The sequence below is a fragment of the Burkholderia sp. EMB26 genome (genome assembly GCF_024730645.1).
GTDB classification, from domain to species: domain Bacteria; phylum Pseudomonadota; class Gammaproteobacteria; order Burkholderiales; family Burkholderiaceae; genus Burkholderia; species Burkholderia cenocepacia.
Window position 1 is genome coordinate 1,468,031 of sequence record NZ_CP078070.1, and the last position, 57,671, is coordinate 1,525,701.

The following is a 57,671-nucleotide window of genomic DNA, read 5'->3' on the forward strand; positions in this document are numbered from 1 at the left end:
CGCGTAGTTCTGAATCGCGGTCACGAGCGTGTCGTCGGCCGTCGTATGCACCTGATCGGGCAGGATCAGGCCCGGATACTGCGACAGCGACGCGCCGGCCGCCATGAACTGGCTGTCGGTCATCACCTTGATCTGCAGCCCTTCCTCCTGCGCGCTGTCGAGCCAGGCGGACACGCGCGAATCGGGCAGTGTCAGCGTATCGGGCACCAACAGGAGAAGCTGGTTGGTGGCCGCCCGAACGCCGCCCGGACCGAATGCGAACGCGAGCGCGAACAGCGCGAACAGGATCCGCAAGAACTTGCCTGACTTTGCCAACATGGTGTGCTCCTCGCTCAAGGAATGGGGCGTGCGGCAGCCGTGATGCGCGTGCCGCCAGGTCGACCAATCCAGCCCCGTAGACGTGTGCGGCTGTCCGGTTCGTCGGGTATCGAGCGGTGCGTGCCGACAGCGGCCGGAACGCGCGAATGCGCCTGCTGTCTTCGCCGATGAGAGGACTCGATGCGACGCATTGGAAGAAGCGAACAACGTGCCATTGGCGCAGGAGGCCCGGTACTGCTGGCTTCTTGCGATGCGGGCCGGGCGGTGCATCCGGAAACACGGCGGAATCGTTTCATCGCTGATACGGCGCGTTCGAACGCGCTATCAGCAGACGGAATCGCGATCGCGCGTCAGTGCGCCGGGCCAGCTTGCGCAGTAGGTATAGAGCGTGACCAGCAGGCCGATCAGCAGCGGCCCGCCGAGCAGGAAATAGCAGAACGGCAAGAACAGCAGCGAGCCGTGATGGATGATCGTCGCGTGCAGCAGCATCACGAACGGCAGCGCGAACACGAAGTAGCCGAGCACCAGCAGCGATGCGACGGCCTTTTGCAGCAGCGAGAAATCGAGCGGGTAGTACAGCGCGGCCATCACCAGCGGGATCAGCGCGATCGCCGCGCCGTGCAGCACGAACATGTCGCGCAGATGCAGTGGCGGCACATACGGGAACGTGTCGGGCGCGAGCCAGAAGTACGCGCAAATCAGCAGCTGGGTGAAGCTCGCGATACGTAACAGATATGCAACAGGCAGCCAGCGTGTCCGTCGGACGAACGAGGCGGCGAAGCCGATCGCGCACAGCGCGGCGGTGGCGAGCAGCAGCGTGCCGCCCGGCAGGCGGGCCGCGACGTCGATCGACAGCAGCGGCACGCGTGGCGCGTCGGCTGGATAACCGAGCACGATCACGTGCAGCGCCGGATCGATCTGCTGCGCGCCCCATGCCATGACCGCGCGCCAGTAGCGCCACGCCAGCGGCAGTCCGAACCACAGCGACGCGTACAGCGCGGGCGTCAGCAGCGCGATCGACGACAGCCAGCGCTGCGGGTACGCGTGGGTGCGCAGCGAACGGTCGACGGGAGGACGGACGGGATGCGTGGGCATGGCGTCCGCCCGCTCACCAGCGATAGAACACGCTGAGCTCGCCGCCGATCCGTGAGTAGTACGGGTTGTGGTAATAGTCGAATTCGAGTTGCGTGCCCCACTTGCGCGTGAACCAGTAGCGCCATTTCGCGGTGATCTCGTGGCTGCGGAAATCCGCGATCTGCGAGCCGGACCCGGTGACCTGATACGCTTCGCGGCCGAACCCGCCGCGCAGCACGATCACGCTCTTGCCGACTTCGCCGTAGGTGACGGCGCCGTAGTACGCAGGTGCCTTGACCGAGCCCGGTGAATCGACCGTATAGTTCGCGCCCGCCTCGAAAATCCACTTCGGCAATGCATACCAGATCACGCCGGCGTGATAGAGCTGATCGCGGTGGCCGCTGCGGTTCCATGCGTAGCCGGCGCCCAGCGACACGACCAGCGAACGATCGGACAATAGCTTGCGGTTGAGCGACAGGTCGACGCGCGCGCTCGGCAGGATCGTGCCCGACGTGGTGCCGGAAAAGCCGATTCCGCCGAACCAGTCGGGCCCGAGGTTCTGCACGTAGGTCAGCGCGCCGAGCTGCGTGTTCTCGCCGAAGCGGTGCAATTGCGCCAGTTCGCCGAGCACGGTGCGCACGCCGTCCTGATAGACGCCGCGCAGATGCACGCCGTACCAGTCGCCATAGCCGTGCGTCAGGTGCGCGCTCGAATAGCCGAGCGACAGTTCGGTGTGCGATTCCTGCGGCGCCTGCGCATGTGTGACGATGGCGTCGGGCAGCGGTGGCCGGTTCGTATCCTCGGGCGTGAACTCGGCGAGCGGCACGCCGTCCGGTAGGCCTTCGGCGTCCACGCGCACGAACATCGATTCGTCGCGCATCCGTGGCGTGATGACGGTCGCGGGGTCCGGGGGCTGCACGGCGGGCACGGCGGCGGCATCGTCCGGCTGCTCCGCCAGCGCCGCGGGCGCGCCGAAGGCGACGCCGCACAGCATCGCGAGGGTGGCAACCGGCACGCGCGGGCCGCGATGGCTGGGGCGATCGGACATGAGGCGCTCCTTAACGGGATGTGTGGAACCAGCCGCTGCGCCACGCGACGAGATCGCCATGCACGCAGGCATGATTGACGACCGAGACGTCGCGCGCGCACGCGCTGACCGGATGACCGGCGACGCCGATGCGCGCCCCCGTCAGCCGCAGCAGGCCGCCGGCCGACACGACGCCGTCGATGCAGCTCGCGTGGGCGAGCAACACATCGTCGCGCGCGAATACCGCGCCATGCAGCAACGCGTGGCGTTCGAGCTCGACGCGATGCGCCTTGACGCTGCCGCGCAGCACGCAGCCTTCGCCGAGTACGAGCGTGCCTTCGACGATCAGGTTGCCTTGCACGACCGTGTGCGCGGGCAGGCGGACGTCGCACGGCACCAGGTAACGGCCGTGCAGGAAGCGATGCGGCAGCGACGCGAAGTGGCGGGTCAGCGAGATCGCGCGGCGCGGGGCGGCCTGCGGGTCCGCGGGCCGCGCGCCGGGCGCCGCGCCGAACACGAGCGGCTCGCCATACAGGCACGCGAAGCCGCCGGCGCCGTGCAGATGCACCGTGTCGCCGACCACGACGCCGCGCAGTACCGCGCCGTCGACGTCGATCAGCGGTGCATGCGCGAGCGTGCCGATCGTCGCGCCGGCACGAATGTCGATGCGCTCGTCGGCGAACGCGTACGCGGCCCGCGCGCCGTCGTCGAGCGTGATCGTGCGATCGGCGTAAAGCACGTCGTCGCGATGTGTGTCCCGTGCGACGTGGATCGCGTCCGCATGCTGCACGGCCAGGCCGAGCGCTTGCCACGGCGGTGTGGCGGCCGCATCCGCCGGCGACGTGCCGGCCGCGTGCGCGCGCAGCGCGTCGTGCCAGCGCGCGGCCAACAGCGCCTGATCGACGAACGGCCCGTCGCCGATCGGCAGCGCCGCGACGTCGCTGCGCCGGATCAGTTCGTGCAGCATCGGCAGGAACGGCAGGGTGAGCACGCCGGCCACCGGCACCATCACATTGAAGGTCGTCATCGCTCATCGCTCCGGTTTCAATTGCCGGCGAAAACGCTCGGTCTTGTCCCATTTCAGTTCGCGGCGGAACGCGGCGTCGAGCGCGAGCCCCCATAGCGCGGCGACGACCGCCGCAATCGTCACGCAAAAGCCGACGACGTTGACCGGTACGAGCCGCAGGCGCGTCGCGCGGCCGTCGAGCCGCGCGGCGACGACGATCTCGAAGAAAACGCCGAAGTTGCCGAAGGTGCTGAACGAGAACAGCGCGAACAGCGACAGGAGCAGGCCGAGCGCGGTCGAATTGACGCCGTTGAACAGGTAGAGCGCGAGCGCGGCGCTCCACGCGATCGCGAGCAGCGCGGGCATCGTGAACACGCCGAGCAGCAGGGCGCCATCGAGCCGGCAGCGCCGCGAGATCAGCGGATTGCGCAGCACCGGCAACAGGTAGCGCAACATCGTCTGGTTGTGCCCCTTCGCCCAGCGCGTCAGTTGCCGGGCGCGGACGGCCCAGCGCTCCGGTACTTCCTCATAACATTCGGCGTGGTTCAGATAGACCGTGCGCCAGTCGCTCAGCAGCAGGCGGTAGGTCATGTCGGTATCTTCGGCGAGCGTGTCGTCGCACCAGCCGCCCACGGCGTCGAGCGCACCCTTGCGGATGCCGCCGACCGTGCCGCCGTACTGCGGCACCAGGTCGAGATTGTTGCGGGCTTGCTGGTTGACCTGGTAGCCGCCCGCGCGCTCGAGATCGAGCAGCCGCGCGAGCAGGTTGCTGTCCGCGTTCTGCGGCACGACGCGGCCCATCACCGCGCCGACTTCCGGATCGAAGAACGGCGCGACGAGTTCCTTCAGCAACCCCGGCCGCGGCAGGTAGTCGGCGTCGAATACCACCATGATGTCGCCGCGGATGAAGCGCAGCGCATCCTTCAGCGCGGCTGCCTTGCCCGGCTTGCCGGTCTCGCGATGAAACGGCTGGATCAGTTCGGGCGCGAGTGCGCGGACTTCGTCGATCAGCACGCGCGTGTTGTCGGTCGAGCGGTCGTTGACCGGGATGATCGTCAGCCGGTCGCGCGGGTAGGTCGTGGCCAGCAGCGCCATCAGGCAATCGACGATGACGGTTTCCTCGTTGTGGGCGGCGACGAAGACCGTGAGCCGCGGCCAATCGCCGTGGGTCATCGCGCGGTAGGGCGCGTGCTGCGGCTTGAACAGGCGGTCGAGGCTGAACAGGTAGTGCCGCGCGGCATACCCGCACGTCAACAGCGTGAACAGCCACAGGTACGCCACGCACGGCATCAGCAGCAGCTCGGGATCGAACGTGATGCCCGGCGTGCCGGCCGGCGGCGGTTCGAGCGACGCATCCGGATCGGGCGAGGCCGGTGCGGCGAGCGAGAACGTCACGCTGTCGAGCGCGGTGCGTTCCATTGCGAGCCCGGTGTTTGCCGCGTTGGCGGCGTTGACGGCGGGCACGCCGAACCGGACCGGTTCGGCGATCGCCTGCGATGCGGTGTCGCGGACGATCAGCGAGCAGGCAAGCACGATCAGCAGCAGGATGCCTTGTTCGCAGAGTGACGCCGCCCGCGTTTTCTTCATGTCCTGGTCCCCGTGCCCGCGACGACGACCGATGAGAGCTGAAGGCGCTCCGTGGATCGCGCGGACGTCAATGGGAAGCCGTGGCGCGTGGGTCGTGGCGGGCGATTGTCGGTCGCCCCGGACGAACGCGTCGCGTCGCCTCCCGGCTTCGTTGCTTTGGCGTCCCCGTCTGTCTGCTGCCGTGCGAGTGCTTCGGGACGCACCTGTCTGACATTAAGCAAGGCGTGAGCCATCTGTCGGGATGCCGCGCGCAGCAAGGATCGACGCGAAGGAAGCGGATGCGGAAGTCGCGCGGGCGGCGGGTTTTGATTCACTGACGAATCAGTGTGCACGCGTCGCATTCGACCCCATACGGTCGGTTGCGTGCGTAGAGCACCTCGCACGGCGGGGGCTTCGCATCCATCGGTGGCGCCTTGCCGGGTGAAGCTTGCATGACTGATCGTCGTGCTTCATTCGTCGCACGCGCGTTGGTGTGGTGATCGAAACCGACGCCGGTTTCATGTGCGACAAATAGACCGGACTCCGATGTATTTTCCGCTTTTTGAACCGCGTTACACATACGCAACATTTCCCGCGCACCGATTCGTGTGACGCAAGCGCCGTCGCGTGTCGGAGAAATCCTGCGCGTGTGTGGGTGGCCGACGCTCGCGTGCGCGCCGCACAGTGCACAGACGAAAGTGGCGAATCGAGACGACGCAACGCGCGTCGAAAGATGCCGCAGATTCGCTGCGTCGCGGCGGCTCGACATGCGTGCACGATTCGTCGGACGACGTCGTCAGACGGATCGGTTGAGCGTCCGGCTGTTTATCGTTGTCGTGTCGATCCGGCGCGGCGAGCGCCCGTAGCAGTTGTGAAACATTCCGCAACACGCCGTCCGCACGCGACGGCCGCTGAGCGAAGCGGGCCGGGATGCGGGCCCGCTGGTTTGAATATTGCTGTAGTGGGAGGACGTAATGCTCGACACAGCGAGGAACCGCTCATGACGTGATCGATCCAGTGCAACGGGACGCCGGTAGTACGACGATTCGCGCGGCCCGGACCGCGCGGACGAGGTGGCGCGCTCGCCCCGCAACATCGCCGCGTGTCGAGCGCGTGCGAGTACGCGATGCGCCGCCCGAATACATGCTTCGCGCCACGTGCAGGATCGCCAGGCGCGCAGTGGCTAAACGAGGACAACGATGAAGAAGATCTTGCTTGTGTTCGGGACCCGGCCGGAGGCCATCAAGATGGCGCCGCTGGTGCGCGCATTGAAGGCGCAAGCGGATGTCGACGCCCGCGTATGCGTGACCGCGCAGCATCGCGAAATGCTCGACCAGGTGCTGACGCTGTTCGACATCAAGCCCGACTACGATCTCAACCTGATGCGGCAAAGCCAGACGCTGACCGACGTGACGACCGGCATTCTCCAGGCGATCGGCATGGTCTTCGACGAACTGCGGCCGGACGTCGTGCTGGTGCACGGCGATACGACGACCACGCTCGCGGTCAGCCTCGCGGCGTTCTATCGCTATCTGCCGGTCGGGCACGTGGAGGCCGGCTTGCGCAGCGGCGACATCTGGTCGCCGTGGCCGGAGGAACTGAATCGCCGCGTGACGGATGCGGTGTCGTCCTGGCATTTCGCCCCGACCGGGCAGGCGCGTGACAACCTGCTGAGCGAAGGCGTGCCGGGCGGCGCGGTCTCGCTGACCGGCAATACCGTGATCGACGCGTTGCACGAGGTCAAGCGCATGCTGGATCGCACTGCCGCGCTGTCGGACAAGGTCGCCGCGTACTTCCCGTTTCTCGAACCGTCGCGACGCGTCGTGCTGATCACCGGCCATCGCCGCGAAAGTTTCGGCGAACCGTTCCGGCATTTCTGCGACGCCCTGTGCACGCTGGCGAACCGCTATCGCGATGCGCAGTTCGTCTATCCGCTGCACCTGAATCCGAACGTGAGGGAACCGGCGCGCGCGCGGCTCGGCGACGTCCCCAATATCTACCTGATCGAGCCGCAGGAATATCTTTCGTTCGTCTTCCTGATGTCGCGCGCTTATTTCATCATCACGGATTCGGGCGGCATTCAGGAAGAAGGGCCGGCGCTCGGCAAGCCGGTGCTGGTCACGCGCGAGACGACCGAGCGGCCCGAGGCGATTCAGGCCGGCACCGCGCGGCTCGTCGGCACCGATCAGGACAGGATCGTATGGGAGGCGTCGCGTTTGTTCGACAGCGAGAGCGCTTACGAGGAAATGTCGCGCGCGAGCAATCCGTACGGTGACGGCCATGCGAGCGAGCGGATCGTTCACGCGCTGATGCGCACGCCCGGCGTGCCGACGAAGACGACGAGTTTCTCGATGGGCGCTGCGGAAATGCCGTTCAACGCGCTCACGCTCGGGTTGCAGGCATTGCGGTCGCCGTGAGGAAGGGCGCGCGGTAGCGCCTTCCGGCGCGTTCGACGCAGGCGTCAAGCATCCGGTCCGGCCGCGAGGTCGGCCGGATGCTTGCCTGTGCGCGACCCGGAACCCATTTTCCCGATGCATTCAAAAGTGTTTTCGCGGGAAGCCTCTTTCGCGAAACGGCGCCGCGCACGGATACTTCAGCGGATATCCCACCCGCATCTTCCGGAAATCGCATCGGCGCGAGGAAATCCGATGCGGGTTCCTTGCACTTGCAGGCGGTCGCCGAGCGCCGGTCGCGTGTCACACCCTGCCATTCCCCATGACTCAATCCACTCATCAAGCCTCGTTGCCGGCCCGCTATCGCGCGTGGACCTGGCAAGGCAGCGAGCATCCCGCGCAGTTGCGTCTCGAACAACGGGAAACGCCGGGACTGAAACCCGGCCAGGTGCTGGTCCGCAATCACGCGATCGGCCTCAATCCGGTCGACTGGAAAGTGCTCGGCGGCGCGCTCGTGAACTGGCGCCCCGGGCATGTGCCCGGCGTCGATGGCGCGGGCACGGTGGTCGCGGTCGCGGACGACGCGATGCGCCACCTGCTGGGCCGCCGCGTCGCCTATCATCAGGCGCTCGGCGAGCACGGGAGTTTCGCGGAATACACACCAGTTGCGGCCGGCGTGCTGCTGACGGTGCCCGACACGCTCGATTTCGAAACGGCGGCGAGCGTTCCGTGCCCGGCGCTGACCGCATGGCAGGCGCTCGAGAAGGTGCCGTGCCGTGCGGCGAGGGAAATCCTCGTGAGCGGCGCAGGCGGCGCGGTCGGCAACTATCTGGTGCAGATCGCCGCCGCTCGCGGGTTCGTGGTGTCGGTATCGAGCCACGAACGACATTGGGAGCGCCTGCGCGAGCGCGGGGCAAGCCATTGCCTGCCGCGTCCCGTCGATGCAACGATCGGCGCGATGCCCGAACTGGCCCGGCGTTTCTATGCGGTGTTCGACAGCGTCGATGCGCGGCATGCGGCCTGCTGGGCACCTGCCGTGGCCGCGAACGGGCATATCGTGTGCATCCAGGGGCGCTTCGACACGCCGCCGCTACCGCCGTTCACGTCGAGCGCGTCGCTTCATGAAGTCGCGCTGAATGCGTTGCACACCTATGGCGACGATGCGGCGTGGCTCGAGACGACCGCGGCGGGCAGCATGCTGCTCGCCGGTATCGCGAACGGCCGGATGCAACCCGAAGCACGCGTCACCGGCGACTTCGGGAAGTTGCCGGCGCAACTGGAAGGGCTGCGGGAGCGGCGGTTCTCGGGTAAGCCTGTGGTGCTGGTCGACTGACGGAAGCGGTCGGCGCGTGGCGCGATCGGCCGGCGACGCATGCCGTGTCCGGCCGAATTCCCGTGCCGTTTGCCTGAAACGCTCGAACCGCGCCGATCCGACATCAAATCCGAAATGGCTCGATAATGCGGACGGCGATTCATGCGGACGAGCGGCTGGCTGGAATGGCGTCGAAAGGTTGCGCGGGCAACCGGCCGACGGCATCGTTCGCAGCATCCGCCCGGCCGTGCCTGCACGCGACACGGTCGACGAAACGGCGCCACGCCTGCCTGGTCGTTCGGAATGTGCGCCGCGCCGTTCGAATCCCCACTCGATGCCTGCCCGGCGGGCATCGCAACCAGGAGGTGAACGATGATCACGCTGACCGTCAACGGTAGCGAGCAGCACTTCGACGGCAATCCCGACATGCCGTTGCTCTGGTATCTGCGCGATGTGCTCGGCCACACCGGCACCAAGTTCGGCTGCGGGATGGCGCTGTGCGGTGCGTGCACCGTGCATCTCGACGGCGTGGCGATCCGCGCGTGCATCACGCCCGTCGCGGCGGCGTCGGGCAAGCGCGTGACGACGATCGAGGGGCTGTCGACGGACCTCACGCACCCGCTGCAGCAGGCGTGGCAGGAACTGAACGTCGCGCAATGCGGTTACTGCCAGTCCGGGCAGATCATGCAGGCCGCGTCGCTGCTGAAGACCAATCCCCATCCGACCGACGCCGACATCGACGATGCGATGTCCGGCAACATCTGCCGCTGCGGCACCTATACGCGCATTCGTGCCGCGATCCGGCTGGCCGTGCGCCGCGGAGGTGCCGCATGAGCGCGCCCGAACTCTCCGTCCACAACGAAAGCCGCCGCGCGTTGCTGCTCGGCTTCGCGTCCGGCGGGCTGCTGCTCGCGTTCGGCGTGCCGTCGCTCGCTCGGGCGGCCGCGCCGGTGCAGCCGCCCGTCAGCGCGAATCCGCAGTATGGCGGCGCCGGGATGCCGCACGGCTTGCGCGACGATCCGAACCTGTTCGTTGCGATCGCACCGGACGGCACCGTCACGGTGACCTGCATCCGCTCCGAGATGGGGCAGGGCGTGCGCACGAGCGTGGCGCTCGTGGTGGCCGACGAACTGGGCGCGGACTGGGCGCGCGTGAAGGTCGCGCAAGCGGTCGGCGACGAGCCGCGCTACGGCAACCAGAACACCGACGGGTCGCGCAGCCTGCGCCAGAGCTTCGCTGCGCTGCGCCGTGCCGGGGCGGCCGCGCGCACGATGCTCGCGCAGGCAGCCGCCGGCGAATGGGGCGTCGACGTGCGCCAGGTGAAGGTGACGGTGCACGAGGTCGTCGACTCGAAGAGCGGGCGCAAGCTCGGCTTCGGCGAACTGGCCGCGAAGGCGGCCGCGCTGCCGGTGCCCGATACGAAAAGCGTGCCGTTGAAGGCGCCGGCCGAATTCCGCTATATCGGCAAGGGCAAGACGGCGCTGATCGACGGACGCGACATCGTCGGCGGCCGGGCGCAGTACGGAATCGATACGCGGCTCGACGGCATGCTGTATGCGGTCGTCGCGCGGCCGCCGGCCTACGGCGATACGGTGGCGTCGTTCGACGCGTCGGCCGCCGGGAAGCTGCCGGGCGTCGTCAAGGTCGTGCAACTGGCGGCGACGCCGCTGCCATCCGGCTTCCAGCCGCTCGGCGGCGTGGCCGTCATCGCGCGCGATACGTGGACGGCCATCCAGGCGCGCGCGCAGTTGAAGATCGACTGGAAGCACGGACCCAACGCGGGCTACGACTCGACCGAATATCGCAAGACGCTCGAAGCGGCTGCCGCGCAGCCGGGCGACGTGATCCGCAACGACGGCGACGTGGCGGCCGCACTCGCCGGCGCCGCGAAACGCGTACGCGCGACCTACTACGTCCCGCATCTCGCGCACGCGACGATGGAGCCGCCCGCGGCCGTCGCGCGCGTGGCCGACGGCCGCTGCGAGGTATGGACCTGCACGCAGGCGCCGCAGACCACGCGCGACGAGCTCGCGAAGGCGCTCGGCTTGCCGGCGGAGCGCGTGACGGTCAACGTGACGCTGCTGGGCGGCGGCTTCGGCCGCAAGTCGAAGCCCGACTACGTGGTGGAAGCCGCGCTGCTGTCGAAGGCGGTCGGCGCGCCCGTGAAGCTGACCTTCACGCGCGAGGACGACATCGCGCACGACTACTTCCACGCGGTGTCGCTCGAAGCGTTCGACGGCGGGATCGATGCATCGGGGAAGGTGGTCGCGTGGCAGCATCGCACGGTCGCGCCGTCGATCCAGTCGACGTTCCGGGCCGGCGTCGTGCACGAGCAGCCGGGCGAGCTCGCGCAAGGCATCGCGGATCTGCCGTTCGCGATTCCGAACGTGCGGCTCGAGAATCCGGCCGCGGAAGCGCACACGAGGATCGGCTGGTTCCGCTCGGTGTACAACATCCCGCATGCGTTCGGCATCCAGAGTTTCGTGTCGGAGCTTGCGCACGCGGCCGGCCGCGATCCGAAGGATTTCCTGCTCGAGCTGATCGGGCCCGCTCGGCGTTTCGAGCCGCACATCACGGTGAAGAACGTGAACTACGGCGAGGATCCCGCGCTGTATCCGGTCGATACGGGGCGGCTGCGACGCGTGGTCGAGACGGTCGCGCGCGAAGCCGGCTGGGGCCGCAAGCTGCCGAACGGGCATGGGCTCGGGATCGCCGCGCATCGCAGCTTCGTGTCGTACACGGCCGCGGTGTGCGAGGTGCAGGTCGACGCGGACGGCAAGATCTCGGTGCCGCGCGTCGACATCGCGATCGACTGCGGGCCGCAGGTCAATCCGGAACGGGTGCGCTCGCAGCTCGAGGGCGCGGTGGTGATGGGGCTCGGCATTGCGCTGCACGGCGAGATCACGTTCAAGGACGGCCACCCGGAGCAGAGCAACTTCAACGGCTTCCAGGTGTTGAGAATGAACGAGGCGCCGCGTGAAATCCGCGTGCATCTGGTGGCGCCCGACGACTTCGCGACGCCGCTCGGCGGGGTCGGTGAACCGGGCCTGCCGCCCGTCGCGCCGGCGCTGACCAACGCGATCTTCGCGGCGACCGGCACGCGCATCCGCAGCCTGCCGGTGGCCGATCAGCTCGCGAAACCGCAGGCTGGTTGACGCAACCTCTGTCCCGCGCCGGGCCGCATCGTGCGGCCCGGTTTGCATCGACCCCTTGAACAAGGAGTGTGACGTGGCCTCATCCGATGTCAGTGTGAAGCAGACGGTTTCCCCCGCCGAATGGGAGGCGCGCGTCAACCTGGCGGCCGCGTATCGCCTCACCGCGCTGTTCGGCTGGGACGATCTCGTGTTCACCCATATTTCCGCGCGCGTGCCCGGCCCGGAGCACCACTTCCTGATCAACCCGTACGGGATGATGTTCGACGAGATCACGGCGTCGTCGCTGGTCAAGGTGGATCTCGACGGCCGCAAGGTGTCCGAATCGCCGTACGAGATCAACCCGGCCGGCTTCACGATCCACAGCGCGGTGCATGCGGCCCGCGACGATGCCCAATGCGTGATGCATACGCATTCGATCAACGGTGTGGCCGTCTCGGCGCAGGAAGCGGGCTTGCTGCCGCTGTCGCAGCAGTCGCTCGGCGTGCTCGCGTCGCTCGGCTATCACGACTACGAGGGCATCGCGCTCGACGAGGGCGAGAAGGCGCGCCTCGTGCGCGACCTCGGCAGCAATACGAACCTGATGCTGCGCAATCACGGGCTGCTGACCGTCGGTGCGACGCCGGCCGATGCGTTCGTCGCGATGTACTTCTTCGAAGCGGCCTGCATGATCCAGGTCCGCGCGCAGGCGGGCGGCTCGGCGCTGCTGCCGATCGCGCAGCCGATTCTCGACGGCATCAAACAGCAGATCGCCGCGGTCACGCGCGGGATGGGCGCCGGGGCGCTCGTCTGGCCCGGGCTGCTGCGCCGGCTCGATCGGCGCGATCCCGGCTACGCGGACTAGCGTGTTCGTCGTTGTCGTTTTCGAACGACCGTGCTAAATTCCTGCCAGCACTTGGAGCCACGCAACCCTTCATTCGGCTGACACGGCCGGCACCCCGGGAGGCAGCACGATGAGCCTGTTGATGTCGCGACGCGATCTCGCGTTCCTGCTGTACGACTGGCTCGACGCCGAAGCGCTCGTCGCGCTGCCGCGTTACGCGGAGCATAGTCGCGAGACCTTCGACGCGGTGCTCGACACCAGCGAACGGATCGCCGAAGACCTGTTCGCGCCGCATGCGGCGCGCGGCGATCGCGACGAGCCGCGGTTCGACGGCGAACGCGTGACGCTGATCCCGGAAGTCGAACCGGCCGGGCGCGCGTTCGCGGACGCCGGGCTGATCGCCGCGGGGCATGACGAAGCGCTCGGCGGCATGTGCTTGCCGAAGCTGGTCGAAGCCGCGTCGTTCCTGTTCTTCCAGGCCGCGAACATCGCGACGGCCGCGTATCCGTTCCTGACCGTCGCCAATGCGAACCTGCTCGTCGCGCACGGCAGCGCCGCGCAGATCGACGCGTTCGCGCGCCCCGAGCTGGAAGGGCGTTTCCTCGGCACGATGTGCCTGTCCGAGCCGCAAGCCGGCTCGTCGCTGTCCGACATCGCGACGCGCGCCGATTTCGAATGCGATTCGCCGCTCGGCCCACGCTACCGGCTGACCGGCAACAAGATGTGGATATCCGGCGGCGAGCACGAGCTGGCGGAGAACATCGTCCACCTCGTGCTCGCGAAGATTCCCGACGAACATGGTCGGTTGCAACCCGGCACGCGCGGCATCTCGCTGTTCATCGTGCCGAAGTTCCTGACGGGCGCCGATGGCGATGCGAACGGCGAGCACAACGACGTCGTGCTCGCCGGGCTGAACCACAAGATGGGCTATCGCGGCACGACCAACTGCCTGCTGAATTTCGGCGAAGGGACGCGTTACCGTCCGGCAGGGCGTGCGGGCGCGATCGGTTATCTGGTCGGCCAGCCGAATCATGGGCTGGCCTACATGTTCCACATGATGAACGAGGCGCGCATCGGCGTCGGCGCGGGTGCGGTGGCGCTCGGCTACACGGGTTATCTGCACGCGCTCGACTACGCGCGCAACCGTCCGCAAGGGCGCCCGCTCGGGCCGGCCGGCAAGGATGCGGCCGCGCCGCAGGCGCCGATCGTCGATCATCCGGACGTGCGGCGCATGCTGCTCGCGCAGAAGGCGTACGTCGAAGGCGGGCTCGCGTTGATCCTGTACTGCGCGAAACTTGTCGACGAAGCGCGCGCGCACGACGATGCGGCGGTGCGCGCCGATGCCGCGCGCCTGCTCGACATCCTGACGCCGATCGCGAAAAGCTGGCCGTCGCAGTGGTGCGTTGCCGCGAACGATCTCGCGATCCAGGTGCACGGCGGTTACGGCTATACGCGCGACTACGCGGTCGAACGGCTCTATCGCGACAACCGCCTGAATCCGATTCACGAAGGCACGCACGGCATCCAGGCGCTCGATCTGCTGGGCCGCAAGGTGAGCCAGGACGACGGCGCGTCGCTGCGCGCGCTCGATGCACGGATCGGCGCGACCGTCGAGCGTGCGCGAGCGCTGGATGCCGGCATGCGCGAGCAGGCCGAGGCATTGGCCCGGCGCTGGGCGCGGCTGGGCGACGTGACACGCCAGTTGAGCGCGATCGGCGATCCGCAGACGCGGCTCGCGAACGCGAGCGTGTATCTCGAAGCGTTCGGCCATCTCGTCGTCGCCTGGCTGTGGCTCGACGTGACGCTCGCCGCGCACGGACACGACGGCGATTTCCACGACGGCAAGCGCGCGGCGGCCCGCTACTTCTTCCGCTGGGAACTGCCGAAGGTGGATGCACAGCTCGACCTGCTGTCGAGCGTCGACACGACCACCCTCGACATGCGCGACGCGTGGTTCTGAACGTGGCTTCAACGACATTCCGGAATATCGACGAGCGCGCGGATGCCGACGGCCATCGCGCGCGCGTCGTGAACCGGCCGCGCGGGGGCGCCCGCAGACCGTACCGATGCCCGGCCACACCGGGCAAGGAGAGAAGCGCATGAAAGCCCTGTTGTGTACCGCATTCGGCCCGATCGACCGCTTGCGTATCGAAGATGTCGCGATTCCCGAACCGGCGGCCGGGCAGGTCCGGATCCAGGTGAAGGCGGCATCGCTCAATTTCCCCGACGCACTGATCGTCCAGGGGCTGTATCAGGTGAAACCGGCGCTGCCGTTCTCGCCGGGCGCCGAGTTTGCCGGCGTGATCGACGCGGTCGGCGATGGCGTCACCGCGTGGCGGCCAGGCGATTCGGTGATGGCGTTCACCGGGCACGGCGGGTTCGCGGAATACTGCGTGGCCGATGCGCACCAGCTCGCCGCGCTACCGCCGGGGATGACGTTCGAGCAGGGCGCGGCGCTCGTGCTCGCGTACGGCACGTCGCTGCACGCGTTGCAGCAGCGTGCGCGCCTGCAGGCGGGCGAGACGCTGCTCGTGCTGGGCGCGGCGGGCGGCGTCGGGATCGCCGCGATCGAGATCGCGAAAGCGCTCGGTGCGCGCGTGATCGCGGCGGCGTCGAGCGCGGACAAGCTCGCGCTGTGCCGTGAAGCCGGCGCCGACGAGACGATCGACTATGCGACCGAAGACCTGCGCCGCCGCGTCGACGAGCTGACCGGCGGGCGCGGCGCCGACGTCGTCTACGATCCGGTGGGCGGCGCGTACAGCGAAGCGGCGCTGCGTGCGACCGCGTGGCGCGGGCGGTTCCTCGTGGTCGGTTTCGCGGCCGGCGAGATCCCGAAGATCGCGCTGAACCTCGCGCTGCTGAAGGAGCGCGACATTCTCGGCGTGTTCTGGGGCGATGCGGTGCGGCGCGACCCGGCGCAGCATGCCGCGAACATGCGGCTGCTCGCCGAATGGTTCGCGGCCGGCAAGGTGCGGCCCGCGATCACCGAGCGCGTGTCGCTGGCCGGCGCGGCCGACGCGATCGCGCGGATGGCGAACCGGCAGGTGAAGGGCAAGGTCGTGATTTTTCCGGACGCGTGATCCGGTTTCGCCGCGCGGCGACGCCATGCAGGCCGCGCGGCCGCTTCTTCATGACGGCGAAGGGCGGCGCGACCCGCTGCCACCACGCCGGACTATGCAGGCGAGCACGCGGTGCCGCGCGGCGCTGAAACGAACGCCGCCCGTCCTGCGTCAGCGGCTTCAGTCCTTCGGCAGGCGCAGCGTCTCGAGCGCATGCTGCGAAAACTCGACCCAGAACCGCTCGTTCGCGATGCCGGCCTGCAGCACCAGATGCTGCAGCCGCTTCGTGCGTGAATCGCCGGCCGCCGGAGCGCCGGCCGCCGGAGCGCCGGCCGCCGGATCGCCGGCCGCCGGATCGCCGGCCGTCGCAAAGTCGCGCGCCTCGATCTGCAGATACAGATCCAGCTTTTCCTGATGAAGCGCGATGCGCCGCCGGATCTCGTGCTCGAGGCCGGCCGGCCCGAGCACGGCTTCCGCGCGCAGACGCACCATCAGCGCCTCGCGCAGCGGCGTCGGATCTTCCGGTTCGGCGATCCAGCGGCGCAATTCCTTCTTGCCGGCCGGCAGGATCCGGTACGCGCGCTTGCGGCCGCGACCGGACTCGGCGGGCAGCGATTCGATCCAGCCCATTTCCTCGAGACGCCCGAGTTCGCGATAGATCTGCTGGTGCGTCGCCTGCCAGAAGTAGCCGATCGAGCGATCGAAACGGTCGGCGAGCTCGGACCCCGAACCGGGGCGTTCGGCGAGGGCGGTGAGAAGCGCGTGCGGCAGGGACATGTCGGATCGAGGCAGCGGCGGAATGAACCGCATCTTGCCATATCGGGGCCGTAGCACAAATGGCGAACGCATGTTTATGCAACATGTTGCATAAACAAAGGCGGCGGGCTACCATCAATGCAACTTGTTGCATAAACATGGAGACACCCGATGGCTTCCCGTTATCCGCATTTGACGACTCCGCTCGAACTCGGCTTCACGTCGCTCAGGAACCGCGTGTTGATGGGGTCGATGCACGTCGGCCTGGAGGAAGCGCCGAACGGCTTCGAGCGGATGGCCGCGTTCTATGCGGAGCGCGCGCGCGGCGAGGCTGGCCTGATCGTCACGGGCGGCTTCGCGCCGAACGAGCGCGGCCGTCCGGCGCCCGGCGGCGCGATGCTGACGACCGAAGCGGACGCCGAACGGCATCGCGTCGTGACGCGCGCGGTGCAGGCGGAGGGCGGCCGCATCGCGTTGCAGATCCTGCATTTCGGGCGTTATGCGTATCACCCGGCGCTCGCGGCGCCGAGCGCGCTGAAGGCGCCGATCAACCCGTTCACGCCGCATGCGTTGACGAGCGACGAGGTCGACGAGACGATCGCCGATTTCGTGCGATGCGCGGCGCTCGCGCAGCATGCGGGCTACGACGGGGTCGAGATCATGGGCTCCGAGGGCTACCTGATCAACGAATTCATCGCCGCGCGCACGAACCATCGCGACGATGCGTGGGGCGGCGCGTACGACAACCGCATCCGCTTCGCGGTCGAGATCGTGCGGCGCGTGCGCGAGCGTGTGGGTGCGAACTTCATCGTCATCTATCGGCTGTCGATGCTCGATCTCGTCGAAGGCGGCTCCACGCTCGACGAGGTGATCCGGCTCGCGCGGGCGATCGAGGCGGCCGGCGCGACGATCCTCAATACCGGCATCGGTTGGCACGAGGCGCGCATCCCGACCATCGCGACCAAGGTGCCGCGCGCCGCGTATGCGTGGGTGACGCGGCAACTGATGGGCAAGGTCGGCATTCCGCTCGTCGCGACCAACCGGATCAATACGCCGGAAGTCGCCGAGCAACTGCTCGCCGACGGCTATTGCGACATGGTGTCGATGGCGCGGCCGTTCCTCGCCGATGCCGAATTCGTCCGCAAGGCGCGGGAAGGGCGCGCGGACGAAATCAACACGTGCATCGGCTGCAACCAGGCGTGCCTCGACCATACGTTCAGCGGCAGGATCACGTCGTGTCTCGTGAATCCACGTGCGTGTCATGAAACCGAGCTCGTGATCGCGCCCGCGCCGCGCCGCAAGCGGATCGCGGTGGTCGGCGCCGGGCCGGCGGGCCTTGGCTTCGCGGTCACGGCGGCCGAGCGCGGTCACGCGGTCACGCTGTACGAAGCGGGCGCCGAGATCGGCGGTCAGTTCAATCTCGCGAGGAAGGTGCCCGGCAAGGAGGAGTTCAACGAGACGCTGCGCTATTTCCGCCGGCAGATCGAACTGCGCGGCATCGCGCTGCACGTCGATACGCGTGCGACGGCCGAGATGCTGTTGCAGGGTGAATTCGACGAAGTGGTGATCGCGACCGGCGTCGTGCCCCGCACGCCGCCGATCGACGGTGCCGGTCATCCGAAGGCGCTCGGCTATCTCGACGTGCTGCGCGACGACAAGGCCGTCGGCAACTCCGTCGCGATCGTCGGCGCGGGCGGTATCGGCTTCGACGTCGCGGAATATCTCGTTCATCGCGATCGCGGCGAGCATGGCGACGCGGACCGGTTCTTCAGCGAATGGGGCGTCGATCGATCGTATGCGAATGCCGGCGGGCTGGGCGCCGCGCGGCCCGAACCGGCCGCGCGGGAAGTGCACCTGCTGCAGCGCAAGGCGTCGAAAGTCGGCGACGGGCTCGGCAAGACCACCGGCTGGATTCATCGCACGGCGCTGAAGGCGCGCGGCGTGGGGATGTCGTCGTCGGTCACGTACCGGCGCATCGACGATGACGGCTTTCACGTGACGATCGACGGCGTCGAACGGACGCTGCCGGTGGACAACGTGGTGATCTGCGCGGGGCAGGAGCCGTCGCGCGAGCTGGCGGAACAGCTGCAGGCAGCCGGATGCCGCGTGCATCTGATCGGCGGCGCATACGAGGCCGCCGAACTCGATGCGAAGCGCGCGATTCACCAGGGCACGACGCTGGCCGCGACCCTTTGATACCGATTCGTTTCTTCCCCCGTCCAACAACGTTACTGGAGATTGCGATGACGCACCCGCCGCTGAATGTTCATCCCGCCGTCGCGAAATCGCTCGACGCGTGGCACGCGATGGTCGAACGCAAGGATTTCGGCGCGCTGGAATCGATCGTCCATCCGGACGCCGTGTTCCGTTCGCCGATGGCGTTCAAGCCGTACGGGCCGGCGCCCGCGTTGCTGATGGCGCTGCGCACGGTGATCACGATCCTCGACAACTTCACGTATCACCGCCAGTTCGTGACCGACGACGGCAAGAGCGTCGTGCTGGAGTTCGGTGCGACCGTCGGCGACAAGGCGCTGAAGGGGATCGACATGATCCGCTTCGACGACGACGGCCGGATCGTCGAATTCGAGGTCATGGTCCGGCCGTTCAATGCGCTGCAGGCGCTCGGCGCGGAAATGGGCGCGCGGCTCGGGCAGCAGTTGCCGGCATTCAAGACCGGCGGTTGAGCGGTGCGGCGGCTGCCGTGCAGCCCGGTCCGCCGCCGCATGTCGTCACGCCCGCGCGAGCCGCTCGACGAACCAGTCGCACGCGAACGCGGTGCGCTCGGATGCGTGGTTGTAGATCGTATGCTCGCCGTCCGGCCAGACCCTGAGCGTCGCGTCGCCGGACGTCGCCGCATCGAGAAACGGCTGCTGATCGTCGAGCCGGATCAGCGGGTCCGCGCCGCCATGCAGCACCAGCAGCGGGCATGCGATGCGGTCGCGTTCGGACGAAAAACGCATGCGCGCGAAGTTCGCCGACACCGCCTCGGGATCGTCGTTGCCGAGCATCGCCGCCGCCTGTTCGACGAACGTGCGGAACGGCAGCAGCGTGGGTGCCGCGAGCGCGCCGTTTACGCAACAGGCCGCGATCCGTGCGTCGGATGCGGCGGTCGACGCCGCCCACAACCCGCCGATGCTGTTGCCCCAGATACCGATCGGCCCGGGCACGCGCCCGGCGACGTGATCGACGAAGCGTCGGTACGCGGCGCGCGAGTCGACGTCGACGAAGACCCGCTGTTCGAGCCGCGTCTCGCCCTGGCCGGGCCCTTCGGCAAGCAGCGTCGCGACGCCGCGCGCGGCGAGCGCGCGGGCGATCGGCCAGTACGCGAAGCCCCAGCCGCTCTGGCCGCCGAACACGATCACGGTGCCGCGGATGGGCTCCGTCGGCGGATGAACCAGCCAGCCGATCAGGCGCGCATCGCCGAACGGCACTTCGACGCGTTCGATCCGTTTGTCGGACCAGCGCGCGAGGCCGTACGACGCGTCGACGAGCCGCGCATACAGCGCGCGCTTGCGCGGCACGTCGTGGTTGAACGCCATCTGCGCGAACAACAGGGCGGCGATGGCCATTGCCTGCGCGTCGGCGGCCGTGACGAGGTGGCCGGCGTCCGCCGCCTGGGTGGCGCGCGCGAGCTGCGCGTCCGCCAGCGCTTCGGCCGCGACGTCCCATGGTTCGCCGGCCGACGTGCGTGCGTGCAGCGCCACGGCGTCCGCGTAGTCCATTCCGCAATCGAGCAGGCGCGTGACGGGCATCGCGCGTTGCAGCGACAGCGCGAACGGTGACAGTTCGGTCGTCATGCGTGCGTCTCCTTCACGAAACGTGGGCGGTTGGGGCCGACACCGCGGCCGGCGTGGTGGAACGGGGCGACCAGTGCAGCGTGTCGCGCAGGGCGTCGACGAGTGCGCCGAGGCCGCGCAGGTCGGCCACCGAACCGAACACGATGAAATCGGGCCGCTTGATGTACGCGGCGATGCCGTGCGCCTGCAGGAACGCGTGCTGTTCGCCGTCGACGTCGATCACCGCATCCGGCGCGCAGACGTCATCGGCCAGCACGGCAACGTGGCAACCGAGTTGCGCGAGGAACGCGCGCTGCGCGTCGTCGAGATGGCGGGCGGGGTGCTCGCGCGTGACGAGCTGAAAACCCTGGCCGACCACGTCGTCGAAGCGGCCTTCGGCCGCGCCGCGGCGGACGCGCCCTTGCGGCGCCGGCGCGCCGGTCGTCGGCAGCAGCGTACCGTCGGCTTCGGCGTGCACGATGCCGTGCTCGAGCTTCGGGAACGGCGGCATCGGCGGCATGGCACCGGAGCGGAACGCCGCGTCGCGCTCGGCGACCTTGCGCGGATCGTCCTCGTTGACGATCTGCCCGAGGAACAGCGACATCTGCGTGATCGCGCTCACGTGCGGGCGGCGCTCGGCTTCGTAGGTGTCGAGCAGATCGGCATGCGCGCGCCCGGTCAGCACGAGATCCAGCTTCCATGCGAGGTTGATGCCGTCGCGCATGCCGGAGCACGCGCCTTGTCCCATGTACGGCATCATCGTGTGCGCGGCGTCGCCGGCGAGCAGCACGCGGCCGGCGCGCCAGCGTTCGGCCATGCGCGTTTCGAACGTGTAGACGACGTGGCGCAGCAGCGTCAGGTCGTCCGGTCCGTAACCGTAGTGATCGTCGAGCCACTTCCAGCCGGCCGCTTCGGTTTCCCAGTCGGCCGTCGATTCGTTCGGCAGCACGCGCAGCTCGAAACGCGTGCGCTTCGTGCCGATCGGCATGTGCATGTACGCGCGGGCCGGGTCGCAGTAGATCGTCGTGCGCGCGCAGCCATCGCCGAGATCGCGCTTGTTCTCCGAGTCGAGATTGAGCCAGCGCTCGTTGTAGCCGAAATCGGACCGCTCGATGCCGAGCGTGCGGCGCACGAAGCTGTTCGCGCCGTCCGCGCCGATCAGGTAGCGTGCGCGGATCGTGCGCGGCTGGCCGGTCCATTGCGCGTCCTGGCCGCCGCGCCACGGATGCGCGGTGAGCGTCACGCCGTCGTCGTCCTGTTGCAGCGTGTCGACTTCCCAGCCGCGCAGGATCGTCACGTTGCGGAACGTGCTCGCGCGTGCATCGATCGCATCCTCGATATCGGGCTGGTAGATCGAGATGTGCGCGGGATAGCCGCACGCGCGGCCGGTCCAGTTCAGTTCGAGCAGCAGGTCGCCGTTCGCGTCGCGGTAGTGGTAGGTGTCGACCGCCTTCGCGTTGCGCAGCGCGTGATCGACGTCGGCGCTGGCCTGCACGATCCGCGCGGTTTCGCCGTCGATGTGCGTGAGGCGCGGCAGGCCGTACGGCGTCGGCCAGCGTTCGAGGACGATCACGCGATGGCCGGCGCGGCCGAGCATCGATGCGGCGACGAGGCCGGTCGGGCCGTAGCCGACGATCGCGACGTCACAGGGTTCGACGGTGCGCTCGCCGTGCGCGCTCGATTCGGTATGCATGCGGGTTGTCTCCATGACGGTTTCGTTTGTTGGTTTGTCGTGTGTTCGCGCTCAGCGTAGCGTCGAGCCGGGCAGGTTGCCGTCGAACGCATCCTGCAGCAGCGCGCGCAGGCCGTCGCGTTCGATCGGGCGCGGGTTCCAGTACGGATTCGCGGCCGCGAGGTCGGCGGCGCGGTCGAGGTCGGCTTCCCGCATGCCGATCGCCTTCAATGAGATCGGCGCGCCGTTGTCGCGTGCCAGCGCGTAGAGGCCGCGCGCGGCGTCGTCCGTGCCGATCGCGCGGGCGATCCGCTGCATCGCGTCCGGCGCGTGCGCCGCGTTGTATGCGAGCGCATGCGGCAGCACGACCGTGTGGGTCGGTGCGTGCGGCAGATCGAAGCTGCCGCCGAGCGTATGGCAGAGCTTGTGGTGCAGCGCCATGCCGACGTTGCCGAGCACCATCCCGCACAGCCACGCGCCGTAGAGCGCCTGGCCGCGCGCGTCGAGATCGGCCGGGTCGCGGCGCACGCCGGGCAGGCCGCGCGCCAGCGCGCGAATGCCTTCCTCGGCCACGAGGCTCATGACCGGATTCGCGTTGTTCGCGTAGAGCCCTTCCGCCGCATGCGCGATCGCGTTGAGGCCGCTCGTCACCGACAGTTCGACCGGCAGCGTGACCGTGAGCGCGGGATCGTAGATCACCGTCTTCGGCAGCACGCGCGCGTCGTTGCCCGTACGCTTCACGCCGCCTTCGGTGAGACCGTAGATCGGCGTCATTTCGCTGCCGGCGTAGGTCGTCGGGATCGCGAGGATCGGCAGGCCGCTTTCGAGCGCGATGGCCTTGCCGAGGCCGATCGTCGAGCCGCCGCCGATCGCGACCGCGCAATCGGCGTCGCGGGAGCGGGCGAACGCCTGCGCATCGCGGGCGATCTCGATCGGCACGTGCATCGTCGCGCGGTCGTACAGCCCGGCGGCGCGCGCACCGAGCCGCTCGACGATGTGCTCGGCGAGGTCGCGCTGCTCCAGCGTGCACAGCACGATCGCGCGCTGCGCGCCGAGTGCCGGCACTTCGCGTTCGAGATGCGCGAGGCTGCCCGCGCCGAAGATCACGCGGGCGGCGCGCGCCTGGTAGAGGAAGTCCATGTGCTCGTTACTCCGTTGCGTAGTCGACCTGGTGGCGCGCGATGCGCAGTCCGGTCAGCGCGTCGCGCACGCGGGCGTGTTCGGGATGCGTCGCATAGCCGTCGAGCGCTTCGCGCGACTCGAATTCGGCGACGAGGATCAGGTCGCATGCGTAATCGGCCGCGCTGAAATCCGCGCCGATCTCGAGGTGCGTCATGCCCGGAATCCGGCCGCGCAAGCTTTCGAAGGCCGTCTTCACGGTGGTGCGCGCGACGCTGCGTTCGTGGTCGGTTGCGCCGGCAACCTTCCACATCACGACGTGCCGGATCATGCGGCACGCTCCGCGCGATTCAGCACGAAGTCGTAGTCGAGCGTGTAGAACGGCGTGTCCATGCGCGAGCCGTCGGGCGCGATGCCGGGCGCATGCCGGACCCAGTCGGCGACCAGCGTCGAACGCACGCCGAACACCGCATCGGAGTCGAGATAGCGGTCGCCGTCGCGGAACACGTGCGTGATCAGCGTTTCGTAGCCGCGCGCTTCGATCATGAAATGCAGGTGGGCGGGGCGCCACGGATGGCGGCCGAGCGCATCGAGCATCGCGCCGACGGGGCCGTCGTGCGGAATCGGATACGGCTCGGCGAGGATCGAGCGGAACGCATAGCGGCCGTCGGCGCCGCTGCGCAGCCGGCCGCGCGCGCGATGCGTGACCGACCCGTCGTCGCCAGGCAACTGCACGTCGTAGTGGCCGTCCTCGTCGGCTTGCCACACTTCCAGCGACGCATGCGCGACCGGCGTGCCGTCGATGCCGCGTACCTGGCCCGACACGAAGCACGGCTCGCCGCATGCGCCGTTCGCGATGTCGTCGAACATCCCGAATTCGGGGCTGCCGTCGACGTAGAACGGCCCGAACACGGTCGCCTCCGTGCAGCCGGCCGGCTTTGCATGGTTCTGCGCGGTCACGAGCGTCGACAGCCCGAGCACGTCGGACAGCAGGATGAACTCCTGGCGCTTGTCGTCGGTGATGCGGCCGACGGCCGTCAGGAAGCCGATCGCGGCCTGCCACTCGGCCTCGGTGAGCTTCGTTTCGCGGGCGAACGAATGCAGGTGCTGGACGAGGCTCGTCATCACCGTGCGCAGCCGCTCGTCGCGACAGCCGGAGAGCGACGCGATCACGGCCTGCGTGATGGTGTCTTCGTTGAGATTGCGCATTGGGGTTTGTCTCCTGATGTCGTTCGATGGCGCGTTGACGTAACATTAATTCCTCCCCGAATCGTAAAAAAGTGGGTTTGGAGGAGTTTTGTTCTCCGCCAGGTGGAAGAATCGAACGCATGGACAAGTGGACGCAAATCGAGTTTTTCGTACAGGTGGCGGAGCTCGGCAGCCTGTCGAAGGCCGCTGAGCGGCTCGGCATGTCGAGCGCGGCGGCGAGCCGCTGCCTGAACGCGCTGGAAGAGCGGCTGGGCGCGCGGCTCGTCGAGCGGACCACGCGCCGGCTGTGGCTGACCGACGCCGGGCACGAGTACCACCGGCGTTGTGTCGCGATCCTCAACGAGCTGTCGGAAGCGGACGCGGCCGTCAACGAAGCGAGCGTCATTCCGGCCGGTACGCTGCGCGTGACCGCATCGGTGTCGTTCGCGTCGATCTACATCGCGCCCGCGCTGCCCGAATTTCACCGGCGCTACCCGAACCTGAACGTGCAGATCGTCGCGGCGAACCGTTACCCGGATTTCATCGAGGCCGGCATCGACGTGGCGATCCGCACGCGCGAACACGAAGCGGATTCGGGCATCACCGTGCGCAAGCTCGCCGAGACACGGCGCGTGCTGGCCGCGTCGCCCGGGTATCTGGCGAAGCACGGCGCGCCGGCGACGCCCGATGCGCTGGGCGATCACCGGCTGCTCGTCTACAACCTCGCGAACGATCCGTACGTGCTGCATTTCCGCCATGGTGCGAAGAAGCAGTCGGTCACGATCAAGAGCGTGCTCGATGCGAACGAAGGGCAGGTGATCCGCGCGGCGGCGCTCGCCGGGCTCGGCATCCTGATCCAGCCGCTTTACATCATTCACGACGATATCGTCGCCGGGAAGCTGGTGCCGGTGCTGACCGACTGGCAACTGCCCGCGCTCACCGTCAATATCGCGTACCAGAGCCGCCGACACCAGCCGGCGAAGATCCGCGTCTTCACCGAGTTCCTGATCGAGCGTTTCGAACGACTCGGACTCGCGCGCAAATGGAAGGAAGTCGGCCGCTGAGTACCCGCGGGCGCCGCGCCGTCGCGCATTTCTCCGTGTGACGGAGAACTGTTCTCCCGATCGTCGTCTTTTTCGCCGCTGTCGTGCGTTTTACATTGCGTCTCCCCGGGCCGGCGGTGTCCGGCTCGCGATTACACGATAACAATCGGTCTGGAGACGACATGAAATACGCATTGCGACGGGTGCCGTTTGCACTCCTGATCGCTGGAGCCGTGCACGTTCCGGCGTCGGCTGCCGAGAGCGGGCAGATCAGCTATCCGTTCGGCGTCAACACGGTGCTGAACGGTCTGCTGCCGCCGCCCGGCCACACGCAGTACTTCAACTATTCGCTTTACTACACGGCGAACCGCTTTGTCGGACCGGACGGCGGCGGCGCGGTGCCGGGATTTCACCTGAGCGTGGTCGCCGAGACGCCGCGAGTCGTCCACACCTGGGGCGCGACGCTCGGGCCGTTCTCGTTGTCGAGCAGCGCGATCGTGCCGATCGTGCGCCTGCATCTGTCGACGCCGGGCGGCACCGGCAACCGCACGTCGCTGGGCGACGTGATCCTCGAGCCGTTCATGATCGACTACGCGAATGCGTCGCAGACGTTCTTCGCCTTTTTCTCGCCGTCGTTCGCGGTGCCGACCGGCGCGTATGCGGTGAACCGGATCGCGAACCCGGGGCTGAACACCTATGCGTTCCTGCCGTATCTCAGCACGACGTGGTTTCCGGGCCGCGACTGGGAGATTTCGACGACCACGCTGCTGGAGCTGAATTCGCCGAACCACGCGACGCGCTATCACTCGGGCGCGCTCGCCGTGCTCGACTATCTGATCGGCTATTCGCTCGACCGGCGCGTGCAGGTCGGCGTGCAGGGCACGTTCCTGAAGCAGTTCACGGACGATACGCAGGACGGCGTGAAGGTCGGCGCGGACGGCTTTCGCGGGCAAACGGTCGCGATCGGTCCGCAGTTGCGCGTCATGTGGGGGCCGGCGTCGGGCGTGGTCGTGAAGTACCAGCACGAGTTCGCGGTGCGCAACCGGCCGCAGGGCGACAAGCTGTGGGTGCAGTTCAGTTTCCCGCTGTAGACGCGCGGGGAGGGAACCCAGGCTGTCGAAACCCTGACGGATCAAGTTGATATATTGTATCATCTGACGTTTTCGTCGCCGGCCGGCCGGGTTGCCGGGCCGGCCGCGTGCGACGACACCAACGAAGATCGATACGACGTGACGAGAACCGGACATACCCCGGCGCGCGGGGAGCGGCGCCATGCCGCGCCGCGCCGGAACACGGGCGCCTGGCGCGCACGCGCGGCACGCAGTTGCACGACCTTGCTGGGCTGCGCGATGGCCACCACCGGCGCGCTGGCCGCCGAAGCCGCCGCCTCGGCGCAGGACGACCGGCACGCGCTGCCGGCGATCAACGTCACCGCATCGTCCGCGTCGGCCGACCCGCTGACGCAACCGCTCGAAACGGGCTCGCGGCTCGGGCTCGCGAGCCTCGACACGCCCGCGAGCGTCGAAACCGTCACGGCCGATACGATCGAGGCGCGCGGCGATCGCACGGTGCTCGACGCGGTCACGCGCACGGCCGGCTTTGCGAGTGCGATCGCGCCGGGCACCGGCGGCACCGCGCTGAGCGTGCGCGGCTTCAGCGGACAGGAGTCGGTGATGACGCTGCTCGACGGCGTGCGGCTGATGCCGGCGGCCGGCACGATCACGTTTCCGTTCGACACGTGGTCGGTCGCGCGCATCGAGGTGCTGCGCGGCCCGGCATCGGTGCTGTACGGCGAAGGGGCGATCGGCGGGGTCGTGAACGTGGTGCCGAAGCGGCCGCAGCGCACGCGCGAGACGACGCTGCAGGTCGGCGTCGGTCCCGACGGCGCGAAGCGCTTCGCGTTCGATACGACGGGCGCGCTCGGCCCGCGGCTGTCGTACCGCTTTTACGCGAGCGATGCGCGCGCGAACGGTCTCGCCGAGCGGGCCGATACGCATACGACGGCGATCGGCGGCGCGCTGACATTCGACGTGAGCCCGCGGCTTACGCTGACGCTCGACTACGACTACGGGCGCCAGATGCCGGCGACGTACTATGGCGTGCCCGCGCCGAACGGCGTGCTCGATCCGTCGCTGCGCAAGCTGAACTACACGGTCGGCGACGCGACGATTTCCTACTACGACCAATGGACGCGCCTGTCGGCCAGCTACCGGCCCACGGCCGGCGTGACGATCGACAACCAGCTTTACTATCTGACGTCCAACCGCCACTGGCGCAACGCCGAATCGTACGTGCTCGACCCGGCGACCGCGCGCGTCACGCGCGGCGACTATCTCGACATCGGTCACCACCAGCGGCAGATCGGCGACCGGCTCAGCGCACGCTTCGACGGGATGCTGTTCGGCCGGGCGAACCGTTTCGTCGTCGGCACGGAATTCAGCCAGACCACGTTCAGCGGTACCAACAATTCGCCGTACGGCGGCGAAACGACGGTACCCGTGCACGGCTTCGATCCCGGCGTCTTCACGAGCCCCGACCCGACCGTGCCGCAGTTCAGCACGCGCGCGCGGCAGGCCGCGGTATTCGCGGAGAACCGGCTCGAGGTGCTGCCGCGGCTCGCGTGGGTGAGCGGCCTGCGCTACGACCACATCGCGTTCAGCCGCGAGCAGGCGGCGACCGGCGCGGGCTTCGACAAGCGGTTCGCGAACATCGGCTGGCGCACCGGTTTCGTGTTCGACATCGCGCCGACGTTCAGCGCGTATGCGCAGTACACGACGGGCGCGGAGGGCGTCGGCTCGCTCGTGACGCTGTCCGCGTCGCAGATGAACGACCGGCTTGCGACCGGCGCACAGTGGGAAGCCGGGCTCAAGCAGACGCTGCTCGACGGTCGCGCGTACTGGACGGTCGCGGTGTACGACATCACGAAGCGCAACCTGCTCAGCACCGACCCGTTCAATCCGGCGCTGCGCCAGCAGGTCGGCCGGCAGTCGTCGCGCGGCGTCGAGCTGACCGGCGGCGCGCGGTTGCCGCACGGCTGGACGATCGATGCGAACGTCGCGCTGCTGCGTGCGCGCTACGACGCATTCAACCAGACGGTCGGCGGCGCGACGGTGTCGCGGGCCGGCAACGTGCCGTCCGGCGTGCCGCAGCAGACCGCGAACCTGTGGGTCGGCTGGGCGTTCGCCGAGCGCTGGCAAGCGAACGCGGGCGTGCGTTACGTCGGCGCGACCTACGGCGACGACGCGAATCGCGTGCAGGTGCCGTCGTATACGGTGTTCGATGCGTCGCTGCGCTGGCAGCCGACGTCGCGCACCGAACTCGCGCTGTATCTGCGCAATCTCGCGAACCGCACGTACGCGGTGACGACGTCGAACGGCGGCGAGCAATGGCTGCTCGGCCCGTCGCGCTCGGCGGAGCTCGTCGCGACGATGCGCTTCTGAAGCGGCACGACATGCGCTCCATGACCCACATGCTCGACATCGAACGCGTGCGCTGGTCGCCCGGCGGCGCGCCCGACGTCCTCGATGCGGTGACGCTGACGGTCGCCGACGGCGAGTTCGTCGGGCTGGTCGGCCCGAACGGCAGCGGCAAGACGAGCCTGCTGCGCTGCGTGTTCCGCTACGCGCGGCCCGACGCCGGCCGCGTCGCGCTCGACACGCAGGACGTGTGGCGCATGCGGCCGCGTGCGGTCGCGCAGCGCATCGCGGTGCTGCTGCAGGAAACGCCGGACGATTTCGGGCTGACGGTCGACGAACTGGTCGGCATGGGCCGCACGCCGCACAAGCGGCCGTTCGATGCGGAGTCGGCCGACGATCGCCGGATCGTCGACGCCGCGCTGCACGATGTCGGTCTCGTCGAGCGTCGCGCGCAACGTTTCGCGTCGCTGTCGGGCGGCGAGAAGCAGCGCGCGCTGCTGGCCCGCGCGCTCGCGCAGCAGCCCGAACTGCTGTTGCTCGACGAACCGACCAACCATCTCGACCTGCGTCATCAGCTCGAACTGCTCGCGCGCGTGCGCCGCCTCGGCATCGCGACGCTCGCGACGATTCATGACCTCAATCTCGCGGCCGCGTATTGCGACCGGCTCCATGTGCTCGCGCATGGCCGCGTCGTCGCGTCCGGCGCGCCGGACGACGTGCTGACCGAAGCGCTGCTGCGCGACGTGTTCGGCGTTGCCGCGCTCGTCGATCGCCACCCCGTCACGGGCCGGCCGCGCATCACGCCGCTTCATCCGGAATGACCGCCATGCTTGCTGCCTTGTCCTCCATCTCCCGCCGGCTGGTTGCCGCTGCCGTGCTCGGCTGCGCGGCCGGTCATGCGGGTGCCTATCCCGTGACCGTGCGCAGTTGCGATCGCGACGTGACGTTCGAGCGTGCGCCGACGCGCGCGGTGAGCAACGACGTGAACCTGACCGAGATGATGCTCGTGCTCGGCCTGAAGGATCGACTCGTCGGCTATACGGGCATCGGCGGCTGGAAGACGGGCACCGCGCGCGTGCGTGACGCGTTGCGGGGCGTGCCCGAACTGGCGAGCCAGTATCCGTCGCTGGAAGTGCTGGCCGCCGCGCGCGCCGACTTCTATCTCGCGGGCTGGAACTACGGAATGCACGTCGGCGGGCCGGTCACGCCCGCGACGCTCGCGCCGTTCGGCATTCGCACGTACGAACTGACCGAATCGTGTTCGCACGTGATGAAGCAGTCGGCCGCGTCGTTCGACGACGTGTTCCGCGACCTGAACAATCTCGGCCGTATCTTCGGCGTCGATGCGCGCGCCGCGCAGGTCGTCGCCGGAATGCGCGCGCGGCTTGCGGCGGTGTCGCGCGCGATCGGGCGCCCGGCGCCGCTGCGCGTGTTCGTGTACGACAGCGGCACCGACAAGCCGATGACGGCAGGCGGGCTCGCGATGCCGACCGCGCTGCTCACGGCGGCGGGCGCGCGCAACGTGATGGACGACCTGCCGCGCAGCTGGACGCAGGTGAGTTGGGAAAGCGTGGTCGCGCGCGATCCGCAGGTGATCGTGATCGTCGACTATTCGGCGGTCACGGCCGCGCAGAAGCAGCAGTTCCTGTCGAGCCAGCCGGCGCTCGCGCGCGTGGCCGCGATTCGCGACCGGCGCTTCGTCGTGATTCCGTACGATGCGGCGACGCCGGGCCCCGAGAACGTCGCGGCCGTCGAGACGCTCGCCCGCGCACTGTATCCGGCCGCATTCGCCGGCGCGGCACGATGAGCGTGCGCGGGCAGGTGGCGCGGCCCCGCATGCGCGTGGTGCTGCCGATGCTGGCCGTGCTGCTGGGCGTGTCGATCGTCGTGTCGGCCGCGTTCGGTCCGGCGTCGATTGCGATGCCGGATGCCGTACGAATCGTCGCCGCGCACGCCGCGTCGGCGTTCGGTGGTGCCGACGCGTTCGCGGCGGTATCGGGCGACGACAGCATCGTATGGCTGATCCGGATGCCGCGTGCGCTGCTGGCGGCGCTCGTCGGCGCGACGCTGGCGACGGTCGGCGTCGCGTTGCAGGCGGCGACCGCGAACCGCCTGGCCGATCCGCACCTGCTCGGCGTGAGCGCGGGCGCGATGCTCGGCGCGATCGCGGTCACGGTGGTGGCCGGCGCGGCGTTCGGCCCGTTCACGCTGTCGGTCGCCGCGTTCGCGGGTGCGCTCGCGGCGACCGGCTGCGTGGTCGCGCTCGCTTACCGCGGCGGCCGGCTCGAATCGGACCGGCTGCTGCTCGCGGGCGTGTCGGTGTCGTTCATGATGGCCGCGTTCGGCAATCTGCTGCTGTATCTCGGCGACCAGCGCGCCGCGTCGTCGGTGCTGTTCTGGATGCTCGGCGGCGTCGGGCTCGCGCGCTGGGATCTGCTGCCGGTGCCGGCCGTGTGCGCGGTGCTCGCCGGCGGCGCGCTCTATGCGCGTCGACGCGAACTGAATGCGCTGATGTCGGGCGATGTCGCCGCCGCGTCGCTCGGCGTGCCGAGCGCGCGGATGCGGCGCGAGGTGTTCGTCGTCGCGTCGTTCGCGACGGGCGCGATGGTCGCGGTGAGCGGCGCGATCGGCTTCGTCGGGCTCGTGACGCCGCATCTGTGCCGTCGCGTCGTCGGGGCCGAGCACGGCCGGCTGCTGCCGGTCGCCGCGCTGGCCGGCGCGATCCTGCTCGTGTGGGCCGATGTCGCCGCGCGCACGCTCGCGGCGCCGGAGGATCTGCCGATCGGCATCGTGACCGCACTGTTCGGCAGCCTGTTCTTCGTCGCGCTGTTGCGCCGGCGCTGAGCGAAGGGGCGGGCAGGCAGCGGCGGGTGGACGCCCGCCGCCTGTTTCATCGCAGCGGGACGACCGTGCCCGTGCCGCCGCGGCGGCGCGCATCGACATGCGTGCTTTCCACGTGCTGCGCGACGTCGAAGAGACTGTCCGGCAGCGCACGCGCGGGGAGCGTGATCACGAAGCGCGCGCCGCCGAGCGGCGAATCCTCGAGCCGCACGTCGCCGCCGTGTACCTGCGCGACGCGCCGTACGATCGCGAGCCCGAGCCCGAAGCCGCCGGTCTGCCGGTCGCGGCTCGAGTCCAGCCGCTGGAACGGCTCGAACACGCGGGCGCGTTCGGCGGCCGGAATGCCGGGGCCGTCGTCGTCGACGCTCAGCACGAGGGCGCCGGACCGGTCGCGGGTGGCGGCCAGCAATACCTTGCGCGACGCATAGCGGGCGCCGTTGCGGATCAGGTTCAGCAGGGCGCGGGCGACGAGCTTCGGGTCGCAGACGTGGGTCGCGGGTGCGTCGAGCGTCGACACGTCGAGCGCGATGCCGCGATCGGCGATGTCGTCCGCGACGTTGCCGGCGACGCTGTCGATCAGCGCGTCGACGACGACTTCCATCGGCGCGAGTTCGCTCGCCCCCTGTTCGAGCCGGCCGATCGTCAGCAACTCGGTGACGAGCTCGTCGAGTTCGCGCACGTCGCGCCGCAGCGCGTCGCGACGCTCGCGCATCCGGCCCGTTTCGTCGGGATCGGCGAGCAGCGCGAGGCCGAATTCGAGCCGGGCGAGCGGCGTTTTCAGTTCATGCGAGATGCCGTGCATCATTTCACGCTGCTGCTTGATCGATGCCTCGATGCGAGCGGCCATGTCGTTGAACTGCTGCGACAGCTCGTAGATGTTCGATTTTCCCGACAGCTTCACGCGCGTCGACAGCGTACCGGCGCCGAATGCGCGCGCGGCGTCCTGCAGCCGGCGAATGTCGCGCCAGTGATAGTGAATCCACAGCACCACCGCGAACAGCGTCGCGAGCGCGAGCAGCATGTACGCATAGATGCGGATGTCGAGGTCCGGCGCCTCGATCGGGCGCGCATGCAGCACCGAGCCGTCCGCGAGCGGCATGTAGTAATCCTTGCCGTTGTAGCTGATCGCGATTTTGCCGGCATCGAGATCGCGCAGCGGCGCGCCGCTCAGCTGCGCACGCGCGTCGGCCATCGACATGAAGCCGAATCCTTCGCGGCCGTGCAGCGCCAATTCGCGCAAGGCGAGCTCGCGCTGCGCGCCCGGATGGCGTTCGAGGTAATCGTTCAGCACGAACGAGTAGGTCGTCAGCGAGTCGCGCTGCGCCTGCGCGCCGCGCTCGTAGAAGATCCGGTCGAACGACAACTGGATGAAGATGATCGACGCGCCGACGAACAGGATCACGACGAGGTACAACCGGAGCAACGGGCGCAGCATTTATTCGTCCCACGCAGAAGGGCTGAACAGGTAGCCGCGACCCCAGATCGTCTTGATCTTGTGCGGCTCCGACGACGCATCCTCGAAGCGGCGGCGCAGCTTCGAGATGCCGGAATCGACCGAGCGGTCGAGCCCGTCGAATTCGATCCCGCGCAACTGCTTCAGGATGTCGTCGCGGCTCAGCACGGTGCCGGCCGCGCGCGCGAGGATCAGCAGCAGGTTGAATTCGGCGGTCTTCAACTCGACCGGCTCGCCGCGCCACGTGACGGTGCGGTTCGGCGGCGAGATCGTGAGTTCACCGAATACCAGCGCGTCGGGCGCGACTGCGGGCGTGTCCGCCGCGGCCGGCTGCGCGCGACGCAACAGCGCGCGGGCACGGGCGACCAGCACGCGCGGCTCGATCGGCTTCGTCACGTAGTCGTCGGCGCCCGTCTCGAGCCCGGCGACCTGGTCGTACACGTCTGCACGCGCGGTCAGGATCAGCACGGGGACGTTGGTGAACGCGCGGATGCGGCGGCAGACTTCCATGCCGTCGAGATTCGGCAGCATCAGGTCGAGTATCACGAGGGCCGGCTGATGCTCGCGCACCGCCGCGACGGCGAGGTCGCCGCGCCGCACGACCGTCACCGCGAATTCATAGCCGTCGAGGTATTCGCGGACGAGCTGCGCGAGGCGATCGTCGTCCTCGATCAGCAGCACACGGTATTTGAGCGGAACTTCGTTCATGGTCTCCTCAGGATGCACGCGCCAGCTCACACGCAGGCCGATGCGCGGCGCGGCACGCGAATTCTATCCGGCGGACCGGCGGCCGGGGCAGCGGGGCGACAATCTCGAACAATCGAACACAATTGAGCACAGATTCGCCGCACATTCAGGACAGTCTCGGCGCGGGGCGGCACCTAGACTGCGGGCTTCGTCACTCTTATCTCAATATTGTGCGCCCATTACTTCGCCGCTACCGCTATTGCATGCCGCTCGCCGGCCTGACCCTCGCCGCCGCCGCTCACGCGGAAAACCAGTATTCGTTGTCGCTTGGCGGCGGGTTCGCACCGCGCTACCCGGGCAGCAACCAGTATCGCGGCGTCGTTGCGCCGTCGTTTTCCGCCACGTTCGGCAACGGCTTCTTCATCGACAGCACGGAGGGCGCCGGTTATCGGCTGAACCTGCCGCACGGGGCGTTCGTGTCGGCGGCGGTGAGCTACGACGCGGGCCGCGCGGACGAGAACCGCTTCGACCTGCCGGGCTCCGACTACCTGAAGGGGATGGGCCGGATTCCGGGCTCGGTGCTCGTCGGCGTGCGTGCCGGGGTGACGCTTTTCGATGCGGCGGAGCTGAGCGTCACGATCGATACGCCCGTCACGCACACGTCGCGCGGTGTGTCGGGGCACGTGGATCTCGCGGTACCGGTGCTCAAGACGTCGCAGCACGAGATCGTCGTGACGGGCACCGTGCACGCGGGCTCGGGACGCTACATGCAGACTTTCTACGGCGTGACCGACGCACAGTCGATGACGAGCCGGTTCCGGCCGTATTCGGTGAGCGGCGGAATCGACAGCGCCGCGATGGCGGTCGCGTGGACCTGGTCGCTGTCGCGGCACTGGTCGGTGCTCGCGACCGGCGGCGTGACGCGGCTGCTCGGTCGCGCGGGCGACAGCCCGATCGTCCAGTCGCGCAACAACTATTACGGCATCGCGGGCGTGACGTACAAGTTCTGAGCGGATGGCCCGGTGTGCGCAGCGCGCGCACACGAACCCTCGGCGTCGCGCCGTCGCCGCGAACCGCGTGCGGTAACATGCGGGCGGGTTCGGCGTCAGGCCGGGCCTGCGACGCAGGTGCGCCGAGGCGGCTCGGCCGGGTCGCGAAAGACCGCCATTCGCCGGCCGGCTTCGTCAGGAAACGGCCGGCGGCGTGCGGAACCGATCACGCATGCGACGCCCGGTCGTGCACGAATGCCGCACAGGGGCCGCCGGGCCGCGACAGGGAGAAACCGATGAAGAACACGATCGCGATGCTCGTTGCACTCGTTGCGAGCGCAACCTTTGCAGGATGTGCGGACATGGACACGAAACACCCCAACGCCACCGCCGGCGGCGCGGCCAGGGCCCCTTTGCAGCCGGGCGCCGCGCAGGTATGCAAGGCGGATGCCGCGCCCGACGATGCGCTGGTCGGCAAGACCGAAGCCGATGCGACCGCGCTGCTCGACGGCTGCCTGTGGCGCGTGCTCGAGCGCGACGGCAAGTCGTTGCCGGGCACGATGGATTACCGGGAGGAGCGTCGCAATCTCGGCATTCGCGACGGGAAAGTGATCTGGGTGCGGCGAGGGTGACGGATTCAGCCGCCGACGAAAATCGGTTGCGGCCGATGTCGCTTTTGCGAGTGCGGCTATCGCCGGCATGCACGTCGCGCGCGGCCGATCGGTCGGCCGCACGCGTCGCGATTCATCGCCGCGGGTAGCGGCATGGGTGTCCGCGGCGGTCAGGCGCCTCGATACCGTCGTCGACCGGGGCTCGCACGACGCGTGACGCGCCGCGCTGACCGGCGCGTCATGTCACGCCGCGACCGTTCCGGATTGCGGCACCGATGCCGTGGTGTCGACCGTCATCGCCGGCGTGACGAGCATCACGCCACGTGCGAGCGGGTCGCTGACCGATGCCGCCAATACCGCTTGCCCTTCCTCTGTCGCGTGATCGGCGGCGACGGCCAGTGCAGCGAGCGCGAGCGCCGCGCCGCCCGCCCCGTTGGCGAGCCCGAGGTGGCGGCTGCGCTCGGCGGCATCATCGCCCCAGATCTGCTCGCTGACCGTCACGACTTCGGTGCGGCGACTGCTGCGTTGATCGGCGTCGGTGACGAATCCGGGTGCCGACAGGTCGGGACGTAACGTCGACAAGCGCGTACGCGTCGCCGCCAGCAACTGTTCGAGTGTCGTCGCTTCGGCCTTGCCGTGATCGGCGGAAATCGCGCGGCGCGCGGCCGCGAGCCGGTGGATCGACGGGACGGACATCGCATGCGGTGTGTCGGGATGGCCGAGCAGCAATGCACATGCGCCTTCACCGGGCATCATGCCGTTCGGCCGATCGCGACCGTAGAGCCGGCCTGCGCGATCCAGCGCGTCGACTGCGTCCTGACTGGCGGTGGAATCGAACGCCAGGACGACGTGCAGTTCGCCGGACGGTTGCAGGTGCAACGCCTGGATCAGTTCGTCGACGACCGCCCATGCGTGTACGGGATCGGCGACCGTGCGCAATTGCGCACGGACGATGCCCGGTGCGACGGCTTCCCGCGCCGCGTGCGCATCGAGCCATGCGGCGAGCGTGGCGGCGACCGGTCGCCAGCGGTCCGGCATCAGCAGATGGAGCCTGAGCGGCGGCGCGTCGGCGGCCGCGCCGGACAACACGGCATGACGCTCGCGCAATTCGTCGAGTGCATCGGCGGCCAGCAGCAGCCCGCGCCAATGCTCGTCCTGCAGCGTTTCCCGCGCGTCGGGCGCAAGCAGGCTGGTATCGAGCCGGTCGAGCGACACCGAGTCGACCGTGCTTGCGAATACGCCGGTTCCGTCCGGGCGTTGCAGTTCGGGATGAAGCGCGACGGAACGCTCTTCCCGGGCCGCCGCATCGATGTCTGCGGTCGTCGCCCCCGTCGGCAGCCTCACGCTGCTGTCGAGCAGCAGGGCCGACCACGTGTGCGACGTCGGATCTTGCGTGGCAGCGGCGTCCGTCGATGCGGACGAACTCGGCGGTGCGACGGCCGCGAGCGCCGGATGCGGGCCGAGCGCCCGGCGCAGCCATGCCGCGCAGACGGCGAGGGCCGCCGGCAGCACGAGCCCGCACAGCAGCAACTCCCTGGCGGTGGGGACATGCCGGGTCGTTTTCCACCAGACGAACACGGCGATCCACACCGCGACGAACAGCGCGGCGACGAATGCCGTCTTGCGCAATCGCGTGATCATTTCCGTCGATTCCCCCATGACTTGCGGCGTCGTGTATCAGTTGCCGTCGCTGCCCGCCGTCCGGCTCGCGACCAGTACGGCGCCGCAGGCCGTCTTGTAGCCGTCGCGCGCGACGCCTTCGCCCTGCACGATCATTGTGTCGTCGCCGTCGACGATGTAATTCGGGCCATGGATCGGACACGTCACCGTGTCGTTGCGGCGCGCGATGCCGCGGCCATCGACCGACGACAGCGTGGACGCGCTTGTCACGGTGCCGCCATGGCTGTGCTTGTCCCCGAGGACGATGAAGGGTTGGGTCATCCGGATAGGCCTCCTGGCTGGAATCATCGACGATGCAGCGCGGCTTCGCCGGCCGGTGCGGGAGGGCGCGCGTCATCGGCAACGTTTTTCGAATCGATTTTGGCTGAATCGGGTATTTATTACCTTTCGGCAATAGTTGCCTGTTTCGATTGAGCCGTAATGTAGCTTTCGAGCCGAAGGCCGTCATTATCGTGCGTGATGGCCGCACGTCAAGGTCGGCATTTTTAAATCCGGGTCCGTTTGCTTATGGCGAAGCCCCGCGACGTAATCTAAAATAGTAAGCTTCAATAGGGGTCGCATCACCTGATCCGATTGGCGTGCGTACAGCCAGACAGCGGGCGGTGTTGCGGGGGAGCCCGCGCATTTCCCGCCGGATCGGCATGTCGATCGCGCGATGCCGGCAGTCGTGCATCATCCCGTGTTCGTCGCAGCAATATCTATTTAAAAACGTCAAATCCTGAGAGAGCGGGATCGCATGAGCGTCATCACGGAATTTGCGTCTCTTTTTGGCGCATTCAATCGCCTGTATTCGCTGGACGGATCGGGCGCGCTTGCGGCATTTCAAATCGAGCGCTGGACCGGCCGCGAATCGCTCTCCGATCTCTTTGAATGGAACGTCGATGCACTGTCGACGGATCCTGCACTGGATCTCGACGCGATGCTCGGGCAGCGTGTCGCGATTCGCACCACGCTCGCGAACGGCACGACGACGCTGCGCAGCGGTCTCGTCGCCGAGGCCGAGTGCAGGGGCTACGACGCAGGCCTCGCTCGCTACCATCTCCGGATCGTGCCGTGGCTCGCCGCACTCGCGCATGCGCGCGACGAGCGAACCTTTGTGAACCAGACGCTTGCCGACGTGCTCGACACGGTGTTCGCGCCGTACGCCGGGATCGCGCGGTGGCGCCTCACGCCGGATGCTGGCCGGCGGCTCGATGCGCTGGGCCCTACTGCGTATCGCGTGCAGTACCGAACCCATACGCACTACGAATTCGTGCAGCATCTGCTGGCCGAGGCTGGCCTCGGGTTCTGCTTCGTCGAAGACGAGGACGCGCCTGCCGGGCATACGATGCTGGTCTTCGACGACAGCGCGCAACTGGCCGAGGACGATACGTCCGCGCGACGCGGCGGGGTGCCGCGCCGCTCGAGCGGGACGGCGACCGGCGCCGACGACGTGATCCTCGGGATCGGGCAGTCGCTGTCGCTGACGGCCGATCGCATCACACTGATCAGCAGCGATTATCGCGTGAACCGGGCGACTACCGCGAGTACGACGCTCGGCCGGCCGGCGGGCGCGCGCGAACTCTACGACGACGTCGGGCCGGAGGCGTTCGACAGCTTGCGCGAAGCGGAAGATACGGTAAGGCGCCAGGCCGATGCGATCGTGTCGCGCGCCAGTTTCTGGACCGGCTACGGCACGCTGCGCACGGCGCGCGCAGGACGCGCGCTGAAACTCGTCGATGCCGGCTGGCAGCCCGTGCGCGGCGCCGCGGCGCCCGAGGATTTTCTGCTGACGCGCGTCGAGCACGTCGGGATCAACAATCTGCCGGCGACCGTGATGGAGGCCATCGAACGGCAACTCGGGCCGTTGCCGGCGGCGGCGCTCGATCCGCGCGTGGTCCGGCAAGCGAAGATCGGCGGTTATGCAAACCGGTTCGATGCGGTGCCGCGAACGCAGGTCTGGCGGCCCACGCTGGCCGACGGAACCGGGCAGCGACTCAATCCGGTTCCGACGGCGCTGGGTGCGCAGACGGCGATCGTCGTCGGGCCGGCAGGCGACGCGCGGCCCGGTTCGACGGGGCCCGTGCACGCCGATGCGCAGGGGCGGTTGCGCGTTCGTTTCCACTGGCAGGCGCAAGACGATGCGGGTACGTATCCGACGCGCGCCATACAACGGCTCGCGAGCGACGGGCACGGCCTTCAGCAGCTGCCGCGCATCGGTCATGAAGTCCTCGTGCAGTTTCACCATGGGCTGATCCACCGGCCGATCGTGCTCGGCGGCCTGTTCAATGGCCGCGGCGAAGGCGGCGAGTCGCCTTCGCCGGGCGGGGCGGCCGGCAAGCCGCTCGACGCGTCGATCTACACGCAGGCGGGCGATCATGCGCCGAGTGCGCAGGGCAATCTGGCAAGCGGGCTGAGCCCCGCGTGGCATGGCGCCGGCGGCGGCACCGATCGTCACAATCACGCCGGCGCGCTGTCGGGCTTCAAGAGCCAGGGTTTCGACGGGCATGGCCACAACCAGCTCGTCGCCGATGATTCGGACGGCATGGGACGCCTGCAGATGGCGACCACGCACGCGGCCACGCAACTGAACCTCGGTCATCTGCGCCATCAGGCGGACAACTATCTCGGCAGTTTTCGTGGCCAGGGCGTCGAATTGCGCTCGGATGCGTACGGTGCAATGCGTGCGACGCGCGGCCTGCTGGTGTCGAGCTACGCGCCTGCCGGCGCCGCCCAGCCGGCGGGCGATGCGTCCGCGCTGCAGGCGCTGCTCGCGCGGCACACCGCATTGGTTCGGCGATTCGACCAGACGGCCGATACGCACGGGACGCTGCCGTTCGCCGCACAGCGCGGCGTGGAGCAGGCGGGCCAGTCGTCGTTGAACGGCAGCGCCGCGCCGCTGGATGCGCTTGCGCAGAGCTTCGCGACGACGATCGGCGCGAACGGCTACACGCAGGCGTCGGCCGACGCCGCCCAGCGGTCGACCGGCAACGCACTGCCGCACACGGGCGACCCCGTGCTCGGCATCGAGGCACGGGGCGGGCACGGGCTGGTTGCCGGCCAGGCCCTGCAATGGGCGGCCGGCGAAACGCTGTCGCTCGGCAGCGGTGGCGACTTCAATCTCGCCGCTGCGCAGCAGCTGCGCATTCACAGCGGGCAAGGCATCGGCTGGCTGGCCGGCGCGAGCCATGCGGAGCGTGTCGGCATCGGCATGATCGCCGGCAAGGACGGACTGACGCTGCAGGCGCAGCGCGATGTGCTGGGCCTGCACGCGCGCGACGATCTGACGCTCGCGTCCGCGAGCGCGGACGTCGAGATCGCCGCGAAGAAGACCGTGCATCTCGCGGTGAGCGGAGGGGCGCACGTGACGATCGAAGGTGGCGACGTCACGTTCGGTTGCCCGGGCAAATTCGTCGTATATGCCGCGCAGCATGCATTCGTGGGGCCCGCTCAACTGAATACGCCGTTGCCGCAGTTTCCCGAAAAGGTCTGTGTCGAATGCCTGCTGCACGCGATGCAGTCGGGCAGCGCACTCGCGGGCAAGGCGATCTGAGCATGACGATCGAAACGACCGACTGGATCGACCGCTATCCCGACGACACGCCGGACCGGCTGAATGCGCTCTTCGAGCGCGTGCCGGCCGACGGCCGTTGGCACCTGCTGCTCGACATGAGTTTCGCGCCGGCGATGCGTGACCGAATGCCCGCGGTCGAGCGCAACGATGCCGTCGTGTTGTACGAAGGGGTGTACGACGGCGACGACTTGCTGGCGATTTCGCCGTGCCTCGTACCGCTGCCGGCGGACGCGGCGGCGCGCCGGGCGATGCTGGAGACCGTGCTGCGCGAGACGTCCGGACGACCGATGGTGAGCCTGCTGCATGGCGCGCGCGATACGGCCGCGCTCGCCGCGCATCTGCGCGGACAGATGGAGGCGAGTGCGGCATCCGACGGCGAAGCATTTCTGGTGCGTCTCGCCGATACGCGTTGCCTGCCCGCGTGGCTCGCGGCGCTGACGCCCGCACAGCGCCGCCGCTTCACGAATGGCATCGACGCGTGGCATGTGTTCGATCGCACCGGCGCGCTCGTCCCGCTCGATTTCGACACCGTGGACGAGGCGGCCGGCGATGAAGCGGACGCCGGGCGCAGCGGCGAGCCCTACGTGCTCGACGACGAACAGATCGAATGGCTTCGACAGGCTGCGAAGATCGACACGCTGATTTTTCATGTTCGCCAGCGTCCGGAGAGTTTCGGCCGTCTGGTGGCCACGCCGTCGCAAGCCCATGCGTGTGTGAGTGCGGCGTGGGCGCGGCACGACGGTCCCCCTGCGGCGGCGTCGCGAGCCGCGCTCGATGCGCTCGTGGCAGCCGGGTATCTGGTGACGGAGCTCGCGCCGGCGACGTCGTCCGCATAGAGCGACACGGGTTTGCGTGCATGCGACAGCGCACGTGGTTGATAGCGATCCACGCCGCACGGCGTCGGACAAGAGGATGAAAAGATGAGTTTGAATGCCGGTTCCACGACGTTTGCCGCTCGGCTGCTGATGTTCATGGCCATCCTGCTCGGGACGGCCGGATGCTCGCGTGCGACCGACATGTCGCCTGCCGCGTCGACTGCGGCCGGGGCGTCGAGCGGCGCGTCGAGCGGCGCAGGTGCGGCGGCCGCATCCGGCACGATGGGGCTGAAGCTGAATGCCCTCAACTACACCGACGTTCCGATCGGCGCGTTCTACGTCGATGGCACCTGGGGCGGGACGGTGCCGGCGCGCATCGGCAGCGGCGGCGGCGCGATCATCTGCTGCGTCGCGTTGCCGAAACAATGGCATCCGGGACTGACCGTCAACCTGCAGTGGCGGGACGACAACCTGTACAGGAAGGATCCGAAGGCGCTTGCGAGCAGGGTCGTACCGGTTGAGCGCTACGACACATTCTCGGATGGCTTCCTGTGGGTCCTGTTCTTTCCGCACGATCGAATCAAGGTCTATGCGTCTCAGTGGATGCCCGGCTACCGGGGCTTCCCCGAAAATCTCCAGGCGCCCGATGAAGCGTGCCCGGGGAACTTCACGTTGCGCAACAGCGACCCGCAGTGCCCGAATCCCGACAAGAGGATCATGCAATGAGTTTCCGCTTCGCGAGCGCCGACCGGCCTGACGTCGGCGTCGTCACCCGGGAGGAGCAGGACGCGATCATGCGTCGGCTGCACGACGACGACGGGATGAGTTGCTGCAAGACGCTGCATGTCGGCATCTTCTTCGACGGCACGCGCAACAACGCCGATCGCGATCGCACGGGCGGCAAGCACAGCAACGTCGCGCGGCTGTTCGACGTGTTTCCGCGCGACAAGTATCACAGTGCCATTTACGTGGCCGGCGTCGGCACGCCGTTCGTCGACGAGATCGGCGACCAGGGCGTCGGACTGCAGGCCGCGGCCGGCGCGGCGACGGGATGGGCCGGCGAGGGGCGCATCAACTGGGCGCTGCTGCAGATCCACAACGTCGTGCATGCGCACGCGTTCGGCAATTCGCTGTCCGCGGCGCTCGGCAAGAGCGACAAGGAACTCGCGAAGGCCGTCAGCGTCGACCTGAATTTCAAGGGCATCGATCTCGGCGGCACTCCGCCCAAGCCGGGCAGTCTCGGCGACATCAACGCGCGCGGCAGTTCGAGCGTCGGTGCGCTCAAGCTGATGGCCGCCGAGCAGAACGGGATCGAACTGACCTGGGATCGCGACACGATCTGGGCGCAGCTCAAAGGCGAAGTCGATACGGCGAACTGGACCGCGACGATGCGCGCATGGGACGAGAAACGCCGCGTCGCATTGCGGGCCCGGTGCGCGCAGCTGAAGGCGCGCGTCGGTGATCTGCTGGTGAAGGGCAAGCCGAAACTGCAGCGCATTCGGCTGTACGTGTTCGGTTTTTCGCGCGGGGCGGCCGAGGCCCGCACGTTCTCGAACTGGCTGGCCGATGCGTTGGACCCCGATTTCAGCCTGTGCGGCGTGCCCGTGTCGTACGACTTTCTCGGCATCTTCGATACGGTCGCGTCGGTCGGCATCGCGCAAAGCACGGCCGCGACGCTGTTCGACGGGCACGGCGGCTGGGGGCGCAAGGAACTGATGGGCGTGCCGCGCTACGTGCGCCGCTGCGTCCATATGGTCGCCGCCCACGAGCCGCGCGGATCGTTCCCGCTCGACCTGATCGATGCGTCGCGGGACGGGCACGAAGAAATCGTCTATCCGGGCGTGCATTCGGATGTCGGCGGCGGTTACGGGCCAGGCGAGCAGGGGCGCGGCACCGGCGACGCGGACAAGCTGTCGCAGGTGCCGCTGCTCGACATGTATCGCGAAGCGCGCAAGGCCGGTGTTCCACTCGATATCAAGGGGCCCGGTGTCGCTGCCGAAGCCGCGGCGGCATTCGCGATTTCTCCCGTGCTCAAGCGCGCCTTTTCCGCCTATGTGAGCACGAGCGCCGACTATTACTACGCGAAGGAGCACGGCACGCCGGGCCTGATGCGCGCGCACTACGGGCTTTACCTGCGCTGGCGCAAGATGCGGCTCGACAATTTGCGTTCGCAACCGTCGTTTCTCGCCGCCAAGGCTGCCTATCCGCAGGATGCCGTCGATCTCGACAGCGCGAACGAGGAACTGCGGCTCGAATGGCGCGACCTGCTCGAATGCGAGAAAGAAGGCGGACCGACCGTGAGCCGGTACGCGGGCAACACGGTCAGCCGGAAGATCACCCAGAACCCGAAGGCGGCGGCCGTCATTTCGCCGGCCGTCCTGCCGATCGCCGCGGGCCTGCAGTCCGCGATTCCGTTCGTGGGCCCGCTCGTGCGCGCGAGCGCCAAGCGCGCCGAGGATTTCTTCCAGCTGCAGCTCGAAGAGAAATGGAAGCAGTGGCTCGAGGTGCGCGGCGACTGGAACATGGGGCCGCCGGAAGCGCCGATCAGCGCGCTGTACGACAACTTCATGCATGACTCGCGCGCATGGTTCAAGCCGCTGGGCGACGACGACGACGTGTGGAACCACAACCAGATCAAAGCGCTGAAAACGCGCCAGGCCGAGTTCGAGCGCAAGCACGCCGAGTGGAAGAAGCGCCAGCAACTTGGCGTGCCGGGACCGTCGCAGATCATGCAGATGATGGGGGCGGGTGCGCTCGGGCTCGGGCCGGCCGCCAACGTCGCGCCGGAGCCCGAACCGCGTTCGCCGCTGACCGCGCAGCAGGCCGGCATCCTGAAACGTTACGACGCCGCGCAGCAGGCTGCACAGAAAGCCCGCGCGGCCCGGGATGCCACCGCGCCGACCGACAGCGCCGTGCTGACCGACCCGAAAGTCACCGGTGGTCTCGCGCTGCAGGATTCGGGGCGCGAGTTTTCGTTCGTCTGGGGCTACCTGCGCTGGCGCACCGTCTACGTGAACGGCGTGCGCTGGGACGCGCCCCATGTGCCGAGCGTGCAGGAAGACATGGAGGCGATGCGTCAGCAGATGCAGCGCAACGTCGACATGAGCAAGCTGTTCCGATGAACCGATTGGATACGAACCAGCCGGCGCGACACGCATTCGCGCGCGATTGCCGAGAAACGACATGGATCTAGTTGCCGCATTAACGGGGTACGGGCAAGCGACCCGTCATATCCAGATCGATACCGCGATGCCGGACGCATTCGTCGTAGAGCGCTTTCACGGTCGTGAAGGGATCAGCGAATCGTTCCGGTTCGAAATCGACGTGCTGTCGAGCGAGCCGTTTCTCGATCTCGCGCCGCTGATCGGCAGCGCCGTGCGGCTGCGTCTCGCGACGGCGGCGGGCGAACGATGCTGGAACGGCTACGTCACGCATGCCGCTTATGCGGAGAGCGACGGCGAGTTCACGCGCTATCGGCTCACGATGGAATCGTGGCTCGCGCTGCTGAAGCTGCGCCGCAATTGCCTCTATTTCGTCGACCTCGATGCCGAGGGGATCTGCGAGCGTGTGTTCGGCGACTATCCGGAAGCGCACTGGCGCTATGAACTCGTCGAGCCGCTGCGATCGTTTCGCTTGCGCGGCCAGTATCGCGAAACCGATCTCGATTTCGTGTCGCGGCAGTTGTCCGAGGCCGGGTTGTCGTTTCGCATCGAGCACGGACAGGACGCGGGGAAGGCGCCGTCGGGCGACCATACCGTCGTTGTGTTCGACCGCCATGCGCGGCTGCCCGACGGCAGCGCCATCGCATTCAATGCGCAGGACGTCGGCGACCCGGACGGCGTGATGACGCAATTCTCCGATCGGCGTCAGCTGGTGCCGGATCGCGTGGTGGCGACGAGCTGGAAAGCCAGCGAACTTCATGCGCTTGCCGGCCATGCGCAACAGCCCGCCGATGCCGACGCGCCGTTGCTGCCGGTGCGGGAGATCTACGACGGCCAGCGCGCAGGCCGCTTCGACACGAGCGGCGATGCGCAGCGTTACGCCGAACAGCGTCTCGACGCGCTGCAGCTCGCGAAACGGGTCTACCGTGGCGGCGGGTCGTCGCGCACGCTCGAGACCGGCAAGGTCCATACGCTGAACGACTATCTGGGCGGCACCGTGCGATTCGTACCGCTGTCGATCGAGCACGAAGCCGTCAACAACCTCGGCGCGCAGATCGGCCAGCTGTTCGGACGCGGCGAGCTCGACAAGGGGCTGTATCGCAACCGCTTCGTCGCGGTGCCGGAGGGCACGCCGATCGTGCCGCCGTTCCGCGACCGGCCGACGGTGTACGGGGTGCAGACTGCGATCGTCGTCAGCGAGCCGGGTGGGCGCGTCAGCAGCACGCGCGATCACCAGGTCCGCATCCAGTTTCCGTGGATGCGCGGTGTCGCGCCGCTGCCGGGCGGGTTGACGGATACGGCAAGCCGGTCCAATCCGACCGGCCACGCGCCGGGCGATCACCGTTCGGGCATTCTGGTTCGCGTCGCCGAACAGGCGGCCGGGCCGAATTTCGGTCATGCGTTTGTACCGCGCGTGGGGGCGGAAGTGGTGGTCGGCTTCGAGTCGGGCAACATCGATGCGCCGGTCGTGCTCGGCCAGGTGTACGGCGGGCGTGTGCGTCCGCCGTTCTCCGCGGGCGAAGGCAGCGACGCGAATCATTCAGGAACACTGACGGGCCTGCAGACGCAAACCCTCGATGGGCAACCCGGCAGTCGCTGGGTGATGGACGATGCGGCCGGACAACTGCGTCACGAGCTGAGCAATTCGACTGCCGACACGCGCCTCGCGCAGGGCTATCTGATCGACCAGCAGGGGACGATGCGCGGCGCCTATCGCGGTGAAGGCTTCGAACTGGCGACGCAGGGATGGGGTGTCGTGCGGGCCGGCGCGGGCGTGCTGATGTCGAGTACCGCGCGCCGGCTCGGCGCGTCGACGCAGATGGATGTCGCCGAGCGCGTGGAGCAATTGAAGGACGCGGCGAAAACGGCGCAGGAACTCGACACGGCGGCGACCGGTGCGCAGGCGGCCGGCCTGAGCGCGAACAAGGCGCAGACTGATTTCCTCAAGGCGATCGATCCTGCGCAGGACGGCAAGTATGCGGGCAGCGTGGGTGGTCAGAGCGCGACCAAGCCGACCGGGACGCAGCGCGACGGCGGCGATCCCGTCGAGCGATTCGCGACGCCCGTGGTGCTGATGGAGTCGCCGGAGAACATCGTGGTGACGACGCCGGAGAGTGCGGTGTCGTATGCGGCGCAGCACGTTCATCTGACGTCGCAAGGCGATGCGCATGTGGGCGCCGGTGCCACCGTGGCCGCGGCGACGGGCGATGCGATGAGCTTGTACAGCGTGGCGGGCGGGCTCAAGGCAATCGCGGGCGAAGGGCCGGTGAGCGTCGAGGCGCATGCGTCGACGATGGAGATTCTCGCGGACCAGACCGTGCGCGTGACGTCGACCGACGAGCGCGTCGACGTGCTCGCGCAGGACGCGATCGTGCTGCAGCAGGGGCCGAACCGGATCACGTTGAAGGGTGGCGATATCGTCGTCGAGACGCCGGGGCAATTCGCGGTGAAGGCGGGCGGGCATCCGTTCCCGGGGCCGCGGGCGACGAGCGTGAAGCTGCCGGCGCTGCCGGTGTTGCCGCAAGGCGATCCGTGCGACTTTCTCGTGCAGGCGCTGGCGGCGAGTCCGGCGGGGAGAGGGGCGGTGGCGGGGGGCGGAAGTTTGGTGGGTGCGGCGAGTTCGATCGTCGGTGCGACGCTACCGACAGCGAGCGGTGCCATGGGCGCGGCGCAGGCATTTTCCCGTGCGCCCGGTCAACCGCTGCCCGCGCCTTCCGCGGCTGCACCCACGGCGGCGGAGAGGGGATCCGGTCCCTCTCTCGGTTATTCGACGCCACCACCCGTGTCCAGTGAACTGGAGGGCATGCCGAAAAAAGGTGCGGCTGCGCACAGTGGACCGTGCAACCTTCACGTCCCCGCGATCAAGAAGGAAGAGCATACCGTCAGTATGGGGTCCGCCGACTATTATGAGACGGATGAGAGCGGCAATCCGAAGTTGAAGAATGGGCAACTCAACTGGCTTCAATATGCGGCATCGACCGGGACGTACGATATCGGCTACGCACCTGCGACGGCGACGTTGACGGCAACCGTCCGTATCAAGGTTCATCTGAAGGATCAATACTGGATCAACCAGGGGCGCGTCCATATGGATCCGGCGACGAGCAAGCCGTTTTCGGTGCCGTACAACAGCGATGGCATACGGCAAGGCTTGATCATCAGGGTAGTGGACCGACCCGGTGGTCTTGCTGCCGTGTCGGGCTTCAAGAAGCGCATCGAGGAAGGACTGAACCGGGGGAATTACTCGATGCGGCCGAAGGCGTGTCCGCTCGGCAAGGCATGTACATGCAAGGTCAAGGTGAAACTTGAAGTCGAACTCGTTCAAACCGGGAGATGCCATGCCGAGATCAATCTTTTTCCCAAGGTGACGCGAGCGAACTCGGAGAATTGGGGGGAAGTGCAAGTCGAGTGGAACCCGCAGCAGCAACGGTTTGTCCCGGTATCGACCCAGAATGCGATCGCGCATGAGAGCGGGCACTTGTTCGGCTGGCCGGATGAGTACTTTGTTGACGGCGGCGCCGTGTTCGGGAAGTACATCAACTCGCGACATCTGGTCGACGTGACGATGGCACAGCTCGACGACAACTGGCAGCGCACCACCGAAACGAACTTGATGGGCCGCGGAATGTACACGCAAAAGCCGGAAATTCCGAAGTACTACATGTACGGCTTCCGTGACTGGTTCAACGAAAAGACCGGAATTGACTGGGAAGTGCTGAAATGAAGCGCTTTTTTCTCGTTGTTGTGATGTCGATGATTTCTTTCGGAGTGTTGGACATGGCGCTTGCGCAAGATCGCCCGGATTATTTCGAGATTCGTAGTGGACAGGGGCAGATGAATCCGTCGCCGTCGATGGTCTTCACGGCCGATGGCCACACGGTGTCGTATTTTTCGCGGGGCCGGGATATCGACCCGATGCCGCCATCGAGTTACTTTGGAATCGGAAAATATACGGCGAGTCTCACAGGAACCTATCGCCAGCATGTCGACCTGGTGAAGGCGACGTTGAGCAGCAGGGCGATTCCCCAGATCCATGCAATCAACAAGGGGGCCGTGCTCGTCTATTCGTTTGACAAGGGCGGCCACCATTACGAGGGCACGTACAACTACCAGTTCGACGATCAATTCAACGACAAGCTGTCGGTACTTTACGATCTTGCCCATGATTTGCTGGCGCGCGGCACCCCGGAAATCAATCTGCATCCGACATTATCGGTGCGGCCCGCGCAAGAGCATCTTGTGATCGAGGTAACGTTCTCGAACGATGGCAAGCAGGACGTGACGGTCGATGGTCCGGATCATTGGTCGGCGGATTTGGCGCGTCCCGATTTGCAATATGTGCAGATCGGTGGCGGCAGCGACAATGTGGAATTCGACGTCAGGCTCGTCAGCAAATATCTGAGCGACACGTCCCGCCGTTACCGCCGCGAAATCGTCGTCAAGCCGGGCCAGCCCGAGCGGGTGGAATTCGTGGTGCCGTACTCTGCGCTGACCTTTACCGATCATTCGGCGATGCGGCGCGTCGATGCCGGCAACTATATTTTCGTCGGCACGGTGAACCTCGACATTCTTCGTCCGAAGGAAATGGACGGGCGGTTCTTTACGCCGATGGACCGGCTGGAAAACGTGAAACTGACGGGAAAGTGACCCTGACGTGACGCAGGCCACACGCATCGTCGTCGGGCACTGTCGATTCGCTCCGACTCGAATCGCATGCCGGTCGAACTCGAATTCAGGCGGTGAAGGCGGCACGGGGCGCACATCGATGGAATGGACATTTGAACAAGCAATCTTGCGATCCCGAGTCGGCAATATGCCGAAGTCGGGCAAAGCAACGGCGCGGGAGCGGCGTGATGCGGATTGACGTTTCCCCGTGTGCGGAGCCGCTCGGGATATGGACATCATGCCGGCGGCGAAATATACGGGCATCGAAAAATACATGGCAGAACTGATTTGATAAATCGCCCAGCGAACCCCGAGCCAAACATCATGTCGACCCAATCCGATCTCATCCAGGCATTCTTCCGCGGCTGGTCGCAGCACGACCGGTTTCTGTGGCTGACCACGCCGCTCGGTGCGGACAAGCTTGTCGCCGAGAGCCTGCAAGGATGGGAGTCGCTCGATCGCGGCGGCTTCCGGTTTCAGCTCACCGCGCTGACCGAGCGGCCCGACCTGCCGCTCGACAAACTGATCGGCGCGTCGGTCCTCATCGAATGGCAGGTCGCGGACGGGCAGGACGCACGACGCCCGTTCCACGGCCATGTGACGGCCGCGGAACGCGTCGGCTACAACGGCGGGCTCGCGCGTGTGCGGCTCGTCGTCGAACCGTGGCTCGCGCTGCTGCATCAGCGCGTCGACAGCTACAACTTCGTGAACGCGAGCGTGGTCGAGATCAGCGAGCAGATCTTTGCGCACTATGCGCGTGGCGCGATCGCGCCGGCATGGCGCTGGGCGCTGGCCGACCCGGCGAAATATGCGAACCGCAGCCTGACCGCACAGGCCGGCGAATCGGATTTCGCGTTTCTCGAACGACTGTGGGCGGAAGAGGGCATCTTCTACTGGTTCGAACACCAGGGCGACGCGCACTCGACTGACCTGGGAAAACACACGCTCGTGCTGGCCGATACGAACCAGCGTTTCGCCCCGGCTGAACCCGAAGTCATCGGTTTCCATCAGACGAGCGACGGCGACCCGCGCGGTGGCATTCGGCAATTCATGAATGCGCGCCGCTGGCGCATCGGCAGCGTCGCACGCGCAAGCTGGGATCACCGAAGCCTGTCGACCCGTCCGTCCAGCGTGCGTGCGAGCGGTGCGGTCGCGCCGGGCGAGGATCGCGATGTCGCAGGCCCGTACGCGTTCCAGACCGCCGCGATCGGCGACCAGCGCGCGCAGCAGCAACTCGACGCGCAGCGCGTGGCGGCGCTGCAAACCGAAGGCAGCGGCACGCGTCGCGATTTGCGGCCCGGGCTGCGTTTCGCGATGTCGCGGCATCCGTCGCTCGATCCATCGCGCGCGTTCGTGTGCCTGCGCGTCGAGCACGACGCGCGTGCGAACGTGAGCGCCGACGTGCACGGCGCGATCGCGCAACGGCTCGGCGCGATTCCGCCGGGACTCGATATCGCGCCCGGCGAGCCGGGCGACGCGCAGGCGCTGCACGCGGCATTCGACGCCACGACGTACGCCGGCGGCGCGCTGGTAGACGGCGACGAGGTGTACCGGAACCGCTTCGCCGCGCTGCCGTTCGACCAGGCTTACCGGCCGTTGGCGCCGAGCGGGCATGGCGCACGCGTGCATCCGGTCGCGGTGATGCCGGGCGCCCAGACGAGCATCGTGGTCGGCGCGGGCGATCCGGTTCATACCGAACGCGATCACCGGATCCGGATCCAGCATCATGCGCAGCGCGGGCAGAATTCCGCGAGTCGCGACGAACATCCGCGCGCGGCGAACGCGCCGGCCGATCGTGGCGCGGGCACCTGGACGCGCATGGTGACATCGATCGGCGGCGACAACTGGGGCGGGGTGAGCGTGCCGCGCGTCGGTCAGGAAGTCTGGACCGAATGGCTGGAAGGCCAGCCCGACCGGCCGGTCGCGGTCGCCGCGCTGTACAACGGGCAAGGCAACGCGGACGCGCAGCACAATGCGCTGGCGGGCGGCCCGAGCGGCAGCACGGCCAATGCGGCGGCCTGGTTTGCCGGCAACGACCACGCAGCCGTGCTGACCGGGTTCAAGACGCAGGATCTGAATGCGAGTCAGACCGGCGCGGGGGGCTCGCGACAATTCATGCTTGACGATACGGCTGGGCAGTCGAGTGCGCGCCTTTATACGACCGATCACGGCAGCGGCCTGACGCTCGGGCACATCAATCAGGTGCAGGACAACCGGCGTCTGGCCGATCGCGGCTACGGCGCCGAACTGTCGACGCAGGCAGCCGCCGCGCTGCGCGCCGGCGCCGGCTTGTTGATCAGCACGGCGCCCGGCGTGAACCAGATGGACGCGAGTGCAGCGAGCCAGGTGCTCGCGCAGCAACGCGAGATGCTGCAGGGGCTCGCGAAATTCGCGCGCAAGCAGGGTGCGGAGCCGGGCGCGAGCACGGCGCAGCCCGATGGTGTCGCGCCTGCCGGCGACACGACATCGCCGCTCGTGGCGATCGAGGGCCTGCAGCAAAGCCAGGTGTCGCTCGGCGCAACGCGCGAAGGCAGTGGCGCGAGCGGTGCCGGCGGCGGTGCGGTTGCGTGGCAGCATCCGCATCTCGTCGCGCACGGCGCGGCCGGCGTCGCCGCGCTGACGGCGCAAAGCCACGTGTGGACGTCGGGCACGCAAACCGTACTGAGCGCCGGACGCGACGTGCAGGTCACGGTCCAGGGCAAGTCGAGCATCGTCGCGAAGGAAGGCATTGCGCTGTACACGCACGGCACCCCGGGCGGCAGCCGTCCCGTGCCGGCGGCCGGGATCGCGCTTCATGCTGCGACGGGCGCCGTCACCGTGCAGGCGCAGAACGGCGGCACGCTCGACGCCAGTGCGCAGCGTGCGGTGACTGTATCGAGCGCGAAGGCAAGTGTCGCGCTGCAGTCGCCGAAGCGGCTGCTGCTGACGGCGGCCAACGCGTTCCTGAAGATGGAAGGCAACGACATCGTGATCGGCGCGCCGGGCAAAGCGACGTTCCATGCGGCCCAGCACACGCTGACTGGCCCGCGATCCGCGAACGTCCAGTTGCCGTCGATGAACAAGCCCGCATGTGTCGAATGCATGCGGGATCTCGCGCATCGCCACGAAGCGATCGCCACGCGCGGGTGACGACGATGACTGCGCTGCTCCAGACATGGGAAACGACGACGGCCGACGAGCATGCAGCGTTTCCGGATGCCCATCGCTACCTGTTGGCCGATGCGTCGCAGTTGCCGATCAACGCGGCGCCCTGGCGCGAGTTGATTGCGGCAGGACAGGTTCACAACGTGCTCGCTGGCCAGCCCGAGGCGAGCAATCCGGAGGTCTGTGCGCTGGTGTGCGACTATCGTGCACCGCACGTGCCGGCGTTGCTCGAACGGCAGCTCGCGCGGCGGCCGTTCGCGTTTCTGTCGCTGGTCAGCGTCTATCCGCTCGATGAACTCGTGCCGAAACTCGGCGTCAGAACGCGCGTGACGCTGCCCGACGATCGCGACGGACTGCTGCGGTTCTACGACGCGGCGGTGTTTCAGACACTGGCGGGCGCGCTGTCCGAGTCGCGTTATCAGGCGCTGTTGTCGCCGTGCGTGTCATGGACCTGGGTGCGTCGCGATGGCACCGTCGGTACGGTGCGACATCCGCGCCGGCACGAACGAATCTTCTACGCATGCGTGGATGCACGCGAGCTCGACGCTTTGCGGCGCGGCAGCCGGCCGGACGCCGTGCTCGCCGAATTGCGACGCAACGGCCGGATCCCCGTCGACGCGGATCCGTTCGATACTTACGCGCGCATGCGTCGTCTGATCGGCGTGCTGGATGCGCAGGGATTGGGTGACGACCGCCTGGCCTACCGGATCGGCGCGACACTGGCGATGGTCGGCCACGTGGAGCTCGACGACGAGCGCGTCGTTGCCGAGTGCATTGCTGCGTATCGGCATGATCACGACGCGTTGTGCGACGCATTGCTCGATCGCCTGATCGAGATCGATGCCGCGAATGCCGAGACGAAACAGGAGACGCGGCAATGAACGTGGCCGCCCTGTTTTCATTCCGCGGCCGGGCCGGGCGCATCGAGTGGTGGGGCGTGACCGTGCCGTGGCTGATTGCGGGCTCCGTGCTCGACGTGCTCGCCGGCCTGCCTGCAGCGCAACGTATCGCGACGTTCGCCGATGTCGTCGGCTGGGCATTCGCGATCATGATGATCTGGATGCTCGTCGCGGTGTCGGTGCGGCGCTGGCACGACATCGGCAAGTCCGGATGGTGGGACGCTTCTTCATGCGATCCCGGTCGGAGGCGCGTTCATCACCATTGCGATGAACGGGTTCTATCGCGGGGACGACGCGCGCAACCGCTTCGGTCCGCCATCGCCGGATGCAGGCAACAACGACGCAAGTTTGTGAGGGTATCGATGAAATTCAGAGCAGGGATGCACGTTGTGGCGCTGGTCGGGCTTGGCGTGCTTGCCGCATGCAGCAAGCACGGTGTCGACGTATCGGCGGAGCCGCATAACGTGTGCGTCACCGGGTACAACGAGTACGGGCGCAAGCTCCACGAATTCTGGCTCGACAACGAGCACAAGTCGGGATGCTTCGGCAATCCGTCGGCGCGCGAGGACGGCGAGGCATTCGGCGGCGGCGGCGGCTTTGCCTGTGGTTGCAAGGTAACGCCGGGACAGAAGGTGAAGCTGTTCTGGGAATTTGCGCAGCCGCTGGACGACATTCAGCGCGGCATCCAGCCCGAGCGCAAGACGATCGACGTGACCATTCCACAGCCGGAATCGCCGACGTCGCGCTATCTGCGTGTGTATTTCCGCAAGAACGGCACGGCCGAGCTGCAGTGGGTCGACGACATGAACGCGCCTGAACTCAAGCCGACGCAGGAGAAGTAAGTGCCATGGCCGAAATCAATCTGAAGAAGGACGCCGTCTCCGCAGAGACGGACCGCGTCAAGGCGGAGGCCGAGCAAATGTGTCCCGCATGCGAACACATGCTGTGGGTCAGCTTCTATTTCGACGGATTCGGCTTCGGCGAGAAGGACGGTCCGCGAACCAATATCCTGAAGCTGTTCAACGCCGCGTACGACAAGAAGAACAAGAACATGCGGCGCTTCTACTATCCGGGACTTGGCGCGAATTTCGACCCCGAGGCCGGTGTGCTGCGCGAGGTCCTGAAGGACAAGGCGACGGATACGGTCAGCGAGAAAGCCGGCGACAAGCTCAAGGAGCAGACGGTCGACAAGGTCAAGGAAAAGGCGCAGAAGGCCGCCGAGGACGCGTGGAAGCAGAGTGGAAAGATCAGTGATCCTACGTTCGGAAATCGCGTGAGCGACACGTTCGACACGCTGGTCGGCAAGACGAAAGACGGCTTGGGCGACGCGCGCAAGCGGATCGAGCGCGCGATCGAGCGGCCCGGGTCGGAAAAGAATCGTGCGCTGCGCTATCTGCGGCACGAATGGAAGGGCTTCTGGCGCGATGTCGTCAAGTATCCGTACCGGATTCCGAAAACCGTGCTGAAGGAGGTCGGCAAGGAATCGCTGGGCGCGGCGGCCGAGTCGTTCCAGCTCACGCGCGATACGAAGCTGGGCGCCGCGCTATTCAATACGGGCGTGGATACGCGCCTGAAGGCGGCGGTAGAGGATTTCAAGGCGGCGGTGGCCGGCGCGAAGCAAGCCGGCACGGTGAACAAGATCCATGTCGCGATCTTCGGCTACGACATGGGCGGCGGCCTTGCGCTCGCCTTTGCCAGGCAATTGCTCGACGAGGTGGCCAAGGGGGGGAAATACGATGGCGTTTCGGTCAAGATCAAGTTCATGGGGCTGTTCGATTGCGTGACGAACCGCTTCGACGACAACCTGCTGACGGGCTACATCCCGCTGAGCAACGCGGTGTCGTCGGACCTGATCCTGTCGCCGGACATCGAGAAATGCGTGCACTACGCGGCCGCCCACGAACTGCGCGTGTACAAGCCGCTGACGATGCTCGGCGTCGACCCGTCCGACATGCGCGGTCGGCGGCAGGAGCGCCTGTTTCCCGGCGCGCAGGTGGACGTGGGCGGCGGCGCGATCGAAGGCGAGGACGGCATTTCCGACAAGCTGGCGCGCGTGCCGCTCGAGATGATGTACCACCGCGCGTACGGCGCCGGCATTCCGATGCCCAGCCTGACCGCGCTGGCCAACGAGGACGGTGCGCTGTATCAGCAGATCGTCGCGCCGCCCGAGATCCAGAATTTCCAGCTCGACTACCGGCTGGCAGTCAAGAAGCTCGTGGCGACGACACGCGAGATTCCGCCGCTCACGCCGCTGGGCACAGGTATCGGCTATCCGTCGGCGACGCTCAAGCAGTCGATCGGGCCGCTCGATTTCCTCAATCCGAAGCCCGTGCCTGACATGACGGACGGTTGCCGCGTGCCCGATCCGGCGCCGCCGCGCCCGATCGTCGTGACCGATCTGCCGAAGGACATCCAGGGCGAACTCAAGGGCCACATGGTCGTGTATATCCAGTGGCTGCGCATGTGGTACGACCAGGCCGAGAATCGCGCGGCCGCGGCGCAGCGCAAGCCGGGCTGGCTCGGCGGCGCGGCCAATCCGCTAGCGTACGGACGTTACGAGAAGCTGGTGCGCGAGATCGATTTCCAGAAGCAGCACGGTACGCGCCCGGGATATGGGTTCGATGGCAAGCAGGCAATGAAGCAGCTCGGCGGCGAGTTGCCACCGTCGATATTCAACACCGATCCGCAGGCGCAGGCGCTGTTCTGGCTCTGGAACAATCCGGGCGAGCGCCTGCCCCAGGTGGAGGCGATGTATCCGCTGTTCGTGAAGCACGTGCACGACAGCATGGCCGAGAGCGATGTCGAGGCGGTGTGGAGCCACCTCGTGTCGATCAAGAACTACCTGAACACGAGGGCGATGCAGAAAATCGCGACCGCACCCGACAAGTCGTTCCTGGACCGCGTCGCAGACATGTATCAGTCGCTGGTATCGACCGTATCGGCACCGTCCGGCACGACGGCCGTTCGATAGGCCCGATCGTCCGGCAGTCCGCCGCTCGCCGACGCCGGCTGCCTATAGGCAGCCGGGCCCGCGCGTTATTTCGAGATGTACCACAGCGCATCCGCGCTGACACGCGACGGCTGCGCGGCCGCGGCCGGTGCTTGGGCCGGCGCGGGCGGCGGCGTGTTCGACGTGACGGCCGTCGGTAGCGTGGCCGGAACATTCGCGGTCGATGGCGACGCCGTCGCGGTGCCCGACGTCGACGGCGTATTCACGTACCACAGCGCATCGGCCGAGGCCGTGCGTTTCGCGGCCGTATTGGCTGCCGCGTTCGTCGTCGTATTCGCCGCCGTACCGGCCGACTTCTTCGATGCCGATGCCGATGCGCCGGCTGTCGCCGCACCCGCCGTTCCGGCCTGCGCGGTCATGCCCGCGGCTGCCGCGCCGCGCTGCGCGCGCGCTTCGAACGGCCCGAGCTGGAAGATTAACGTTTGCGCGGGACGCGTCACGACGGCATACGGAAACTGCAGCTCCCACGACATCAGCACGCGCCCGGCCGACGTCTCGGTGAAGATCGCCGGCACGTGCTTCATGTCGCTGAACTGCACGTAGATTCGCGCGCCGTCGTCGAACACCTGGGTCGGCTTGGCCTGGTCGGCGCCGGTGACCGTCCAGCCGAAGTTGTACGTGCCGGCCGGACCGGCGGGGCCGCCCTGCGGCGGGGGCGGCGGGGCCGGCGATACGGTGCGCGCACGCGTGACGGGCGGCGCCGACACGCTCAGGCTCGCGAACGGGTTGTATGTCTGCGCCTGTTGCGGCGGCGTAAAGGACGGTGGCAGGATGGGCATGGGAGTATCCGGCGAATCCGGCATGGTCCGGATTGCATCATAGACCTTGCGCGCATACGCGAGGCGCTTGTCGGGCGACGCGGAGTTGTACGCGCCGATCGCGTTCCAGTTGGGGCCGAGCTGGCGGATGTTCTGCGACAGGATCCACGCGCCGACGTACGCGTTCGTGCACGCATCGAACAGGCTTTCCCGCGTGATGCCTTCGCGCGCGAGCGTCGGCAGCCACGTGCTGTTGATCTGCATCAGCCCGATGTCGACCGTGCCGTTGGTATTCGTGTTGACGGCGTTCGGATTCATCCCCGATTCGACTTGCGCGATGCCGCGCATCAGGCTGACGCTCACGTGCTGGAACGCGGCCGCGTCGTCCAGGCAATCGGCCCGCGCGACGCCGCAGAGCGCGCACGACAGCGCGATCGTCGAGGCGAGGTTCAGCGTGTCGCGGCTGAGCGGGCGAGTAGTATGACGCGGCATGGCAGGTTGGGGCGGAATCCGGCCGCCCGGTGCAAGGAAATTACGCAGACGCGAAGTGTGCCATAGCGGGCGGGCAAATGGCTCGCGTCAAACTTTCCTTTGCATTTGCCGGCGCGTTCGCCGCGCATTTTTATCGCGCCGGATCACGGCCCGCGGCGATGCGTGATCGGTAAAAACGGCCGGCATTTGCGCAAATGCCGTTGCAATGGTGGC

Annotated in this window: 44 protein-coding genes (2 of these 44 running past the window's edge); 27 read left to right on the plus strand and 17 right to left on the minus strand. The window is 67.7% G+C overall.

Going from position 1 to position 57,671, the window contains the following annotated elements; all coding sequences use genetic code 11:
• From KU887_RS07035 to KU887_RS07055, 5 genes are all read right to left on the minus strand, one after another.
• Positions 1–318: the 5' portion of a polysaccharide deacetylase family protein gene (locus KU887_RS07035; protein ID WP_006497592.1), read on the minus strand. Its footprint begins 1,821 nt before the window's first position; the window shows 318 of its 2,139 coding nt (coding positions 1–318); its start codon is at positions 316–318; its stop codon lies off the left edge, out of view.
• Between the two features lie 324 nt (positions 319–642).
• Positions 643–1,413 carry a hypothetical protein gene (locus KU887_RS07040; RefSeq protein WP_006490531.1) on the minus strand — a complete coding sequence of 257 codons (771 nt, stop codon included), beginning with the start codon at positions 1,411–1,413 and terminating at the stop codon, positions 643–645.
• A 13-nt stretch (positions 1,414–1,426) separates the two neighbouring features.
• Positions 1,427–2,440: a YaiO family outer membrane beta-barrel protein gene (locus tag KU887_RS07045; RefSeq protein WP_006490613.1), complete on the minus strand. Its 1,014-nt coding sequence runs from the start codon at positions 2,438–2,440 to the stop codon at positions 1,427–1,429.
• A gap of 10 nt (positions 2,441–2,450) precedes the next feature.
• A complete protein-coding gene (locus KU887_RS07050; RefSeq protein ID WP_059721272.1) occupies positions 2,451–3,446 on the minus strand; it encodes a polymer-forming cytoskeletal protein in 996 nt (331 codons plus the stop codon).
• Positions 3,447–3,449: 3 nt separating this feature from the next.
• Positions 3,450–5,012, minus strand: coding sequence for a glycosyltransferase family 2 protein (locus tag KU887_RS07055; protein WP_006497590.1), 1,563 nt, complete (start codon positions 5,010–5,012; stop codon positions 3,450–3,452).
• 1,178 nt (positions 5,013–6,190) lie between these two features.
• Here KU887_RS07055 and wecB point away from each other — a divergent pair.
• The 7 genes from wecB (at position 6,191) to KU887_RS07090 (ending at position 15,751) form a co-directional block, all read left to right on the plus strand.
• On the plus strand, positions 6,191–7,408 hold the full coding sequence (wecB, locus tag KU887_RS07060; RefSeq protein WP_059721273.1) for a non-hydrolyzing UDP-N-acetylglucosamine 2-epimerase: 1,218 nt from the start codon (positions 6,191–6,193) through the stop codon (positions 7,406–7,408).
• A gap of 298 nt (positions 7,409–7,706) precedes the next feature.
• On the plus strand, positions 7,707–8,717 hold the full coding sequence (locus tag KU887_RS07065; protein WP_249189084.1) for a zinc-binding dehydrogenase: 1,011 nt from the start codon (positions 7,707–7,709) through the stop codon (positions 8,715–8,717).
• Between the two features lie 351 nt (positions 8,718–9,068).
• Positions 9,069–9,530, plus strand: a complete 462-nt coding sequence (locus KU887_RS07070; RefSeq protein WP_006490528.1) for a (2Fe-2S)-binding protein — start codon at positions 9,069–9,071, stop codon at positions 9,528–9,530.
• Entirely contained in the window at positions 9,527–11,851 is a 2,325-nt protein-coding gene (locus tag KU887_RS07075) for a xanthine dehydrogenase family protein molybdopterin-binding subunit (RefSeq protein ID WP_006490526.1), read from the plus strand. The genes KU887_RS07070 and KU887_RS07075 overlap by 4 nt, the downstream gene beginning before the upstream one ends.
• 73 nt (positions 11,852–11,924) lie before the next feature.
• Positions 11,925–12,692, plus strand: coding sequence for a class II aldolase/adducin family protein (locus KU887_RS07080; RefSeq protein ID WP_006490608.1), 768 nt, complete (start codon positions 11,925–11,927; stop codon positions 12,690–12,692).
• Positions 12,693–12,801: 109 nt separating this feature from the next.
• On the plus strand, positions 12,802–14,631 hold the full coding sequence (locus KU887_RS07085) for an acyl-CoA dehydrogenase (RefSeq protein WP_258255366.1): 1,830 nt from the start codon (positions 12,802–12,804) through the stop codon (positions 14,629–14,631).
• Positions 14,632–14,770: 139 nt separating this feature from the next.
• On the plus strand, positions 14,771–15,751 hold the full coding sequence (locus KU887_RS07090; protein ID WP_034200742.1) for an NADPH:quinone oxidoreductase family protein: 981 nt from the start codon (positions 14,771–14,773) through the stop codon (positions 15,749–15,751).
• A 159-nt stretch (positions 15,752–15,910) separates the two neighbouring features.
• On the opposite strand, the gene KU887_RS07095 is transcribed toward KU887_RS07090, so the two are convergent.
• Complete coding sequence (locus KU887_RS07095; RefSeq protein ID WP_258255367.1) at positions 15,911–16,507, minus strand: PadR family transcriptional regulator; 597 nt, start codon at positions 16,505–16,507, stop codon at positions 15,911–15,913.
• 150 nt (positions 16,508–16,657) lie between these two features.
• Here KU887_RS07095 and KU887_RS07100 point away from each other — a divergent pair, with 150 nt between their 5' ends.
• Positions 16,658–18,682 (plus strand): FAD-dependent oxidoreductase, encoded by a 2,025-nt coding sequence (locus KU887_RS07100; protein ID WP_069351975.1) that lies wholly within the window; start codon positions 16,658–16,660, stop codon positions 18,680–18,682.
• Between the two features lie 47 nt (positions 18,683–18,729).
• Complete coding sequence (locus tag KU887_RS07105) at positions 18,730–19,170, plus strand: nuclear transport factor 2 family protein (protein ID WP_006490563.1); 441 nt, start codon at positions 18,730–18,732, stop codon at positions 19,168–19,170.
• Between the two features lie 45 nt (positions 19,171–19,215).
• On the opposite strand, the gene KU887_RS07110 is transcribed toward KU887_RS07105, so the two are convergent.
• From KU887_RS07110 to KU887_RS07130, 5 genes are read right to left on the minus strand one after another with little or no spacing between them, the layout of a single operon-like run.
• The gene (locus KU887_RS07110) at positions 19,216–20,283 is read right to left on the minus strand and encodes an alpha/beta hydrolase (protein WP_258255370.1); all 1,068 of its coding nucleotides are present in this window, start codon (positions 20,281–20,283) and stop codon (positions 19,216–19,218) included.
• 13 nt (positions 20,284–20,296) lie between these two features.
• Entirely contained in the window at positions 20,297–21,970 is a 1,674-nt protein-coding gene (locus KU887_RS07115; protein WP_230878160.1) for a bifunctional 3-(3-hydroxy-phenyl)propionate/3-hydroxycinnamic acid hydroxylase, read from the minus strand.
• A 36-nt stretch (positions 21,971–22,006) separates the two neighbouring features.
• On the minus strand, positions 22,007–23,074 hold the full coding sequence (locus KU887_RS07120; RefSeq protein WP_258255371.1) for a maleylacetate reductase: 1,068 nt from the start codon (positions 23,072–23,074) through the stop codon (positions 22,007–22,009).
• 7 nt (positions 23,075–23,081) lie between these two features.
• Positions 23,082–23,384, minus strand: a complete 303-nt coding sequence (locus KU887_RS07125) for a Dabb family protein (protein ID WP_006492128.1) — start codon at positions 23,382–23,384, stop codon at positions 23,082–23,084.
• Positions 23,381–24,262: an intradiol ring-cleavage dioxygenase gene (locus tag KU887_RS07130; protein WP_006490560.1), complete on the minus strand. Its 882-nt coding sequence runs from the start codon at positions 24,260–24,262 to the stop codon at positions 23,381–23,383. The genes KU887_RS07125 and KU887_RS07130 overlap by 4 nt, the downstream gene beginning before the upstream one ends.
• A gap of 119 nt (positions 24,263–24,381) precedes the next feature.
• Between KU887_RS07130 and KU887_RS07135 the strand changes: the two genes are divergently transcribed.
• The 6 genes from KU887_RS07135 to KU887_RS07160 all read left to right on the plus strand — a co-directional run bounded on the left by KU887_RS07135 (position 24,382) and on the right by KU887_RS07160 (position 31,544).
• Positions 24,382–25,305: a LysR family transcriptional regulator gene (locus tag KU887_RS07135; RefSeq protein ID WP_006490514.1), complete on the plus strand. Its 924-nt coding sequence runs from the start codon at positions 24,382–24,384 to the stop codon at positions 25,303–25,305.
• Between the two features lie 161 nt (positions 25,306–25,466).
• Entirely contained in the window at positions 25,467–26,375 is a 909-nt protein-coding gene (locus KU887_RS07140) for a transporter (RefSeq protein WP_060211650.1), read from the plus strand.
• A 258-nt stretch (positions 26,376–26,633) separates the two neighbouring features.
• Positions 26,634–28,724 carry a TonB-dependent siderophore receptor gene (locus KU887_RS07145; RefSeq protein ID WP_043205802.1) on the plus strand — a complete coding sequence of 697 codons (2,091 nt, stop codon included), beginning with the start codon at positions 26,634–26,636 and terminating at the stop codon, positions 28,722–28,724.
• An 11-nt stretch (positions 28,725–28,735) separates the two neighbouring features.
• Complete coding sequence (locus KU887_RS07150) at positions 28,736–29,521, plus strand: ABC transporter ATP-binding protein (RefSeq protein ID WP_060211652.1); 786 nt, start codon at positions 28,736–28,738, stop codon at positions 29,519–29,521.
• A gap of 5 nt (positions 29,522–29,526) precedes the next feature.
• Complete coding sequence (locus tag KU887_RS07155; protein WP_006497573.1) at positions 29,527–30,507, plus strand: ABC transporter substrate-binding protein; 981 nt, start codon at positions 29,527–29,529, stop codon at positions 30,505–30,507.
• Positions 30,504–31,544 carry an iron ABC transporter permease gene (locus KU887_RS07160; protein ID WP_060211653.1) on the plus strand — a complete coding sequence of 347 codons (1,041 nt, stop codon included), beginning with the start codon at positions 30,504–30,506 and terminating at the stop codon, positions 31,542–31,544. Before KU887_RS07155 ends, KU887_RS07160 begins: the two co-directional genes overlap by 4 nt.
• A 46-nt stretch (positions 31,545–31,590) precedes the next feature.
• Here KU887_RS07160 and KU887_RS07165 read toward each other — a convergent pair whose 3' ends face one another.
• A complete protein-coding gene (locus KU887_RS07165) occupies positions 31,591–32,976 on the minus strand; it encodes an ATP-binding protein (protein ID WP_258255372.1) in 1,386 nt (461 codons plus the stop codon).
• Positions 32,977–33,702, minus strand: coding sequence for a response regulator (locus tag KU887_RS07170; protein ID WP_006490542.1), 726 nt, complete (start codon positions 33,700–33,702; stop codon positions 32,977–32,979).
• A gap of 242 nt (positions 33,703–33,944) precedes the next feature.
• Here KU887_RS07170 and KU887_RS07175 point away from each other — a divergent pair, with 242 nt between their 5' ends.
• Both KU887_RS07175 and KU887_RS07180 read left to right on the plus strand, forming a co-directional pair.
• Positions 33,945–34,691, plus strand: a complete 747-nt coding sequence (locus KU887_RS07175) for a MipA/OmpV family protein (RefSeq protein ID WP_069351984.1) — start codon at positions 33,945–33,947, stop codon at positions 34,689–34,691.
• Between the two features lie 275 nt (positions 34,692–34,966).
• Positions 34,967–35,302: a hypothetical protein gene (locus KU887_RS07180; protein ID WP_012492516.1), complete on the plus strand. Its 336-nt coding sequence runs from the start codon at positions 34,967–34,969 to the stop codon at positions 35,300–35,302.
• Between the two features lie 222 nt (positions 35,303–35,524).
• Here KU887_RS07180 and KU887_RS07185 read toward each other — a convergent pair whose 3' ends face one another.
• Positions 35,525–36,922, minus strand: a complete 1,398-nt coding sequence (locus KU887_RS07185) for a hypothetical protein (RefSeq protein ID WP_258255373.1) — start codon at positions 36,920–36,922, stop codon at positions 35,525–35,527.
• Positions 36,923–36,958: 36 nt separating this feature from the next.
• Positions 36,959–37,222, minus strand: coding sequence for a PAAR domain-containing protein (locus KU887_RS07190; protein WP_006497567.1), 264 nt, complete (start codon positions 37,220–37,222; stop codon positions 36,959–36,961).
• Positions 37,223–37,697: 475 nt separating this feature from the next.
• Here KU887_RS07190 and KU887_RS07195 point away from each other — a divergent pair, with 475 nt between their 5' ends.
• The 10 genes from KU887_RS07195 (at position 37,698) to KU887_RS07240 (ending at position 56,169) form a co-directional block, all read left to right on the plus strand.
• On the plus strand, positions 37,698–40,493 hold the full coding sequence (locus KU887_RS07195; protein ID WP_258255374.1) for a type VI secretion system Vgr family protein: 2,796 nt from the start codon (positions 37,698–37,700) through the stop codon (positions 40,491–40,493).
• A 2-nt stretch (positions 40,494–40,495) separates the two neighbouring features.
• Positions 40,496–41,350, plus strand: coding sequence for a DUF4123 domain-containing protein (locus KU887_RS07200; RefSeq protein ID WP_077056247.1), 855 nt, complete (start codon positions 40,496–40,498; stop codon positions 41,348–41,350).
• Between the two features lie 84 nt (positions 41,351–41,434).
• Positions 41,435–42,055, plus strand: coding sequence for a DUF3304 domain-containing protein (locus KU887_RS07205; protein WP_059721286.1), 621 nt, complete (start codon positions 41,435–41,437; stop codon positions 42,053–42,055).
• The gene (locus KU887_RS07210) at positions 42,052–44,451 is read left to right on the plus strand and encodes a DUF2235 domain-containing protein (RefSeq protein ID WP_077056248.1); all 2,400 of its coding nucleotides are present in this window, start codon (positions 42,052–42,054) and stop codon (positions 44,449–44,451) included. The genes KU887_RS07205 and KU887_RS07210 overlap by 4 nt, the downstream gene beginning before the upstream one ends.
• Positions 44,452–44,512: 61 nt before the next feature.
• A complete protein-coding gene (locus tag KU887_RS07215; protein ID WP_258255376.1) occupies positions 44,513–48,214 on the plus strand; it encodes a type VI secretion system Vgr family protein in 3,702 nt (1,233 codons plus the stop codon).
• Positions 48,211–49,137, plus strand: a complete 927-nt coding sequence (locus tag KU887_RS07220; RefSeq protein WP_048989008.1) for a hypothetical protein — start codon at positions 48,211–48,213, stop codon at positions 49,135–49,137. Before KU887_RS07215 ends, KU887_RS07220 begins: the two co-directional genes overlap by 4 nt.
• Before the next feature lie 342 nt (positions 49,138–49,479).
• On the plus strand, positions 49,480–52,284 hold the full coding sequence (locus KU887_RS07225; RefSeq protein WP_077056250.1) for a type VI secretion system Vgr family protein: 2,805 nt from the start codon (positions 49,480–49,482) through the stop codon (positions 52,282–52,284).
• Between the two features lie 5 nt (positions 52,285–52,289).
• Entirely contained in the window at positions 52,290–53,180 is an 891-nt protein-coding gene (locus KU887_RS07230) for a DUF4123 domain-containing protein (protein ID WP_258255377.1), read from the plus strand.
• Positions 53,177–54,040, plus strand: a complete 864-nt coding sequence (locus KU887_RS07235; RefSeq protein ID WP_258255378.1) for a DUF805 domain-containing protein — start codon at positions 53,177–53,179, stop codon at positions 54,038–54,040. Before KU887_RS07230 ends, KU887_RS07235 begins: the two co-directional genes overlap by 4 nt.
• A gap of 5 nt (positions 54,041–54,045) precedes the next feature.
• Complete coding sequence (locus tag KU887_RS07240; RefSeq protein ID WP_080323704.1) at positions 54,046–56,169, plus strand: phospholipase effector Tle1 domain-containing protein; 2,124 nt, start codon at positions 54,046–54,048, stop codon at positions 56,167–56,169.
• A 65-nt stretch (positions 56,170–56,234) separates the two neighbouring features.
• Here the strand turns inward: KU887_RS07240 and KU887_RS07245 are convergent, their stop codons facing one another.
• Positions 56,235–57,458 carry a transglycosylase SLT domain-containing protein gene (locus KU887_RS07245; RefSeq protein ID WP_258255379.1) on the minus strand — a complete coding sequence of 408 codons (1,224 nt, stop codon included), beginning with the start codon at positions 57,456–57,458 and terminating at the stop codon, positions 56,235–56,237.
• 87 nt (positions 57,459–57,545) lie between these two features.
• Positions 57,546–57,671: the 3' portion of a hypothetical protein gene (locus KU887_RS07250; protein ID WP_205671979.1), read on the minus strand. Its footprint extends 177 nt past the window's final position; 126 of the gene's 303 nt are visible here — the last part of the coding sequence; its start codon lies beyond the right edge, outside the window; the stop codon is at positions 57,546–57,548.

Coding starts and splice junctions, on each gene's coding strand:
- KU887_RS07040 (WP_006490531.1), bottom strand. CDS start 1,413: ATGCCCACGCATCCCGTCCGTCCTCCCGTCGACCGTTCGCTGCGCACC.
- KU887_RS07045 (WP_006490613.1), bottom strand. CDS start 2,440: ATGTCCGATCGCCCCAGCCATCGCGGCCCGCGCGTGCCGGTTGCCACC.
- KU887_RS07050 (WP_059721272.1), bottom strand. CDS start 3,446: ATGACGACCTTCAATGTGATGGTGCCGGTGGCCGGCGTGCTCACCCTG.
- KU887_RS07055 (WP_006497590.1), bottom strand. CDS start 5,012: ATGAAGAAAACGCGGGCGGCGTCACTCTGCGAACAAGGCATCCTGCTG.
- wecB (WP_059721273.1), top strand. CDS start 6,191: ATGAAGAAGATCTTGCTTGTGTTCGGGACCCGGCCGGAGGCCATCAAG.
- KU887_RS07065 (WP_249189084.1), top strand. CDS start 7,707: ATGACTCAATCCACTCATCAAGCCTCGTTGCCGGCCCGCTATCGCGCG.
- KU887_RS07070 (WP_006490528.1), top strand. CDS start 9,069: ATGATCACGCTGACCGTCAACGGTAGCGAGCAGCACTTCGACGGCAAT.
- KU887_RS07075 (WP_006490526.1), top strand. CDS start 9,527: ATGAGCGCGCCCGAACTCTCCGTCCACAACGAAAGCCGCCGCGCGTTG.
- KU887_RS07085 (WP_258255366.1), top strand. CDS start 12,802: ATGAGCCTGTTGATGTCGCGACGCGATCTCGCGTTCCTGCTGTACGAC.
- KU887_RS07090 (WP_034200742.1), top strand. CDS start 14,771: ATGAAAGCCCTGTTGTGTACCGCATTCGGCCCGATCGACCGCTTGCGT.
- KU887_RS07095 (WP_258255367.1), bottom strand. CDS start 16,507: ATGTCCCTGCCGCACGCGCTTCTCACCGCCCTCGCCGAACGCCCCGGT.
- KU887_RS07100 (WP_069351975.1), top strand. CDS start 16,658: ATGGCTTCCCGTTATCCGCATTTGACGACTCCGCTCGAACTCGGCTTC.
- KU887_RS07105 (WP_006490563.1), top strand. CDS start 18,730: ATGACGCACCCGCCGCTGAATGTTCATCCCGCCGTCGCGAAATCGCTC.
- KU887_RS07110 (WP_258255370.1), bottom strand. CDS start 20,283: ATGACGACCGAACTGTCACCGTTCGCGCTGTCGCTGCAACGCGCGATG.
- KU887_RS07115 (WP_230878160.1), bottom strand. CDS start 21,970: ATGGAGACAACCCGCATGCATACCGAATCGAGCGCGCACGGCGAGCGC.
- KU887_RS07120 (WP_258255371.1), bottom strand. CDS start 23,074: ATGGACTTCCTCTACCAGGCGCGCGCCGCCCGCGTGATCTTCGGCGCG.
- KU887_RS07125 (WP_006492128.1), bottom strand. CDS start 23,384: ATGATCCGGCACGTCGTGATGTGGAAGGTTGCCGGCGCAACCGACCAC.
- KU887_RS07130 (WP_006490560.1), bottom strand. CDS start 24,262: ATGCGCAATCTCAACGAAGACACCATCACGCAGGCCGTGATCGCGTCG.
- KU887_RS07135 (WP_006490514.1), top strand. CDS start 24,382: ATGGACAAGTGGACGCAAATCGAGTTTTTCGTACAGGTGGCGGAGCTC.
- KU887_RS07140 (WP_060211650.1), top strand. CDS start 25,467: ATGAAATACGCATTGCGACGGGTGCCGTTTGCACTCCTGATCGCTGGA.
- KU887_RS07145 (WP_043205802.1), top strand. CDS start 26,634: ATGGCCACCACCGGCGCGCTGGCCGCCGAAGCCGCCGCCTCGGCGCAG.
- KU887_RS07150 (WP_060211652.1), top strand. CDS start 28,736: ATGCGCTCCATGACCCACATGCTCGACATCGAACGCGTGCGCTGGTCG.
- KU887_RS07155 (WP_006497573.1), top strand. CDS start 29,527: ATGCTTGCTGCCTTGTCCTCCATCTCCCGCCGGCTGGTTGCCGCTGCC.
- KU887_RS07160 (WP_060211653.1), top strand. CDS start 30,504: ATGAGCGTGCGCGGGCAGGTGGCGCGGCCCCGCATGCGCGTGGTGCTG.
- KU887_RS07165 (WP_258255372.1), bottom strand. CDS start 32,976: ATGCTGCGCCCGTTGCTCCGGTTGTACCTCGTCGTGATCCTGTTCGTC.
- KU887_RS07170 (WP_006490542.1), bottom strand. CDS start 33,702: ATGAACGAAGTTCCGCTCAAATACCGTGTGCTGCTGATCGAGGACGAC.
- KU887_RS07175 (WP_069351984.1), top strand. CDS start 33,945: ATGCCGCTCGCCGGCCTGACCCTCGCCGCCGCCGCTCACGCGGAAAAC.
- KU887_RS07180 (WP_012492516.1), top strand. CDS start 34,967: ATGAAGAACACGATCGCGATGCTCGTTGCACTCGTTGCGAGCGCAACC.
- KU887_RS07185 (WP_258255373.1), bottom strand. CDS start 36,922: ATGATCACGCGATTGCGCAAGACGGCATTCGTCGCCGCGCTGTTCGTC.
- KU887_RS07190 (WP_006497567.1), bottom strand. CDS start 37,222: ATGACCCAACCCTTCATCGTCCTCGGGGACAAGCACAGCCATGGCGGC.
- KU887_RS07195 (WP_258255374.1), top strand. CDS start 37,698: ATGAGCGTCATCACGGAATTTGCGTCTCTTTTTGGCGCATTCAATCGC.
- KU887_RS07200 (WP_077056247.1), top strand. CDS start 40,496: ATGACGATCGAAACGACCGACTGGATCGACCGCTATCCCGACGACACG.
- KU887_RS07205 (WP_059721286.1), top strand. CDS start 41,435: ATGAGTTTGAATGCCGGTTCCACGACGTTTGCCGCTCGGCTGCTGATG.
- KU887_RS07210 (WP_077056248.1), top strand. CDS start 42,052: ATGAGTTTCCGCTTCGCGAGCGCCGACCGGCCTGACGTCGGCGTCGTC.
- KU887_RS07215 (WP_258255376.1), top strand. CDS start 44,513: ATGGATCTAGTTGCCGCATTAACGGGGTACGGGCAAGCGACCCGTCAT.
- KU887_RS07220 (WP_048989008.1), top strand. CDS start 48,211: ATGAAGCGCTTTTTTCTCGTTGTTGTGATGTCGATGATTTCTTTCGGA.
- KU887_RS07225 (WP_077056250.1), top strand. CDS start 49,480: ATGTCGACCCAATCCGATCTCATCCAGGCATTCTTCCGCGGCTGGTCG.
- KU887_RS07230 (WP_258255377.1), top strand. CDS start 52,290: ATGACTGCGCTGCTCCAGACATGGGAAACGACGACGGCCGACGAGCAT.
- KU887_RS07235 (WP_258255378.1), top strand. CDS start 53,177: ATGAACGTGGCCGCCCTGTTTTCATTCCGCGGCCGGGCCGGGCGCATC.
- KU887_RS07240 (WP_080323704.1), top strand. CDS start 54,046: ATGGCCGAAATCAATCTGAAGAAGGACGCCGTCTCCGCAGAGACGGAC.
- KU887_RS07245 (WP_258255379.1), bottom strand. CDS start 57,458: ATGCCGCGTCATACTACTCGCCCGCTCAGCCGCGACACGCTGAACCTC.